At 48.7% G+C, this 57671-nt stretch carries 52 protein-coding genes and 2 tRNA genes; 32 read left to right on the forward strand and 22 right to left on the reverse strand.

What is annotated here, in order from left to right:
• The 3 genes from AC3WQ3_RS10605 to AC3WQ3_RS10615 all read left to right on the forward strand — a co-directional run bounded on the left by AC3WQ3_RS10605 (position 1) and on the right by AC3WQ3_RS10615 (position 946).
• A tRNA-Pro gene (locus AC3WQ3_RS10605) sits at positions 1–73 on the forward strand.
• Between the two features lie 13 nt (positions 74–86).
• Positions 87–157 (forward strand) — tRNA-Gly (locus tag AC3WQ3_RS10610).
• A gap of 183 nt (positions 158–340) precedes the next feature.
• Complete coding sequence (locus AC3WQ3_RS10615; protein ID WP_492472241.1) at positions 341–946, forward strand: short chain dehydrogenase; 606 nt, start codon at positions 341–343, stop codon at positions 944–946.
• 205 nt (positions 947–1151) lie between these two features.
• Here the strand turns inward: AC3WQ3_RS10615 and AC3WQ3_RS10620 are convergent, their stop codons facing one another.
• Together AC3WQ3_RS10620 and AC3WQ3_RS10625 are read right to left on the reverse strand one after the other, a co-directional pair.
• Positions 1152–2009 carry a hypothetical protein gene (locus AC3WQ3_RS10620; RefSeq protein WP_492472242.1) on the reverse strand — a complete coding sequence of 286 codons (858 nt, stop codon included), beginning with the start codon at positions 2007–2009 and terminating at the stop codon, positions 1152–1154.
• A gap of 128 nt (positions 2010–2137) precedes the next feature.
• Positions 2138–3055, reverse strand: a complete 918-nt coding sequence (locus tag AC3WQ3_RS10625) for a LysR substrate-binding domain-containing protein (RefSeq protein WP_154896463.1) — start codon at positions 3053–3055, stop codon at positions 2138–2140.
• A gap of 406 nt (positions 3056–3461) precedes the next feature.
• Between AC3WQ3_RS10625 and AC3WQ3_RS10630 the strand changes: the two genes are divergently transcribed.
• From AC3WQ3_RS10630 to AC3WQ3_RS10645, 4 genes are all read left to right on the forward strand, one after another.
• On the forward strand, positions 3462–4475 hold the full coding sequence (locus AC3WQ3_RS10630) for an ABC transporter ATP-binding protein (RefSeq protein WP_492472243.1): 1014 nt from the start codon (positions 3462–3464) through the stop codon (positions 4473–4475).
• Positions 4476–4548: 73 nt separating this feature from the next.
• A complete protein-coding gene (locus tag AC3WQ3_RS10635; protein WP_492472244.1) occupies positions 4549–5616 on the forward strand; it encodes an ABC transporter substrate-binding protein in 1068 nt (355 codons plus the stop codon).
• A 78-nt stretch (positions 5617–5694) separates the two neighbouring features.
• Positions 5695–7380 carry an ABC transporter permease gene (locus AC3WQ3_RS10640; RefSeq protein WP_492472373.1) on the forward strand — a complete coding sequence of 562 codons (1686 nt, stop codon included), beginning with the start codon at positions 5695–5697 and terminating at the stop codon, positions 7378–7380.
• Positions 7377–8882 (forward strand): MBL fold metallo-hydrolase, encoded by a 1506-nt coding sequence (locus tag AC3WQ3_RS10645; protein WP_492472245.1) that lies wholly within the window; start codon positions 7377–7379, stop codon positions 8880–8882. The genes AC3WQ3_RS10640 and AC3WQ3_RS10645 overlap by 4 nt, the downstream gene beginning before the upstream one ends.
• Before the next feature lie 95 nt (positions 8883–8977).
• Here the strand turns inward: AC3WQ3_RS10645 and AC3WQ3_RS10650 are convergent, their stop codons facing one another.
• Positions 8978–9538 carry a GerMN domain-containing protein gene (locus AC3WQ3_RS10650; RefSeq protein WP_492472246.1) on the reverse strand — a complete coding sequence of 187 codons (561 nt, stop codon included), beginning with the start codon at positions 9536–9538 and terminating at the stop codon, positions 8978–8980.
• Between the two features lie 32 nt (positions 9539–9570).
• Positions 9571–10983, reverse strand: coding sequence for an N-acetylmuramoyl-L-alanine amidase family protein (locus AC3WQ3_RS10655; protein ID WP_492472247.1), 1413 nt, complete (start codon positions 10981–10983; stop codon positions 9571–9573).
• A gap of 324 nt (positions 10984–11307) precedes the next feature.
• On the opposite strand from AC3WQ3_RS10655, the gene AC3WQ3_RS10660 reads away from it, so the two are divergent.
• Positions 11308–12534 carry an anhydro-N-acetylmuramic acid kinase gene (locus tag AC3WQ3_RS10660; RefSeq protein ID WP_492472248.1) on the forward strand — a complete coding sequence of 409 codons (1227 nt, stop codon included), beginning with the start codon at positions 11308–11310 and terminating at the stop codon, positions 12532–12534.
• 123 nt (positions 12535–12657) lie between these two features.
• Positions 12658–13497, forward strand: coding sequence for a MurR/RpiR family transcriptional regulator (locus tag AC3WQ3_RS10665; protein ID WP_127539240.1), 840 nt, complete (start codon positions 12658–12660; stop codon positions 13495–13497).
• A 157-nt stretch (positions 13498–13654) separates the two neighbouring features.
• Here the strand turns inward: AC3WQ3_RS10665 and murQ are convergent, their stop codons facing one another.
• Entirely contained in the window at positions 13655–14560 is a 906-nt protein-coding gene (gene murQ / locus AC3WQ3_RS10670) for an N-acetylmuramic acid 6-phosphate etherase (protein ID WP_492472249.1), read from the reverse strand.
• Positions 14561–14582: 22 nt separating this feature from the next.
• Positions 14583–15548, reverse strand: coding sequence for an N-acetylglucosamine kinase (locus AC3WQ3_RS10675; RefSeq protein WP_492472250.1), 966 nt, complete (start codon positions 15546–15548; stop codon positions 14583–14585).
• Positions 15549–15898: 350 nt separating this feature from the next.
• Here AC3WQ3_RS10675 and AC3WQ3_RS10680 point away from each other — a divergent pair, with 350 nt between their 5' ends.
• From AC3WQ3_RS10680 to nagZ, 7 genes are read left to right on the forward strand one after another with little or no spacing between them, the layout of a single operon-like run.
• Complete coding sequence (locus AC3WQ3_RS10680) at positions 15899–17251, forward strand: ABC transporter substrate-binding protein (RefSeq protein ID WP_127539069.1); 1353 nt, start codon at positions 15899–15901, stop codon at positions 17249–17251.
• Positions 17252–17307: 56 nt separating this feature from the next.
• Positions 17308–18231: a carbohydrate ABC transporter permease gene (locus AC3WQ3_RS10685; RefSeq protein ID WP_154896472.1), complete on the forward strand. Its 924-nt coding sequence runs from the start codon at positions 17308–17310 to the stop codon at positions 18229–18231.
• A gap of 44 nt (positions 18232–18275) precedes the next feature.
• The gene (locus tag AC3WQ3_RS10690; RefSeq protein WP_127539071.1) at positions 18276–19109 is read left to right on the forward strand and encodes a carbohydrate ABC transporter permease; all 834 of its coding nucleotides are present in this window, start codon (positions 18276–18278) and stop codon (positions 19107–19109) included.
• A gap of 50 nt (positions 19110–19159) precedes the next feature.
• On the forward strand, positions 19160–20269 hold the full coding sequence (locus AC3WQ3_RS10695) for an ABC transporter ATP-binding protein (RefSeq protein WP_127539072.1): 1110 nt from the start codon (positions 19160–19162) through the stop codon (positions 20267–20269).
• Positions 20270–20316: 47 nt separating this feature from the next.
• Positions 20317–21030: a cation-translocating P-type ATPase gene (locus AC3WQ3_RS10700; RefSeq protein WP_154896474.1), complete on the forward strand. Its 714-nt coding sequence runs from the start codon at positions 20317–20319 to the stop codon at positions 21028–21030.
• Complete coding sequence (locus AC3WQ3_RS10705; protein WP_154896475.1) at positions 21027–22208, forward strand: DUF1343 domain-containing protein; 1182 nt, start codon at positions 21027–21029, stop codon at positions 22206–22208. Before AC3WQ3_RS10700 ends, AC3WQ3_RS10705 begins: the two co-directional genes overlap by 4 nt.
• 57 nt (positions 22209–22265) lie before the next feature.
• Entirely contained in the window at positions 22266–23951 is a 1686-nt protein-coding gene (gene nagZ / locus AC3WQ3_RS10710) for a beta-N-acetylhexosaminidase (protein ID WP_492472251.1), read from the forward strand.
• 128 nt (positions 23952–24079) lie between these two features.
• Here nagZ and AC3WQ3_RS10715 read toward each other — a convergent pair whose 3' ends face one another.
• Positions 24080–25438, reverse strand: a complete 1359-nt coding sequence (locus tag AC3WQ3_RS10715) for a serine hydrolase domain-containing protein (RefSeq protein WP_492472252.1) — start codon at positions 25436–25438, stop codon at positions 24080–24082.
• Between the two features lie 308 nt (positions 25439–25746).
• On the opposite strand from AC3WQ3_RS10715, the gene AC3WQ3_RS10720 reads away from it, so the two are divergent.
• The 7 genes from AC3WQ3_RS10720 (at position 25747) to AC3WQ3_RS10750 (ending at position 32703) form a co-directional block, all read left to right on the forward strand.
• Positions 25747–27720 carry a methyl-accepting chemotaxis protein gene (locus AC3WQ3_RS10720; protein ID WP_492472253.1) on the forward strand — a complete coding sequence of 658 codons (1974 nt, stop codon included), beginning with the start codon at positions 25747–25749 and terminating at the stop codon, positions 27718–27720.
• 314 nt (positions 27721–28034) lie between these two features.
• The gene (locus AC3WQ3_RS10725; protein WP_492472254.1) at positions 28035–29234 is read left to right on the forward strand and encodes a DUF2087 domain-containing protein; all 1200 of its coding nucleotides are present in this window, start codon (positions 28035–28037) and stop codon (positions 29232–29234) included.
• Between the two features lie 221 nt (positions 29235–29455).
• Complete coding sequence (locus tag AC3WQ3_RS10730) at positions 29456–30181, forward strand: AzlC family ABC transporter permease (RefSeq protein WP_246058504.1); 726 nt, start codon at positions 29456–29458, stop codon at positions 30179–30181.
• Entirely contained in the window at positions 30172–30501 is a 330-nt protein-coding gene (locus tag AC3WQ3_RS10735; protein ID WP_154896480.1) for an AzlD domain-containing protein, read from the forward strand. The genes AC3WQ3_RS10730 and AC3WQ3_RS10735 overlap by 10 nt, the downstream gene beginning before the upstream one ends.
• A 108-nt stretch (positions 30502–30609) precedes the next feature.
• On the forward strand, positions 30610–31416 hold the full coding sequence (locus tag AC3WQ3_RS10740) for an NAD-dependent epimerase/dehydratase family protein (protein ID WP_336783859.1): 807 nt from the start codon (positions 30610–30612) through the stop codon (positions 31414–31416).
• Positions 31417–31521: 105 nt separating this feature from the next.
• A complete protein-coding gene (locus tag AC3WQ3_RS10745; RefSeq protein ID WP_336783858.1) occupies positions 31522–32178 on the forward strand; it encodes an SGNH/GDSL hydrolase family protein in 657 nt (218 codons plus the stop codon).
• A gap of 177 nt (positions 32179–32355) precedes the next feature.
• The gene (locus AC3WQ3_RS10750; RefSeq protein ID WP_154896483.1) at positions 32356–32703 is read left to right on the forward strand and encodes a KGG domain-containing protein; all 348 of its coding nucleotides are present in this window, start codon (positions 32356–32358) and stop codon (positions 32701–32703) included.
• 124 nt (positions 32704–32827) lie between these two features.
• Here the strand turns inward: AC3WQ3_RS10750 and AC3WQ3_RS10755 are convergent, their stop codons facing one another.
• On the reverse strand, positions 32828–33208 hold the full coding sequence (locus AC3WQ3_RS10755; protein WP_492472255.1) for a hypothetical protein: 381 nt from the start codon (positions 33206–33208) through the stop codon (positions 32828–32830).
• Between the two features lie 270 nt (positions 33209–33478).
• Here AC3WQ3_RS10755 and AC3WQ3_RS10760 point away from each other — a divergent pair, with 270 nt between their 5' ends.
• Together AC3WQ3_RS10760 and AC3WQ3_RS10765 are read left to right on the forward strand one after the other, a co-directional pair.
• Positions 33479–35410 carry a hypothetical protein gene (locus AC3WQ3_RS10760; protein ID WP_492472256.1) on the forward strand — a complete coding sequence of 644 codons (1932 nt, stop codon included), beginning with the start codon at positions 33479–33481 and terminating at the stop codon, positions 35408–35410.
• Between the two features lie 146 nt (positions 35411–35556).
• Positions 35557–36693 (forward strand): glycosyl hydrolase, encoded by a 1137-nt coding sequence (locus AC3WQ3_RS10765; protein WP_336783855.1) that lies wholly within the window; start codon positions 35557–35559, stop codon positions 36691–36693.
• 105 nt (positions 36694–36798) lie between these two features.
• Here AC3WQ3_RS10765 and AC3WQ3_RS10770 read toward each other — a convergent pair whose 3' ends face one another.
• Positions 36799–37413: a class I SAM-dependent methyltransferase gene (locus AC3WQ3_RS10770; protein WP_492472257.1), complete on the reverse strand. Its 615-nt coding sequence runs from the start codon at positions 37411–37413 to the stop codon at positions 36799–36801.
• A 222-nt stretch (positions 37414–37635) separates the two neighbouring features.
• On the opposite strand from AC3WQ3_RS10770, the gene AC3WQ3_RS10775 reads away from it, so the two are divergent.
• Positions 37636–40008 carry an Ig-like domain-containing protein gene (locus AC3WQ3_RS10775; RefSeq protein WP_492472258.1) on the forward strand — a complete coding sequence of 791 codons (2373 nt, stop codon included), beginning with the start codon at positions 37636–37638 and terminating at the stop codon, positions 40006–40008.
• A gap of 106 nt (positions 40009–40114) precedes the next feature.
• On the opposite strand, the gene chrA is transcribed toward AC3WQ3_RS10775, so the two are convergent.
• The 6 genes from chrA to AC3WQ3_RS10805 form a co-directional block, all read right to left on the reverse strand.
• Complete coding sequence (gene chrA / locus AC3WQ3_RS10780) at positions 40115–40660, reverse strand: chromate efflux transporter ChrA (protein WP_095291571.1); 546 nt, start codon at positions 40658–40660, stop codon at positions 40115–40117.
• Positions 40661–40663: 3 nt separating this feature from the next.
• A complete protein-coding gene (gene chrB, locus AC3WQ3_RS10785) occupies positions 40664–41251 on the reverse strand; it encodes a chromate efflux transporter ChrB (RefSeq protein WP_154896487.1) in 588 nt (195 codons plus the stop codon).
• 12 nt (positions 41252–41263) lie between these two features.
• Positions 41264–41758, reverse strand: a complete 495-nt coding sequence (chrS, locus tag AC3WQ3_RS10790; RefSeq protein WP_095361639.1) for a chromate efflux transcriptional regulator ChrS — start codon at positions 41756–41758, stop codon at positions 41264–41266.
• A gap of 271 nt (positions 41759–42029) precedes the next feature.
• Positions 42030–43139, reverse strand: coding sequence for a PAS domain-containing sensor histidine kinase (locus AC3WQ3_RS10795; protein WP_336783847.1), 1110 nt, complete (start codon positions 43137–43139; stop codon positions 42030–42032).
• On the reverse strand, positions 43132–43782 hold the full coding sequence (locus AC3WQ3_RS10800) for a response regulator (protein WP_336783845.1): 651 nt from the start codon (positions 43780–43782) through the stop codon (positions 43132–43134). Before AC3WQ3_RS10800 ends, AC3WQ3_RS10795 begins: the two co-directional genes overlap by 8 nt.
• Before the next feature lie 65 nt (positions 43783–43847).
• Entirely contained in the window at positions 43848–44324 is a 477-nt protein-coding gene (locus AC3WQ3_RS10805; RefSeq protein ID WP_336783843.1) for a GAF domain-containing protein, read from the reverse strand.
• A gap of 375 nt (positions 44325–44699) precedes the next feature.
• Between AC3WQ3_RS10805 and AC3WQ3_RS10810 the strand changes: the two genes are divergently transcribed.
• Positions 44700–45473 carry a Crp/Fnr family transcriptional regulator gene (locus AC3WQ3_RS10810; RefSeq protein ID WP_261780133.1) on the forward strand — a complete coding sequence of 258 codons (774 nt, stop codon included), beginning with the start codon at positions 44700–44702 and terminating at the stop codon, positions 45471–45473.
• A gap of 81 nt (positions 45474–45554) precedes the next feature.
• Here the strand turns inward: AC3WQ3_RS10810 and AC3WQ3_RS10815 are convergent, their stop codons facing one another.
• The 3 genes from AC3WQ3_RS10815 to AC3WQ3_RS10825 form a co-directional block, all read right to left on the reverse strand.
• Positions 45555–46103 carry a GNAT family N-acetyltransferase gene (locus tag AC3WQ3_RS10815; protein WP_336783840.1) on the reverse strand — a complete coding sequence of 183 codons (549 nt, stop codon included), beginning with the start codon at positions 46101–46103 and terminating at the stop codon, positions 45555–45557.
• Positions 46104–46226: 123 nt separating this feature from the next.
• The gene (locus tag AC3WQ3_RS10820) at positions 46227–46382 is read right to left on the reverse strand and encodes a hypothetical protein (protein ID WP_164764295.1); all 156 of its coding nucleotides are present in this window, start codon (positions 46380–46382) and stop codon (positions 46227–46229) included.
• Positions 46383–46529: 147 nt separating this feature from the next.
• Positions 46530–46826 (reverse strand): hypothetical protein, encoded by a 297-nt coding sequence (locus AC3WQ3_RS10825; RefSeq protein ID WP_095361634.1) that lies wholly within the window; start codon positions 46824–46826, stop codon positions 46530–46532.
• Between the two features lie 168 nt (positions 46827–46994).
• Here AC3WQ3_RS10825 and AC3WQ3_RS10830 point away from each other — a divergent pair, with 168 nt between their 5' ends.
• From AC3WQ3_RS10830 to AC3WQ3_RS10840, 3 genes are all read left to right on the forward strand, one after another.
• Positions 46995–48566 carry a DUF6359 domain-containing protein gene (locus AC3WQ3_RS10830; RefSeq protein WP_336783837.1) on the forward strand — a complete coding sequence of 524 codons (1572 nt, stop codon included), beginning with the start codon at positions 46995–46997 and terminating at the stop codon, positions 48564–48566.
• Positions 48567–48746: 180 nt separating this feature from the next.
• Complete coding sequence (cdaS, locus tag AC3WQ3_RS10835; RefSeq protein ID WP_336783835.1) at positions 48747–49373, forward strand: sporulation-specific diadenylate cyclase CdaS; 627 nt, start codon at positions 48747–48749, stop codon at positions 49371–49373.
• Positions 49374–49526: 153 nt separating this feature from the next.
• Positions 49527–50633 (forward strand): Glu/Leu/Phe/Val family dehydrogenase, encoded by a 1107-nt coding sequence (locus AC3WQ3_RS10840; protein WP_492472259.1) that lies wholly within the window; start codon positions 49527–49529, stop codon positions 50631–50633.
• Between the two features lie 127 nt (positions 50634–50760).
• Here AC3WQ3_RS10840 and AC3WQ3_RS10845 read toward each other — a convergent pair whose 3' ends face one another.
• A complete protein-coding gene (locus AC3WQ3_RS10845) occupies positions 50761–52182 on the reverse strand; it encodes an erythromycin esterase family protein (RefSeq protein ID WP_492472260.1) in 1422 nt (473 codons plus the stop codon).
• An 83-nt stretch (positions 52183–52265) separates the two neighbouring features.
• Positions 52266–53129 carry a LysR family transcriptional regulator gene (locus AC3WQ3_RS10850; protein ID WP_492472261.1) on the reverse strand — a complete coding sequence of 288 codons (864 nt, stop codon included), beginning with the start codon at positions 53127–53129 and terminating at the stop codon, positions 52266–52268.
• A 150-nt stretch (positions 53130–53279) separates the two neighbouring features.
• Here AC3WQ3_RS10850 and AC3WQ3_RS10855 point away from each other — a divergent pair, with 150 nt between their 5' ends.
• Positions 53280–54332: an oxidoreductase gene (locus tag AC3WQ3_RS10855; protein WP_492472262.1), complete on the forward strand. Its 1053-nt coding sequence runs from the start codon at positions 53280–53282 to the stop codon at positions 54330–54332.
• 65 nt (positions 54333–54397) lie between these two features.
• Here the strand turns inward: AC3WQ3_RS10855 and AC3WQ3_RS10860 are convergent, their stop codons facing one another.
• Positions 54398–55606, reverse strand: coding sequence for an MFS transporter (locus AC3WQ3_RS10860; protein ID WP_430199212.1), 1209 nt, complete (start codon positions 55604–55606; stop codon positions 54398–54400).
• A gap of 273 nt (positions 55607–55879) precedes the next feature.
• Here AC3WQ3_RS10860 and AC3WQ3_RS10865 point away from each other — a divergent pair, with 273 nt between their 5' ends.
• Complete coding sequence (locus AC3WQ3_RS10865) at positions 55880–56458, forward strand: TetR/AcrR family transcriptional regulator (protein ID WP_492472263.1); 579 nt, start codon at positions 55880–55882, stop codon at positions 56456–56458.
• 83 nt (positions 56459–56541) lie between these two features.
• Here the strand turns inward: AC3WQ3_RS10865 and AC3WQ3_RS10870 are convergent, their stop codons facing one another.
• Positions 56542–57666: an LLM class flavin-dependent oxidoreductase gene (locus AC3WQ3_RS10870; protein ID WP_492472264.1), complete on the reverse strand. Its 1125-nt coding sequence runs from the start codon at positions 57664–57666 to the stop codon at positions 56542–56544.
• Between the last annotated feature and the right edge of the window lie 5 nt (positions 57667–57671).

The following is a 57671-nucleotide window of genomic DNA, read 5'->3' on the forward strand; positions in this document are numbered from 1 at the left end:
GGGATGTAGCTCAGCTTGGTAGAGCACCTGGTTTGGGACCAGGGGGTCGCATGTTCAAATCGTGTCATCCCGATTTTTATGATTATGCGGGTGTAGTTCAATGGTAGAACTTTAGCCTTCCAAGCTAATAGCGTGGGTTCGATTCCCATCACCCGCTTACAGTAAGCCTCTTGCCTTGTGCAAGAGGTTTTTTTCATTTATTAATAATCTCATGTGTACTTCATCTTATATGAACAGCTCAGACTTGAATAACTTGCTCTCGCCGAATGATTTTGTTTAAATAGGTAGAAACAGAATTATCTTGGTTAAAAATGGTTCGGATCTAAAGGGGAGGAATCGTGTGAAAAGAGCTCTTGTTATTGGAGGACATGGAACGTTAGGAAAGGCGATTGTTGCCAAATTGAATAAGCTGTCTGTAGAAGTGGTTACAGCAGGTAGAAGCTCAGGTGATTATCAGGTCGATATGACTTCAACGGACAGCATTAAGGCTCTTTTTGAAACTGTGCAAAACATTGATTACGTCATTGTCGCTGCTGGGCAGACACATTATGCGAAACTGGAAGAGCTGACCCCTGAGAACAACATGATCAGTGTACAGAGCAAATTGCTGGGTCAGGTCAACATCGTGTTGATTGGACAACACTATATCAATGACAATGGGAGTTTCACACTGGTTAGTGGCATTATCAAGGATCATCCTATTGCACAAGGTGCTTCAAGTGCTATGGCCAACGGGGCAATCGATGCGTTTGCCAAAGCGGCAGCTTACGAAATGCCAAGAGGTATTCGTTTGAATTCGGTCAGCCCTAATTTGTTTGAAGAGTCGGCTGAGAAATATAGAGACTTTTTCATTGGTTTTAACCCGGTACCTGTGGAACGAGTGGCTAATACGTTTATTCAAAGTGCGCTGGGCATCGAAACGGCACAAACCTTTAAAGTATACTAAATATTCAGAATAGGATGATCAATTAATCATTGAATCGCCAGAAAGTTACTGCGGGCAGCATGTAGTTGATCTCCATAAAACTAAGCATGCTAAAATAGGATGATATATCTTAGGATACGCCCAAAGTAAAAATCACAAAGGACATTAACAGGATAAACCTGCTAATGTCCTTTTGGTTATATCTATGCTTTGTCATTCCAGACAATTAGTATCTTTCCAAAATCGTTTGAGTCTTTAAGCCATCGGCAGGTATAAGCCAGTTGTTGCTTTCCAACACTTGCAGCAGCTCGGTACGCAGGGCGGATACGGCTGCAGCATCTTCGGTTTTGAAAGAAACCTCTACAAGATTCTCGAAACCTGTACCATCTGCGTTACGAATAGGCCATACTTCAAACGACAGCTCTTGTCCATTCCATGTGCCTTCATAGCGTTGGAACGTTACAGGGCCATGAGCACGGGATTGTGAAAGCGTTTGTTTACCCCAGTTGGAAGAAGACCAGTTTTTCAGTTTGCCTGGCAGCTTGTCCAGCAGCATATCGAGCGCATCCTTCTCGGAAGGGAGCTGCACGCCTGTAGCTTTGGTATCCACCTTTTTGGTATTGGAGAAGCTCAGCGTTTGTTTACCATAACCCCAATCGATCTCAGCCTCATAGTTATCATCTGATGCATCAAATCCCTCTTGATTAGCCAAGGTCAGTGCAGCGTTAATGTCACCGTTAATTACGGGATAGCGCTTTTTGTAGGTCAATTCATAGTTGTTTTTGTCATCCTTCTTCCGGAAACGGACGTCCCATCCCGCTTGGTTCAGATTCAGCGCATTGGTGTCAAAGTACTCAGCGCTGATGTTTCTCGGTGTAGAATCCAGGGACAACGTCTGAATAACTTCACTGCGAGGTGTTCCATCCGAGTTCAATACCAGTTCCGGTTTAGCCAGAAACTTCACTTCGTAGGCAGGTACGGCATTGGCCGCCGCTGATGTCTGAGGTGCCTGGAACGCCAGACTACTCCCTAATGTGACGATACTCAGCATCAATGAGGTTGTTACCTTTTTCCACGTTTTCAAAACCAATCACTCCCTAGGCTGGATTAATGTACAGACCCACTTTAGCGCCCGAGTATATGAAAGTGATTAACGTTGGACGAGCATTGCGTTAACCCTGCATAGATTTGATGAATGGCGAACGAGAGTTTTTATGGGATCAAGCCAAGAAATGAAGGGGAGCCCGTGACTCCTTCCTGAAGAACTTCCTTGAACCGATTCATTTGAACAGAAGGGTGTCGATCCTTATTATGTACCGTGTATATATGCCTAGGGGCTTGTTCCCCGGGAATGGGCAGAACTTGAATCAAGCCATGCTGCTCCTCCCACTGTACGGCCATGCGCGACATGAATGAAATATGACCTCCGAGCAGAACTAGCTGCTTGATTGCCTCGAGTGAGTCCATCTCTACCGTACTTCGGAGCCGCACGGCATGCTGTTCCAACCATTGGTTGGTCAAACGCCGAGTACTCGACTCGTTCCCATGCAGGGCGAAGGGAATCTGAGAAATGTGGTCAGGCTCCAGCACTTCTCTACTAGCCAGAGCATGCTGAGGAGCACAGATTAATACCAGATCATCTGCGCATAGCGGATCGGCTTGAAGGATCGGACCAATAAACGGTTCAGAAGAGATTACTCCCAGATCAATCTGGTGCCGCATTAACATCTCGCGAATGACAGGCGATGGTTTGACCGATAACACAATACGAATACCGGGAAACTCCTGTGAGAATGTATTTAGCATCGGAGGCAGCAGATAGGTTGCAGGTACATAACTCGCCCCAATGTGAAGCGTGCCCCGGTAGAGGCTGTCGTATTCTTTGACTACCCGGCGGGCCTCCTGGGTCAGGGCATTGATCTTAACGGAATAATGAAGCAGGGCTTGTCCAGCCTCCGTTAGAAACGTCTTCCCGCTGCGCGATTCGAATAATCGCACTCCCATCTCTTCCTCCAGTGATTTCATATGAAACGTAACCGTGGGCTGCTTGATTCCCAGAATCTCTGCGACACTGGTCATGTGATGATGCTTGTCAATCAGCTCTACAATTTGCAGTTTAATGAGGTTCAACGAACTCACACTCCTCTCCCTTATACAGGGTCTCCATAATAGAAGATAATTTAATGCTTGTTTTCATAAACACGGAGAGTACAGGACCAATCTGAAAAAGCGAAGCTAAAAGCTTTCTGAAAGAAAGCTGCTTCGGAAGCATACGCTTCGCCTTGATCCCCTGATGTCTCCCTTAGAAAAGGGAATCAAGGAAATCCGGAGATAACAGCAAACAGCGATCGGAAGATGGTGCTGTTATCGATGTAACCAAATGAAAAATGGATTTGAATCACCTTATATAGATTTAATCTATGAACATCAACAGAATTCATCTAAAAAGTTAATTTCATTTTTACATTTCTAACATACAACTCGCGAGAGCGGGAGTTAGACTGAGTACAGTACAAGAAGACAGGCAGGGATGCTTATGAAAATGGAGATTTCAGGAATTCAAAAATCATTCAATCGCACGCCTGCACTATTGCCCACGGATCTAACGCTTCAGCATGGTCAGTTTACAACGCTGCTTGGTCCATCAGGCTGCGGCAAAACCACATTGCTGCGGATGCTTGCTGGACTGGAACAGCCGGATGCAGGAGAGATTGTTGCGGGTGATCATTGCATCTTCTCAGCTGCCAAGCGGATTGATGTACCCACCCATAAGCGTAATCTGGGCATGGTGTTTCAGGATTTTGCATTATGGCCGCATATGACGGTATATGAAAATGTGGCATTTGGCTTGAGGGCCGGAAAGCAGAAAACAAATTTACGGCAGAAGGTAACCGAAGCACTTGGCATGGTTCGCCTGCAAGGCATGGAAGATCGTTATCCTCATCAGCTGTCAGGTGGACAGCAGCAGCGGGTTGCTTTTGCCAGAGCGGTAGCCGTAAGACCTGGTGTAATTCTGTTCGATGAACCGCTTAGTGCACTCGATGCAGTACTGCGGGAAGAAATGCGGATTGAGATGATGTCTCTCGTTCGGGATATGGGGCTAACCGCACTATATGTCACTCACGATCAGGTTGAGGCGATGTCGATGTCGGATGAGATTGTGGTCATGGAGAAGGGGCGGATATTGCAAAAAGGTAGTCCCGAGACGATCTACTCATCGCCAAGCGATCCGTTTGTTGCTTCGTTTATCGGCAAATCCAACTGGCTGACACCGAATCAGTCCATGGTACGGCCGGAGCATGTGACCTGGAACAGGACAAGTCATGACGACCTGCGTTACCAGGCCACGGTACTGAGTGTCAGCTATGTAGGGGAGCGTTATGAAATCCGGGTTCAAATGGAAGGGCTAGGCATATGGACGGCTTACCTGGATCGAAGGGTCCGCGTAGGCGAGCAGGTTCAGCTGTATATCTCGCCGGATCGTATCTGCCGTATGAACGGGCAGGATAGCATGGATGCAAAGCGGGAAGTTATAGCTGCAGCGAACTAGATGCTTAAATTAGGAAATGAGAAGAAGTTTAAGTTTACTCGAAAAAACATATAACCAAGGGAGATGGAATGTGATGTTGGGAATGAAAACACGGAAAAAAAGTGCATTGCTGCTGTTAACAGCGGTGATGAGCATTAGCTTGTTCGGATGCAGTACGAACTCAAACGCTGGAAACGCAGGACAATCTGCGGGAGAAGGAAGCGCTGCAGCAGCACAACCAACCGAAACAGCAGGCGGCAAACTGGTGCTCTATAGTGCAGGGCCGCAAAAGCTGGCAGATAATATTGTGAGCGGGTTTACAGCCAAAACAGGGATTGAAGTAGAGATGTTCCAGGGAACAACCGGTAAAATCCTCGCCCGTATGGAGGCAGAGAAATCCAATCCTGTAGCCGATGTAGTCATTCTAGCCTCTTTGCCTTCAGCACAGGCGCTCAAAGCTGACGGTTTGACGCTCCCATACCCTGAAGCAGCCAATGCCGACAAGCTGAACAAGGACTGGTCAGATGCAGAAGGTAACTATTTCAGTTCAAGTGCTTCGGCACTCGGAATTGTGTACAATACCAAGCTGGTGTCTACTCCACCGACAAGCTGGGCGGAACTTGCTACACCAGCCTGGAAAGACGCTGTAAATATTCCGGATCCAACGCTGTCTGGCTCTGCACTGGACTTCATTACAGGGTACCTGAGTGTGAACGGTGACCAAGGGTGGGATCTGCTGGACAGCTACAAAGCGAACGGTGTGGCCATGGCGGGTGCGAACCAGGAAGCTCTTGATCCGGTAATTACGGGAGCCAAAAGCATCGTAGCGGCAGGTGTTGATTACATGGCCTATTCCTCCAAGGATAAAGGCGAACCACTGGATATCGTATATCCAGCAGAAGGGACTGTAATCAGCCCACGACCGGCTGCCATCCTGAAATCAAGCCCGAATGTAGAAAACGCCAAGGCGTTTATCGACTATCTGTTGTCCGATGAAGCGCAGAAGCTGGTTGCCGATGCGTACCTGATTCCGGGCCGTGAAGATATTGAAGCGACCAACCGGGCCAATCTGAAAGATATCCCGCAGCTGAAAGTGGACTGGAACTGGATGAGTGAACACGGTGATGAAACAGCGGCTCGTTTCTCCGAGATTTTCAAATAAGACGGCTGAAACAAACTGAAGAACATTCGGCAACACGTGTGACGAGTGTTTGGGTGGAAGTCATGTGAGGTGAAATCAGTGAAACCTGTTGTACTGGACAACAACCGTATTTTTCGGAGAGTGGGCGTGATTCTGGCCCTCTTTCTGCTGACTATAAGTATTGGCGTACCTTTGCTGCTGATTTTCTGGCAGAGCGTGTATCCGGATGGACAATGGGACTGGATGGCTCCGATCCGGACGATTACTGGTCATCATTTGTCGGGTGTGCTGCTCAATTCTGTCTGGCTCGGCATCTGTGTTGTTGCCGTCACCACCTTGCTGGCTATGCCATTGGCCTGGATGATGGCCAAGACCCGAATGGGCCAGCACCGCTGGGTGGATGTGATCCTGATGATTCCGTTCATGACACCACCGTATATCGGCTCCATGGGCTGGATATTATTTATGCAAAAAGGAGGATACCTGCAGCAGTGGGTGCCATCAGCTGAGAGATGGAGTGAGCTCTTCTTCAGTTTCTGGGGCATGGTGCTGATTATGAGCCTGCATCTATTCCCGTTTCTGTACTTGCTGCTGCGGGATGCGTTGATTCGCATCGGCGGCAATCTGGAAGAGGCAGGATCGGTGCACGGGGCACCGGCGGGATACCGTTTCAGACGCATTATATTACCCTTACTGCTATCTTCCTATGGGATGGGGATCATGCTTGTTTTTGTCAAAACGATTGCAGAATTCGGAACTCCAGCCACCTTCGGCCGTCGTATCGGGTACTACGTCATGACCTCGGAGATCCACAAATATATCTCCAGTTGGCCGATTGACTTCGGTAAGGCCACCTCACTGGCATCGGTCTTGTTATCCGTATGTCTCGTAATGTGGTACATGCAATCTGCCATGAGTCGTAAATTCACGTACCGCCTAGTGGGGGGCAAAGGACAGCGGTCCAAACGGTATTCCCTTCGCGGAGGAGCTGGCTGGCTATGCGGTCTGTATCTTGCGGTACTTCTCATTCTCTCCGTGGGGATTCCGTACTTCTCCATTATTGCCGCGTCGACGATGAAGCTGCGCGGGACCGGATTGTCTCTGGACAATGTAACACTGGATCACTATCGGGATCTGCTCTCCTGGGGCTCGGTTAGCATGAAAGCCATCGGAAATAGCCTGGGATTATCCCTCGCCGCTTCCACCGTTGCGGTTGTGATTGGTACAGGTTTTGCGCTGGCGATTGGTAAGTCATCCTCATTCATGCAGCGTGTCATCGATCTGTTCAGCTTGCTTCCCAACACCGTACCGGGCATTGTCATGGTTGTGGGTTTGATCCTGTTCTGGAATTCACCTTGGATGCCTGTCACCCTGTATAACACGTACGGGATGGTGGTTCTGACGTATGTCGTACTTTTCCTGCCTTATACGGTGCAGTACGTGAAATCGAGCTTTACCCAGATCGATGGTACTTTGTTTCAGGCAGGGCAGGTGTTTGGCGGAAAGCCGCTGTATATCCTTCGGCGCATTCTTGTGCCACTGATCATTCCCGGCATGCTGGCCGGTTGGATGATGACATTCACCATTGCTACACGCGAGCTCGTAGGCTCATTGTTGATTCTCCCGCCTTCCATGCAGACATCGGCAACGTATATCTTTGCACAGTTTGAACAAGGCCAGGTGTCGCTCGGAATGGCCATGGCGGTTGTAACGGTCGGCATGACCGTACTGATGCTGCTCGGCATTGAACTACTGAATTCAAAGAGAAAGTGGAATGCATCATGATCAAACTGAACGTATGGGGTGGGGCAGGCGAGCATGGCCGCTCTGCCTATCTCTTGAGCGGAGACAGGACTCACATTTTAATGGATTGTGGCGTGAAAAAAGAAGGAGCGGGAGCATACCCGCTTATCCAGCCTGAACTTGTATCAACGCTGGATGCTGTTCTGCTGTCCCACGCGCATGAGGATCATTCCGTTGCTATTCCCTTATTGTATAAAATGGGCTATCAGGGTGAAGTATGGACGACACGTGAGACAAGGGAGCAGCTGAACACCTATTTCAGGGCGTGGCGCAGCAATCTGGAGCGTGCAGGATATGAACTTCCGTATGAGGAAACAGACGTGGAGTCCATACGTTACAGGTATCTGGAGGATCAGGCGAGGCCTGGGATCTGGTTCGAGATGATTCCGGGTCTGCACGTGTTATGGGGACGCAGTGGTCACCTTGCAGGATCGGTATGGTTTGCACTTGAGATGGAGGGTAAACGGATCTTCTATTCCGGAGACTATACGTCCGAGTCCATGCTTTTACAGGAAGATTGTGCGGCAGAGGCGCTGAGATTGGCAAGCCTGTTCCAGGGCAAGGAGCACAAAAGCAGCCGTATAAATAATTTTCTATTGTCTCAGGGCATTGCTGTTAGTGATGGCATACCATTTGCTGGAGAACCTCGGGTGGAACTAGCGATAGCAAATGAGAATTCAGGAATTTCCGAGGTATCCTTGACTCCTTCGTTAACAAAGAGAAGCTTGAATCAGCCGATGGATCTGGCGATTGTGGATGCTGCATATGGAACGGACCGGGATACGCAGGCAGACAAGCTGGAACAATTGGACCGTGCTATACGCCAGACCATTGCTCGGGGTGGTAAGGTTCTGCTGCCAATGCCCTCGGTAGGCCGTGGTCAGGAGATCATATTATGGGCACAAGAGCGATTCAATGGCGTTCCAATTATCGTTGAACAGGGGCTAGTAGATGGCATGAAGCAGCTGCTGCGTGTCCCTTACTGGCTGAGAGAACAGGGAACACATCTCAAGGGTCCGATAACGGGCACCATTGAACGATTTTTAAATGGCCAGCCTTGGAATCTGCCCAAAAGTCAGGAGGATCGGGAGCGACTGATGAATCAATATGGTGCTTCCCTATGGTTTATTCCCGACGGCATGATGCAATCTTCGCTTGCCCGTTGGTACTATAGCCAGCTGGCGGAGAGTGGTGAGAACCTGATCCTGCTCACCGGGCATGCGGCTGTTGGTACTTTTGCACAGAAGCTAGCACAGAATCCGGCGGAGCATGGGGTCTGTGAGGTGCAGAAGATCCGTTATAAAGTGCATCAAGGCTGGCTGGATGTCGAGAGAATGCTGCAGCGGCTGCCTGCTCGGCATACCTTGCTTGTGCATGCAGACAAGGCTGAGACGGACAGATTGAGAGAGGGCCTGATCAAAAATAGCCCATCACCGGAAGCAAAGGTACATTCATTGTCTCCCGGAGATGAGCTCTATGTCTAAACATTAAATTAGAGTGAGATCAATGCATTATAATGCCATAAAGCATCAGTTGAGAGCGTCCTTGGGGACGTTCTTTGCATTTTATTATTTAAGGTCTAGGGCTCACGTTGAATGGGGTGCTCAAGTTCCGAGTGACCCATCAGGCTATCCAGTGCTTCACCATCTACAAGCACTTCCAATTGATTTATTTCATCAAACTGAAACATCGTTGTGGTTAAAGCTTCCAAGGCCAGCAATTCTCCACTGCTGCCAAGCTTGGCTTCATCGGGGATATGCACATCCAAAGTCAACGTATCCTCGGCAGATTGGACGGAGAGCAGTTCAACCTTTTCCCATAGAGAGACCAGCTCAGTATCGTCATTGTTTTGCAAGGCTTCAAATGTTTTTTTGTATTTTTCGTCGTTCTCTACAAACTCCAGCTCAACTTCTCTTTTTTCCAGTTCCAGCACCTGTGTATCCGCGAAGTATACTTCAACTGTCTGCTTCTCTTCCTTGTTCGGCTCAACCTGAGTCCCGCCATTGTTGGAAGGCTGTACGCTTCCGGAATGGTTGGGTTCATTCGTTCCGGATTCACTGACTGGCTTCTGGGCACACCCTGCGGCCATGATAAGAATGAACAAGAATAGTAGTCCGTATCCCATCTTTCGTTTCAACAAATCACATCCTCCGTTTGGTTTAACGTTATATTTTATATCCCTAGATATTCCTTGATTCCATCAACTATTGCTTGTGCAGCTTTTGTCTGAACTTCTTCGGATGACATGGCCTTCTCTTCAGCAGCATTGCTCAGGAAACCAATTTCCAGGAGCACAGCAGGCATGGTGGTTTCCCGTATCACCTGCAAGTTGCCATTCTTGACACGCCTATCCTTGAATCCCAGAGCCTTCACCAAACGTTCATGAATGATATTGGCCAGGTCCTTGCTGCTGCTGCGCTGATAATAAAAGGTTTCTGTACCTGATGCCTGAGGTGAGGATGTTGCACTGTTGCCGTGTATAGAGACAAAGACATCCGCATTTAACTCATTCGCCAGTTGAACGCGCTCGGAACGTGTGGGATAGATATCGCTGTCACGTGTCATGACCAGCTCAATATCCGGCTCATTGAGCAGAAGAGCTTGTACTTTTAAACCCAATGCCAGAACGTATTCCTTCTCCGGTTTATTGGTGATACTTATGGTCCCTGGGTCACTGCCTCCGTGACCTGGATCAATCACGACGACTTTGCGTCCTGTATCGATGCCGGGAGTCACTGGCACGGGAGTTACGCTGTCCCCCGAAACGTTGAGATCGATAAGCAGCTTGTCGGCAATCACGTTTTGATCGAACTGCAAGTCCTTCACATTGTTCAATTCAACCACAATCCGAACTTGTCCGGGATCTCGTTTAAATAGGGAATATCTCACTTCCGATACATTGGGATATCCGGTTACATCCAGCTTTCCATTAAGCCCCTGATCAAGTGGCTGTGCCAGGTCACCAAAGACCGTTCCAGGCAAATCCACAACCAGTCGATCCGGGTTCTTCAAGGTGGATATGACAGGCTGCACTTGTTCCCCATCCATGGACACGACAAGCTGATTATCGGCAAAAACAATATCTGTTACATGGGTTAACGACGTGGTGTCGCTACCTGAATCATCTCCAGATGCTTCGGTGGGCTCATTATTGCTGCCAGTTAAGTATACGATCTTCTCCTGGTTGTTCCACTTTACGCTAAGCCCCATCTGTTCACTGACAAAACGAATGGGTACCACCAGCGTTTTGTTTAAAATTTGTGGAGCCGTATTCAGGGTAACCTGTTTGTCAGCAACCATGGCTTGCTTCTGATCAACGGTGAGAGATATCACTTTTTCATTTTGCTGTATCTTCACCTGACGGGCTTGTTGATTCCAGTCGACATCAAACTTCAAATTTTCCGCAACGACTCGGATCGGGATCATGACATTTTTATTGACGATGGTCACCTGAACGTCATTCGGAAGAGACAATTGCTCTCCATTCAAGAAGATTTTAGACGTGTTTGCAGCGGCATTTCCCTGAATAGGAAACAGAAAAAGGAAGAACAGGCTCAGAAACATAAGTACAATGATTTTCTTCATGATTACACCTCAACATTTTTAGAGCTTGTAACTCACCGACATGGAAATTCAGATTTCCCATCGGTAAAAAACAATTCATCTCCCATAATTTTACTACAATATATAAACAACAAAATTGTAAAAATGTTTCTTTTATTGATTTATTTAATTTATGTATAGAGAAATTGTACTGATTTACACTGTATTTAAAAGGAATTACGTATGTTAAATGGATGAGTGTAATTAAATTTCATGATATAATTGACTTGTGAAATTTTATATCATATACTGGGTGAAATTATGGCAGGATTCGTGGACATGAAGTTTGGCAGGAGGTAGGAGAACATGGATACAGGCAGCTATCCGATGTGGGAACAGTATCGCTTGAAGCAAGATCATTACGTCATAGGGCTGATGTCCGGAACATCCCTTGATGGGACAGATGCAGCTCTGGTACACATTCAGACGGATGCCAGCGGGGCATTAGCCAATATCCGCCTGATGGATTTCATCTGTGTTCCATATTCAAATGAGCTGAGGAACGTATTGATTCGATTGTGTTCTCCAGAAACAGCGAGGGTGGATGACCTGACGACGGCACACTTCGGCGTTTCAGAGTGGTACGCACACAGTGTCATGAAGCTGATTCATTCGGCAGGCCTCTCGCCTGGACAAGTGGATGCGATCAGTATGCACGGACAAACCGTGTGGCACTCGCCAGTCCCGTCAGCGTTTCCCGGACCGGAGGGGAGTCTTCAAGTGGCATCCACATTGCAGATCGGTGAAGGTGCCGTCGTGCGGGAACGGACCGGACTGCCGGTGATCAGTAACCTGCGTGCAAGAGATGTAGCTGCTGGCGGGGAGGGAGCACCGCTCACACCATATGCGGATGCTCTTATGTTTCGCAGCACGACAGAGGGGCGACTGGTACAGAATATCGGCGGTATTGGCAATGTGACCGTGCTTCCAGCTGTTTCATCTCTAGTAGGCATCTCTGCATTTGATACAGGACCGGGAAACATGGTGATAGATGCCATTGTGCGACAGGAAACGAACGGCAGACAGCATTATGACCCCAATGGAAGCATTGCCGCCAAGGGGACACCTGACCAGGACCTGGTGAAGCTGTGTCTGGACGACGATTATTTCAGAAGAATGCCTCCCAAAAGCACCGGGCGGGAGGTTTACGGTGCTGCTTATGCAGAGCGTTTGATGGACCTGTCAGCTGCACGTTCCTTATCCCTGGAAGATACTTTGGCTACGGCCACTTGTTTGACAGCAGAGACCATTGTGCGGGCTGTAGAGGACTTTGTGCTGCCGAATGTACCGATCTCGGCCATGCTGGCTTGCGGCGGGGGGACTTCGAATGCCACATTAATGAAAATGATTCAAGGGAGACTTCCGAAAGGTATTCGATTGGAGCAGACCACAGATTATGGCATACCAGACGATGCCCGCGAAGCTATTGGTTTTGCCCTCCTGGGTCATGAAGCATTAATGGGTAGAACAAATACGCTTCCTGAGGTTACTGGGGCCAGGCATGCTGTCATCTCAGGTACACTTACACTGTAGATACGTGGTTACGGTCCGGCAGCAGAATGGCTGAAGAGAGTTTACTGATTAGACTCGAGTGAAATTATAGGATAAAATGCTTGTACATGAACACAGTACGGAAAGGTGGAACGAATGGAAGGCATGAAAGGTGGACTCGTACGTTTACGCGCATTAATGGATGACCTGACCCCGTCGGAACGGAAGATCGGGGCCTACATTCTCGATCATCCTCAAGAGACGGTCCAGTCTTCCGTGGCACAGCTGTCCGAACGGAGTGGTGGCAGCCCGGCTGCCATTATTCGTTTGTGCAAATCATTGGGGGTATCCGGATTTCAGGAGCTGAAGCTGAAGATTGCGGGCGATTTGCAAACGGGTGAGCAATATCACTATACGGAGATTCGTCCTCAGGACTCGATGGAGAGCATCATTCAGCATGTATCCGCAAACAATATCCAATCGGTGAAGGACACGGTCCATATATTGGACCCACGACTGGTTGAGCAGGCAGTTGATGCACTGCACCGGGCAAAGCGAATTTTTTTCTATGGCGTTGGGGCCTCGAACCTGATTGCGCTGGATGCACATTACAAGTTCATGCGAATCAATCGCACAAGCTTTTCGTTTGCGGATCCGCACATGCAAATTTCCTCTTCCACTACCCTTCGTGAAGATGATGCCGTTGTATGTATCTCCTACTCGGGGGAAACCTCAAATGTCATTTCGTGTCTGAAGCATGCTCTCGAAGGCGGAGCAGCAACAATCAGCATTACGAAATGGGGTAGTAACACGCTCAGTAGTCTGGCGGATGTACCCTTAAAGATTACGTCCACTGAAAGCGATATCCGAAGTGGAGCAACATCTTCGCGAATTGCGCAGCTGAATGTAATTGATATTCTCTACCTGGCAATTGCCAGCCGGGATTATAACCAGTCTGTTGAGTATCTGGAGAAGAGCCGTCAGGCTATTTTGGAACATAAATGATGAAGTGGAAAAATCCCTTACTGTATATAACAGAAGGGATTTTTTCTTGGGACTAATGCTGATGCTGATTGGGTTTGAAAAATAAGTGAAAAGGAGCCAAGATCAGTATCAGGCTCCTGTAAAAAAATATGAGCTAACGCATACTCTTTGCATTCGATCAGGACGGCCCTGCAATAGCAGTGCGAACGAAGCCGTCAGCCTGATCCAGTCTGCGCCTTGCTTCGAGCACATTCACGTCTGCCATCAGCATGACGATTGCTGTTTTAACATGTCCGCCTGCGGCAGTGAAGGTCTGTTCAATATCGGATTCACTCGCACCGGTGGCAAGCTGTATCATTCGCTTGGCCCGATGGACAAGCTTCTCGTTGGAGGGGTTCAAATCGACCATGAAGTTCCGGTAAACTTTGCCCAGTCTGATCATTGCTGTAGTCGTCAGCATATTCAGGATCATTTTCTGTGCACTGCCTGCCTTCATCCGAGTCGACCCCATCACAACCTCGGGGCCCATGACCGCTTCAATACTCACATCAGCCAGGAGGGCCATTGGTGTACCGGCATTATTGCTCAGGCTGATGACACCAGCTCCTTTTTCCCTCGCATACCTCATTGCTCCGATGACATAGGGAGTTCGCCCGCTGGCAGCAATGCCTACCACAACATCATTCTTATTCAGACCGTGCTCGCTCAGATCAGAGGCGCCTTGGGATTCACTATCCTCAGCTCCTTCCACAGGATCCTTCACGGCCCGAAAGCCCCCAGCAATAATGCCCTGTACCATGGAAGGTGGTGTTCCGTAAGTCGGTGGACATTCCGAAGCATCAAGTATCCCCAATCTGCCACTGGTTCCTGCACCGACATAGAACAGTCTTCCTCCCGACTGAAAGGCTTCCACAATTCGATCTGCCGCCCGTGCAATCACAGGGATGAGCGGTTGGATCAATTCGGCAATGCGCTGATCTTCCCTATTAATCAATTCCATAATCTCTGCCGAGGGCAGCTCATCTATATGATCCGTCTGCGGATTAGGCTGTTCCGTTAGCAATGAGTTAAGCATATGGTTCATCAGTATGGCCTCCTTATCTCTTTCATAGTGATCCATGAAGGGAACATCGCATTTTGGCCAGCTGTGCCGCACCAACCGCCGGAGGCGGGGCATTATCCTGCTGGACAAAGCCGAGCTCACCGTAGGTTGCCGATAGTTTGTGTATAAATTCGCTTCGGAATAAGGCAGAGTGACGGAACAGAGACCCTGACAGGACGACCTGAGCAGATTTAAATGTGATATGACGGGCAATCAGAGCCTTGGCTGTATTCGCCAGCTGCCCTGCTTCTTCAGTAATGAATGCCCTGGCAACGTCATCGCCATGTTCCCCAGCATCAACGGCAAGACGGGCTAGAGATGCTGTATCGGACTTACCCCAATCGGATTGATATACCTTCATCTTCAGTTCAATGGGAGAATGCAGGCCCAGCTCTTGTAAAATGAGTGGGGTTAGTTTGGTTGGGGGGAGAATGCCATCATGGCTCTGCATAACAGCCTGAAGCGCCCGTTGCCCGATGCGATAGCCGCTGCCTTCATCCCCAAGCAGGTGGCCCCAACCCCCAGCACGGTATCGTGCACCTTCCGGTGTAAATCCGTAAACAATAGATCCTGTACCTGATATGCATAAGACTCCCTGAGTATGCCCAAGTACGGCCATAAGGGCGATCTCCCCCTCAGATACAATCCAAACGGGACAAGCCTTCACACGCTGATGAAGACTGTTCTTGGTATAGTCTGTTACGGCTTCAGCAATCATCTGTCTCTCCTGTATGCTGTCTACACCTGACATTCCAAGACATATACCTTCACAATTTGTCGACAAATCAGTTCTTAGATTAAACAGCCCATCCAGTACCCGCCGCAGTTCTGAAATGGCCTGATCGGGCGGTACGCTGTGAGGATTGGTAGGTCCGCCGCTGAACCGGGCAAGAAGTTCACCAGATTCAGAAATGATTGCTGCATCAGTATTGGTACCGCCTCCATCAATGCCTGCATATACTCGCAACATGGCTCACCTCGCTTGCATAGGTTTTCTTTTTACATAGTATAAGAGCATAAAACGAAAAAGTAAAATTAAATTTTATGTTTAAAAATAATATTGAATTTTTATTTCATAGCTCATATAATGAACTCAATCTACAATTTTGGAAGGAATTAATACTGTTAATGTCATGTAAGTTGACGTTAATATTGCATTTAGTTGAACTCTGCATACTAGCAGGTCAATGGACGGGGAGGTGCTGTTCCTTACTGCCACACTTACGGGGTGGTTCATCATTTTTATGTTCAAAGATTTCAAAGGGGCATCGAGTTTGACAAAGGAATGATTGGGAAACGACTCGCGAAGGAGATGAAGGGATGAAGAAAAAGGGTCTGGTTTTGGCAATGGTACTAATGATGGTCTGGATTACAGCCTGCGGAAATAGCGGTGGGGCTGCTTCGGAAGACCCTAATGCAGACGATACAGTGACCGTATGGACCTATCCGGTGCATGGAACTTATGAAGACGAACTGAAAGAACTGATTGCCGACTTCAATAAAGAACACCCGAACATTACCGTGAAGACGGAGATGCTCTCCTGGGCGGAAGGACCCAAAAAGTTCGATGTGGCGCTAAATGCGGGAAATCCGCCGGATCTGTACTTCCACAGTGTGGATGGAACGTATGTAAATACGGGACTTGCGCTTGAACTGGATAGCTATCTGACTCCCGAGATCAAGGACGACTATCTGCCAGGTACGCTGGAGTTAGGGCAAATTCAAGGTAAACAGTACGGCCTGCCACTATATCAATTCCAGTGGGCTTGGGGCGGCAACAAACGTATTCTGGAGGAGGCCGGCATCGACTGGAAGTCCATTCAGCAAAATGGCTGGACCTGGTCGGAGTTCAATGAAGCAGCCTCCAAGCTCACCAAAACGCTGGATAGCGGAGCTAAGCAGTATGCGCTCGTTACCGACGGTACTTCCCTTGATTTCATTGAAATGCTCTCCCGGAATAACGGCATGATCGACGTTCTGGACCAAGAGGGTGCGTTCCAATGGAATGATGGGCGGATTCTGGATACACTCTCTTTCATCCAAAATCTGATGGACCAAGGTTACATGCCGAAGGAGACAGCAGCAATTGCCCCGGCGAAACGGACGGATATGTTCTATGCAGGAGAGACGGCCATGATCTCCAAGGCCATTCCTTATTACGATGTGATGATCCAGAACCGCAACAAGGACATTGATGATGGAAAAGTGCAGGGAGAGAAAATCGACTTTGTCCTGCTGCCTGTTCCGCATAATGACAATCAGCAAGCGGCAACCACGATGGGCGGTGAAGGATACGTAGCCTTCAAGCAGAAGAAGGACAAAGGTGAACAGCATGCCAAGAATACGTTCCTGGTTATGGAGGCGCTAAGCGGTGCAAAAGCCGGGAATTCTGCCAACGAACTTGCACTTCCTTTTGTGAGACAATCTCAAGTTGATCTGTTTGCAGGGAAAGAATTGGGGGAGCCGGATAATCTGGAGGCTGCCAAAGTGATGGCTGAGAACATTGCAATGCCTGTTGTGCTGGAGCTGGACATTGATAAGGCTTCACAGCAAAAGCAATTCAAGGAGCAGGTTGTAAAACCGAATATTCAGGCCCTGTTCTCGGGAGAGAAAACGCCAGAGCAGATTGCAGAAGACTTCAAGAGCAAAGGCCAGCAGATGTTTGGACAATAAAAAGAAAAACATAGCGCACATGTAAGACCACAATGATTAGGAGAGGAGGATTTGCCATGCAGACCGCCCTTGCGCCAAAGTCGTCCGCACCCCGGACTTCCCGGATTGCCCGGCTTTGGCGAGACTATGGGTGGGCGTATTTATTTATCCTGGCGCCTGTCCTGCTGTTTCTCATCTTCACCCTCTATCCGGTTCTGACCGCTCTTGTGATGAGCTTCCAGAAATATAACATTATGAATTCAACCTGGGTTGGATTGGATAATTACGAGCGTCTGGTGAAGGATGAGACATTCTGGAAGTCGATTAAAAATACAATCATCTTCACCGTGGGTACGGTACCCGTCAATATTCTTATTACCTTTGTGCTGTCCTATTTCATCTTCCAGATGAAAAGCAAATGGCAGACCTTTTTCAAAGCTACCTTGTATCTGCCTGCGGTGGCATCCGGAGTAACCATCTCCATCGTGTGGCTGGCGATCTTTGATCCGACCGACTCGGGGCTCTTGAATCGCTTCCTTGGCCTGTTCGGACTTGATCCGGTGATCTGGCTGGGCCAGTCGGGAACGGCACTGTTTTCGCTCATCCTGATGAACTGGCTCGGATCGCATGGTGCAGGCATTATTCTGTATCTCGCAGCCATGGGAGGCATTCCGAAATCGCTGTATGAAGCAGCGGACATCGATCATGCCAGCGGATGGACCCAGTTTAGCAAAATAACCTGGCCGCTCCTTAAGCCAACCACGTTGTATCTGCTGGTTACGGGTGTGATTACATCGTTTCAGGTATTTATCTCCGTATACTTGATGACACAGGGCGGACCCAACTTCGCGACAACAACAATTGCCTATCTGATCTACGAAACGGCGTTTAAGTTCTATGAGTTCGGATTGGCATCGGCGCAGTCCTTCGTACTAGCGATTATTATTATTGTCATCTCCGTTATCCAGTTCAAGTATTTTTCAAGTGATATTGAATATTAGGGATTTTGATATTTTGGATCTAGCATCCGGGGGTGAACAAATCTATGAAATCAACTCAGAAAAGGACGCTGCTTGTCGTAGCCTCCATTCTGTTGGTCGGTTGGGCACTGGTGACCATTATTCCGATGTACTGGATGCTCGTCGGTTCGGTGCAGGACACCACGATGTCTGCCTCTTTCAAACCGCAGATGATTCCAGAGCAGCTGTCGCTGTCACCATATGAACGTTTTTTTGCAAAAACCGATGCGTGGCGCTGGCTGTACAACTCGCTGCTGATCTCGGTCATTCTGACCGTGACAAATGTGTTTTTTGCCTCCCTCGCGGGATACGCGTTTGCCAAACTGAAATTTCCGGGAAGTCAGGCCGTATTCTGGGTGTTGCTTGGCACGATGATGATTCCGGCTCAGGTGACGCTGATTCCTCTGTACATCCTGATGGTCAACGTTTTTGACCTGGGGGATACGTATACGGCAATCATTCTGCCTGCTGCTGTTAGCGTGGGCAACATCTTCTTAATGAAACAGTTCATGTCGACACTGCCGACATCGCTGATTCATGCAGCTCGCATTGACGCATGCAGCGAGTTCGGCATCTTCTGGAAGGTAATTCTGCCCATGGCGAAGCCGGGGATTGCCGTGCTTGCCATTTTCACCTTTGTGGCTTCATGGAATGAATTTTTTTGGCCGTTCCTGATTACCAATTCCAATGAAATGAGAACCATTCAGGTGGGGCTGGCTTCGTTTGTATTTGCCGAATCGACCGATTTTGGTGCCATGATGGCGGGGGCGACGATTGGAGCTCTGCCCATGATTATTCTGTTCTTCTCATTGCAGCGTTACTTCCTGCAGGGGATTACGATCGGTGCGGTTAAAGGCTAAGGTTAACTCGCATGTTGAGGACAAGCGACAACGTAAAGGGGGATCTACCTATGGCACGCGTGGAGTTTCGCCAAGTGCGCAAAGAATTCAAAGACGATCATAAAGGAACGTTCACGGCTGTGGCCGGCTCGGACTTTGTTATAGAAGATAAGGAATTCGTCGTGTTTGTTGGTCCTTCTGGCTGTGGAAAAACAACATCACTGCGAATGATCGCCGGTCTGGAGAAGCAAACGAGCGGGGATATTGTAATTGGCGATCGGGTCGTCAACGACCTGCATCCGAAGGACCGGGATATTGCAATGGTATTTCAGGATTATGCACTCTACCCGCACATGACCATTCGGGAAAATCTGTCCTTTGGCCTGAAAAATCTCAAAAAGCCAAAATCCTATATTGATGAGCAGGTGCAGAATGCTGCCTCCATTCTTGGGCTTGAGGCGATGCTGGAGCGCAAGCCGCGTGAATTGTCTGGTGGTCAACGCCAGCGGGTAGCGGTGGGACGGGCGATTGTCCGTGATCCGCAGGTATTCTTGTTCGATGAACCTCTGTCCAATCTGGATGCGAAGCTGCGTGTGCAAATGCGTGTAGAACTGGGTGAGCTTCACAAGCGGCTTGGTGCTACCATTGTGTATGTCACGCATGATCAGGTGGAAGCCATGACACTCGGAGAACGAATCGTGGTCATGAATCATGGAGACATTCAGCAGGTAGCCTCGCCGAAAGAGCTGTATGCGAGTCCTCGCAACATGTTTGTTGCCGGATTCATTGGTTCTCCTGCCATGAACTTCATTGATGCTCAAATTGAGGGAACGCAGGTTGTGGTGGACGGAGCATCCTTCACCTTACCGGAGGATATGCTTGTCCGACTGCAAAGCCATCAGGGTAGACGAGTGATTCTTGGTCTGCGCCCAGAGCATATCTTTGGAGATGATGTCGCACCTAATATTCCAACAGACCATATGCTGCAGGCTCGTGTTCAGGTTGTGGAGCATCTGGGCTCGGAAAATCTGGTGTACTTTCACCTTGGTGCTCGTACCGTAACGGCCAAAGTACATCCAGAGACGCATGCGTACGTCGGCATGGATAAAAACTTCGTGCTGGACTTGCGAAAAGCGCATTTTTTCGATCCGGAGACAGAGCTGGCCATCGGCCGGGAGTAGCCAAGTAAGAACGATTCGAAGGAACGGTAAGAAAGGGGAGATGCGGGATGCGCAAATTAAGTGAGGTGCTGGTCAGATCCGGGGTGGAGATCTACCGCGACATTATTCCTGTGGCCTTGTTCAGTGTAGCCAGCTCGTTGGTTCTGGTTCCCATTTTGATGCTTGCTCCGCTGCCGATCGCGATCATGCTGCTCGCTGTAATCTATATGCCCATTGTGTTCGGTGTTTGTTACACCGTACATCACAGGCTGGAACGGAAGGAACGCCGTAATGCACCTCGGGATTTGTGGGCAGGCACCTTGAAGGGGATTGTACCTGGTGGTGCAGTAGGTATCCTCATTGCTGTGCTGGGCTTCATCCTGTGGTCAACCTGGTGGTATTACGGCGAACAGGGCGGCATGCTGGGGACGGCTGTGAGTGTATTCCAAACGTTCTTCGTACTCATGGCCCTGATGTCACAGTTCTATACCTGGCAGCTTGTACTGCAAAAGGACATGGGTATCATCCAGGCAATGGGGGAAAGCGTGAAGCTGTTCTTTCGCCATCCAGGGTATACGATGGGAGCTTGTTTTCAAGCTATATGTCTGACAGCATTACTCGGTCTAACTGTGGTTGGTTTCGGAGCGTTATTCGCAGGCATGTTTGCCATCTATCAGCATAAGGTTGCGCAAAATGTACTTGAGCCTCAAGAGGAACCCAACATGTCTGCTGGCAATGATCATCAACATGCGGGGTGGATGAGTCAGGAGAATGCGGGATGAGCAGAGGGGCTATTGTAAGAACAGGACTTGACCGATTGTTCGAGGGGGAGTCTCACCCGTGGTTGCTGGGGGGTTCCCGCATTGGTCTGATAACGAATCCAACCGGCATTACGTCTGATTTTGTCTCTTCAGTGGAGGTGTGTGCCGGATTGTCAGATGCGGAGCTGACGGCATTGTATGCCTGTGAACATGGATTGGACGGTGAGCTTCAGGCAGGAGTCCGATTCGGGGATACGGTGCATCCGCGTCTGGGGATCCCTGTGTTCAGTCTCTATGGAGAACACAAGAAAGTGACCCCATCCATGCTCGCCGGAGTGGATACCGTGCTGTTCGACATTCAGGATATAGGCGTTCGCTACTACACATATGCCTCAACCTTATTTCAAATGATGGAAGCCTGTGCTGAAGCAGGCAAACGCATGTTGGTGCTGGATCGTCCCAATCCGCTTGGCGGGGAGGCAGTGGAAGGCGGGGTGCTGAGTGCGGGATACGAATCACTTGTCGGTGCCTGGCGTATTCCGATCCGCACTGGATTAACAGTTGGTGAGCTGGCCCTAATGGTGAACAGCCAGGCCGATGTTCCATGTGAACTTGACGTCATCACGATGGACGGGTGGAAGAGAGAATTTCTCTTTACGGATACGGGACTGTCCTGGATGCTCCCATCGCCAAATGTACCTACCTTGCATACGGTACAGGTGTATCCGGGTACTTGCCTGTTTGAAGGTACCAATGTGTCGGAGGGGAGGGGAACGACAATCCCGTTCGAGTGGATTGGAGCACCGTGGATCGATGGGCATCAGCTGGCTGCGCGATTTCGGAGTTATGGGTTGAAGGGTGTGCATGTGCATCCTGTGTACATGTCTCCGACGTTCTCCAAGCATGCAGGTGAGTTATGCGGCGGCATTCGACTTTTTATTACGGATAGCAGCGAATTCCGGGCTGTAGAAACAGGACTCGTTCTACTGCATGAGCTTGCTTCGCTCTATTCCGAGGAATTCCGCTGGTTGGAGCCACCGCGGCCTGGTTCGAGGTATTTTATTGATTTGTTGACAGGAGGCAAGGAAGTTAGGGAAGGGATACATATCCAAGAGAAATTATTCGATTTGGTTGAAACATGGAATGCGCAGGCGAAGGAATGGGGAGAGCGGCGCAAGCCATTTTTGTTGTATCCATGAGAGGTGCATTGATGCGATGCCTAATGAGGGGTGATATTCGTCGTGAGGAGGCGCAGAATGACGGGGCTACTGGAGCAGTACCAACATAAGCTGGCAAGAATGACTTTGCGTGAAAAAATTGGACAGATGCTGCTGTGCGGTTTTCATGGTACCGAAGCAGCTGGAGATGTAGAATGCCTGCTTCGTACGTATCCGATTGGAGGCGTAATTTATTTTGCGCGTAACATCGAGTCGCCAGAGCAGGTAGAGCGGTTATCTGCCGGGTTACAGGGGATTGCAGCTAAAAGCGGTCAACTCCCACTCTGGATATCCATCGATCAAGAGGGGGGCATGGTAGCGCGGATCACGAACGGGATTACTCTGATGCCGGGACAGATGGCCATTGCCGCCGCGGGTTCCGACGAAAAGGCGTATGAGGCAGCATATATTAGCGGGCTGGAGTTGAAATCGATGGGGATCAACATGAATTTTGCTCCGGTCCTCGATATCAACAATAATGCGGCAAATCCGGTTATAGGAGTCCGATCGTTTGGTGAATCACCTCAATCCGTGGCAGACTACGGCGTGAAGACCATCGCGGGGCTTCAGGGGGCAGGTATTGCCGCGACGGCCAAACATTTCCCCGGTCATGGAGATACAGATACGGACTCTCATCTGGATCTTCCCGTAATCATGCACGACAGAGAGCGGGTGGAACGGGTGGAGCTCGTTCCCTTCCAGGCTGCGATAGCAGAAGGAGTGGATGCCATAATGTCCGCCCATATTTATTTTCCGGCCCTGGAACCAGAGAGGCTTCCGGTGACGCTGTCGCATACCGTACTGAGCGGGCTGCTGCGGCAGGAGCTTGGATATGAGGGGATCATTGTAACAGATTGCATGGAGATGAATGCCATCGCTGTTCATTATGGTACGGTTGAAGCTGCGGTGATGGCTGTTGAAGCAGGAGCCGATCTTGTACTTATCAGCCACACAGCTAAGCTTCAGGCGGAAGCCTTCGAAGCATTGGAAGCAGGAGTGAAGAATGGACGGATCAGCGAAAAACGCATTGATGAATCGGTTGCCCGCCTGCTGATGTACAAGGAGAAGCATGGACTGTTGGAGATAAAAATGCACTCAGATGATGAAGTGGCTAGTGGCGGGTCTGAACGTTCATTATCCAAGGTAGGGAATGATCAGACATCATCAAATGAGCAGCTGGAGCGCAACAGTCTGCAGCATCAAGAGGTTGCGAGGCACATTAGTGAGAGGAGCATCACGCTGGTGCGAGACCAGCTGGATATGCTTCCGCTGAAGCCGGAACGAACACTGGTGATTACTATTGCTGCATCGGTGACATCCATCGCCGACGAGCAGCTTAGCCAAGCTGATACGCTTGGTTCTGCTTTGGCGAGACATGGACTTGATGTTATCGACTTAACCGTAACCCCGGAGGACGTTGCGCTTTCATCTGCCCGCCTGCTTCAGGCTGCGGAAGAGGAGAGCATCAGGCAGATCGTGGTGGGTACCTATAATGCGAGCAGTCCTTCAGGTGACCCGCAATGCCGGCTAATCGGCTGGCTTCAGCAGTTGGGTAAACCGCTGGCTGTTGTAGCGCTGCGGAGCCCCTATGATCTGCAGGCTCTTCCGGACGTGAAAGTCTATGTAGCGGCTTACGAAAGCCGTCCGCTTGCCATGAATAGTGCCGCCAGAGCAATGATGGGGCATATCCCTTTTACCGGAAAGCTTCCCGTAAATCTGATATAACATCTAATCAGTTGTTCATCAAATGCACTTCATACAGTAGAGGAGTTAATCTCCCAACGGTAACATGGCATTACCTAAACGAAAGAGACGACCCTAAGGGGCCGTCTCTTTTAATGCGTATAAACCAATTATTGCAATTTCAATGCTTTGGCTGTGCGCACTTCTACTTCATCCATCAAAGAGGTCATATCCATACCCGCATGATTACCAAGCAGAATAATCGTTACGTCGTCTGATAGATTACGAGAGAAGGCTGTGGCAAAACCGCCTCCGCTGCCATTGTGGAAGACGGTACGATTATCGCTGTTCTCCTTGAGAATCCAGGCGTAGCCGTAATTTTTGTCCGAATAGGGCTTGTACATCTGTTCAATTGTCTCCTGACTCAGGATCTGATCGGTGTACAGTGCACGGTCCCATTTGAGCATATCGTCAACCGTCGAATAGATCGTCCCTGATCCCGATTGTGACACGTAATAAGGAGCAGGCACCCACTTGTTATTTTCTGCGACGAAACCACTATTGGTTTTGACCTTGCGTGATGCCTCACCCGAGTTTTTCATGCCGAGCGGCTTCAGAATCGTTTGTTGAACATAGTCGGCATAACTCATGCCGGATACCTTTTCTATCACATAGGCTAGCAGCACATAGCCGCTATTGCTGTAGAGATAGGCAGTGCCCGGTTCGAACTTCAGCGTTTTGTGCCTGATCTCCTCTACCGTTTCTTCCAGTGAGGTTCCCTCACCCCGGCCAAATGCAGACGGAAGCCCGGAAGTTTGAGATAACAGCATATGCAGAGTTATCTCATCACCCTTCGGAATACCAGAGATGTATTTGGAGATGGGATCTTCTACACTCAGCTTGCCATCTTCCGCGAGGCTGAGAATGGAAGCTGCCGTGAAGGATTTGCTCAGTGAAGCAATTCTTGTCTTCTGGTCCGGGCGGTTCAGCGTTTTTTCATCGGCCAGTCCATATCCTTGGCGAAGCAATACTTCACCATTGCGGGCTATTAGGGCCGTGCCAGGGAATTGGACTTCACGTAAATAAGCATCCACGCTGGTCACTTCCTTGTCCAGCAAACTGACGTTGTCCGTTTGGATGTTCACGCTCATCTGACCCGATGAGGTGCGGCCGACTTTAATATCGGCTTTCAGGGCATTCGCCATAGGACGGACAGGTACCATAAGCGTTCCGTTAACTGTACGGGATTTCACGCCTGCATCGAGGCGAACATGGTTGACCTTGATCGAGTCGCTGCCGGCCTGGTAAACCAAAGTATCTCTTCCGACGGTTATGGTAGCCGTTTTGGTACGGTTATCCCATTTCAAGGAACCCTTCGCCGACTGGACGACATCCCTAAGGGGTACGTACGTTGATCCGTTATAGATCTGAGGTGTATTCTTCCAGGATTGTGGTTCGCCATTCACTTCAATAAGAACTGCTTGCGTGTTCTGTGCAGCCGATATGGAAGTGCTGAATTGTCCCAGCACCGGCCCTGCAACCAGAATGAACGCGAGCAGAATACGAAACAGGGATAAATAGGCCTTGGAAACCGATTGATGCTCGTGAGGCGATCTGCGTGTGATTTGAATCCTCTCCTTCCAGACTTTTCATGAATAACCAGCTTAAAATATTGTAAACGATCTCGCGAAGAGGGTCAAAATGGATGGAAAACAAGAGAATAGAAGTGCCTAACAAAAATAATAGAATTTCGATGATATTTAGTATTCATACATAATGTTTTCATGATGTTCGTCCGATAAAAAGAAGGTGAAGATGATGATGGGGGATAGTTAATATGAAGAAAAGGTTTCAACAATGGTTTGCGCCAACCGTAAAAAAACGTCTGGTCGCGGCGCTGCTTCTATTTTTGATTGTGCCAAGCATCACCGTTGGTTGGTTATCTTACGATAAAGCCGCAGAACGGGTCAGGGAGGAACTCCTGCATTCTGCACAAGCCAAAACAGAGATGCTCAGTTTACAGATTGATCAGATGCTCAACATGGAGAAGGATAACGCCGCACAGCTTGCTGCGGGTTTTACTTCCGAGGATGTTATTAATAAATCGCCTGCACTACAAAAACAAATGGACCATATGTCTGAAAATCATAAAGAACTTGGCGTTCTGACGATCGGTGCCGAGGATGGAAGCTGGATGAAGTCTCCTGATCCTGGACAACAAATCTATGATCCGCGGGAACGAAGCTGGTATACGATGGGTATGGCGGCGGATGAACCTATTATTTCGGACACATTCCAGTCGGCAACCACAGGAGAGTGGGTTGTGACCGCTTCTGCCAAGCTGGCTGACGGTAAAGGTGTATTTGGAGCCAATGTAAGCCTTAACCATTTGAAAGAAAACGTGGATCAGATCCATATTGGTGAAAAAGGAAAGCTGTACATGCTGGACAATGGTGGGAAATTCCTGTTCCATTACAATATCGAATCGGGTGTACAGTCAGACCAAGACTATATTAACAAAATGTACACCAGCGACACAGGGACCGTGAAGTATACGTATGAAGGGCAAGAAGTGGAAGCCGTATATTTCACCAACCCGGCGACGGGATGGAAAATTGTCGGTGAGATGCTGCCTTCTGAAGCCGATGAAGCGGTTAGACCAATTATGATTCGAACTTACACGCTTGTGGGAAGCTCACTCGTCATCGGAATGATCCTGCTGATATTCATCATTAGAGGAATTGTTCGTCCATTGCAGCAGCTCACTCAGGCCGCATCCAAGGTCAGCGCCGGGGATCTTACGGTTCGTGTTGGACTGAAGCGGCGGGATGAATTTGGACAGCTTGGAGACAGCTTCGACTCCATGACTTCATCGCTGCGCAATGTTCTTGGAGAGGTGCATGATACGTCGAGCCAGCTCGCAGCATCTTCCGAGGAATTGATGGCCAGTTCGGAACAGACGTCCAAAGCCACAGAACAGGTCGCCGAGCTGATGCAGAATGCAGCAGAAGGAACGACCAAACAGAATGACAGTCTTGCGGCAACGGGTCAGCTTGTCGGAGAGATGTCCATTGGGGTCAAAGAAATCTCTTCCAGCGCTGAAGAGACAGCCCGCATTGCAGGGGAAGCTTCGAATAAGTCCGAAGCCGGAATGGTAACCGTAGAAGAGGCAGTCGCTCATATTCAGCAGGTCAACGAAGAGAGTGAAGCCATGGCGGCAGTCATTGAGGATCTCCGGGCGAAAAATGAAGAAATTATTCAGATCGTTACCGAAATTACCTCCATTGCGAAACAGACCAATATTCTCGCGTTGAATGCGAGCATTGAGGCTGCCAGAGCTGGAGAGCAAGGACGCGGCTTTGCTGTAGTAGCAAATGAGGTCAAGGCTCTGGCTCACAATTCAGGCAGCTCGGCTGAGCGGATTAATGAGTTGATGCGTGAAATGCAGGAGAAAACATACGCGGTGCAGTCCACCTTTGCACGTACAGGTGAAGGTATGGTGAAAGGTTCGGAGCTGATTACCGAAGCGGGCGATGCGTTCCGTACCATTCGTGATGCGGTGCAGCTCGTTGCTGCTCAAGCCGGAGAAGTATCTGCGGCATCCCGTCAGATTGATGGAGGAATGAATCACGTCACCAAAGCGGTTAATGACACCATTGTCTTGTCTGATCAGATCGCATCCGGTACGGAAGATGGCTCTGCTGCAGCGCAGGAGCAGCTTGCCACGATGGAAGAAGTGGCAGCTTCCTCTGCCGCATTGTCTCGAATGGCTGAAGATCTGCAGAGCATGATTGAACGTTTCAAGCTATAACCGATTAAATTGAATAAAGCGGTGCCTCTGTGTTAGAAAGGGGATAAACCGTAGAGTGCCAGCGTCAGCATGACGATGATAGCCAGACTGCAGGGTTAATTCCCTGTAGTCTTTTTTTTATTGGAAAAAGTATGCCCTGGTAACTTCCCTGAGGGTTTAACTCATTGAGAAGAAAGCATAAAGGAGATGATTGTTGACTTTGACCAAACAAAATTATATTATATCTATAAATAAACAAACTTAAATTAAATTATTGAGTGATATCGATTGTCAATTGGGATATCTAAATAAAAGCATAAAAAGGAGTTTGTCCAATGAAATCATCGGAACCATTATTGCAGACGGCCACGCTCGAAGAGATCAAGCGGGGATATCTCGCGGAAGGGCCAACCTTTACATGTATCTGCTGTGGCTATAAAACGGAAGCGGGAATTGTCTATCCCGAGGAAGGTGTTCTCTATGAGGCAGAGAGATATATGCGTGTTCATATCGAGAAGGCCCATGGATCTGTTTTTGAATATTTGCTGGAGCTGGACAAAAGTGTAACAGGCCTGTCCGACGTGCAGCGGGGGTTACTTGGCCAGTTTTATGAAGGGAAGAAGGATACCGAAGTGCAGAAGGCACTGGGGATCGGTAGTGCGTCCACCATTCGGAATCATCGGTTTGTGCTGAAGGAGAAAGAACGGCAGGCCAAAATCTTTTTGGCATTGATGGAACTGCTAAAAAGCAAGGATGACTATGCTCCTGCCGAGCTCGTATTGCCTGTCACAAGACATGTGCATACGATCAACTATAAACAATTTGATATATCGGAACAGGACCGCGAAAAAGTACTGACGAAGTATTTTCCAGAAGGAACAGATGGTCCACTGTCGAGTTTTCATATGCAGCAGAAGCATAAATATATCGTTCTCACTGAAATTGCCAAACGGTTCGAGCCAAAACGCCATTATACCGAGAAACAGGTTAACGAAGTCTTAAAACAAATCTATGAGGACTACGTGGAACTGAGGAGATATCTGATCGACTACGGTTTCCTGAATCGTGAGGAGGACGGCAGTCAGTACTGGCTGAACCTTCCGGCAGAGCATGAAGAGAAGAATAGGAAGCAAACCGAAACGGGACGTGTGAAAGGAGAAAATGAAGAGATGAATCGGCGCAAAGAGCTTCAGGAGCAGGCCAAGGAAGTCAAGACGGAGGCGGGCATATACCAGATCCGCAATGAGCGTAACGGCAAAGTTTTTGTGGACAGCACGTTGAATCTGAAGACGATCAATGGACAGAAATTCATGCTGCAAATGGGCAGCCATCTGAACAAGCAGCTGCAGGCGGAATGGAATGAATACGGTGATGATGCGTTTACGATTGAAGTGCTGGAAGTATTGAAAAAAGAGGATAACCCCTATTTTGACACCAAGGATGCACTCGCCAAATGTTTGAGTCGTTGGATGGATCAGCTTGAGCCATACGGCGAACAAGGATATCACGGGGACAAAAAAGGTAGTAGTGAGTAATTCCGCAGCACATTCAACTTCTGGCTTACCGAGTCCATGACCTTAACAGGTTATGGGCTTTTTGCATGAGAGATCTATTGCATCTGTTCTGTAAAGGAGAAATCTGTCTCTCCCTCATTAATTCAACTTGTGGTATATTTCTAGATTATTATAAAGGAAACGTATTTACATCTCTGAAGGGATGAGAAGGAGTTGCAGCAGAATTGGATAAATCAATGCCCATGGTCACAAAATCGGAAGACATCTTAGAGACTCGGGATCATGCCACGTTTATGCAGGGGGTAAAGGATTGCATTCCAACCCTGCTTGGCTATCTGAGTATTGGGTTTGCAGCAGGCGTCATCGAAATGACAGCAGGACTCAGTATGGCAGAAATCGCCCTGCTGAGTCTGATCTTATATGCAGGCTCGGCCCAGTTTATTGCCGCAGGCATGCTCGCATCAAACGGATCGGCAGCAGCAATCATATTCACGATCTTCTTTGTCAATCTGCGACATCTATTGCTCAGTGCAGCCGTATCGCCGTATTTCAGGCACCTGACCCCACTCAAAAACATGTGGATTGGCTCCCTGCTCACGGATGAATCGTTCGGAGTGGCGATGACTCGCGCAATTGGCCGCAAAACATTAAGTGAACGGTGGATGCATGGATTAAATATTACAGCTTATCTGAATTGGTTCGCAGCCAACATGGCAGGAGCCTATTTCGGGCGCTGGATTACGAATCCGGAGCAGTTTGGACTGGATTTTGCCCTGCCGGCCATGTTTATCGGTCTAATCGTGCTTCAGTTAATCCATCGGAAAAACAGAAAGCTGCACATCAATGTAGCCATTATCGCCGTGGTGTGTGTGGTACTCGCAAGTATGGCCTCTTTGGGCAGCATGAGCATTATAGTGGCTGCAGTTGTTGCAGCAACGATGGGAGTTGTCATGGAACGATGGAAGTAAGATGGGATGTATTTTGGATTATTATCGGGTCCGCCTTGTTGACCTTTATTCCCCGGGTGCTGCCCCTAATGCTGTTTAGCAAAATACAGATTCCGGTATGGCTGCTTCGCTGGCTGGAATATGTGCCTGTGGCCGTGATGGCATCACTAATTGGCCAGGAACTGTTGATGTCTGGCAACCAGCTGGTACCGCTCACCCAAAATGCTGCACTGTGGGCCGCCCTGCCTACCTTTGTGGTAGCGATCTGGACGCGAAGCCTTCTCGGTACGGTTCTTGTGGGCATTGTAGCCATGATGATTTTGCGTTATGTGCTTGGGTAGAGGACGCAAGAGGTACAGGTAATTCCTTCAGACTAACGGTTAATAATGTTCTATAGACCTATATAGTAGAACTGAGGTATCCGTAAAGAATGAAGGGAGCGAAGGCGAATGGGTAATACGAGGAAAAAGGTACTGATCACAGGTGCTGCTGGCGTAATCGGTCGCAGTCTGCTGGATGGTCTGAGGGAAATGGACAAGTATGATATTGTTGCGGCTGATCTTCAGGAGGATTCTGGAGCAGGTATTGTCCCCATGGATGTTACGGATGCGGAAAGGCTGCAAGAGCTGATGCGAGGAGTGCATACCGTGCTGCACATTGCCTGGGCCAAGGATGGAGAGGACTTCTTGGGCAAAGTTCTCCCGATCAACGTAACGGGTGCTTACCATGTATATGAAGCAGCACGAATGAATGGTGTTCAGCGTGTCATTTTTGCAAGTTCTAACCATGCAACCGGCTTTTACCGTACAGGTGAAGAGATTGAGGTCGACGACCCCTATCGCCCTGACAGCTTCTATGGCCTCAGCAAATGTTATATTGAACTGCTTGGCCGTTATTATGTCGACAAGTATGACCTGTCTTCGTTCAATATTCGGATCGGCAACTTCTCCGGGGATGATTATCCGCATTCCGAGCGCTCTGCTCATATCTGGATATCCCCGAGGGATATGGTGCAGCTCGCTGTGTGCTGTATCGAAGCTGATTCCGGGATGAAGTATCTTAATCTATACGGAACCTCCGCGAATAGCGACAATTATTATGATATTGGTTATTTGGCTGAAAAAATTGGATACCGTCCGGAAGACGATGCTGCTGAGCTGTGGGAAGAAGCGAAGCGCAGAGGTGCGCCGGATAAACAGGATGAGACGAAGTATCAGGGCGGAGGATATGTGGCAAAAGACCAGAAGGGCGTTTAGTTGAACTTTTGAAAACGCTATTTTCTATTGAACCGGAAAGGGATAAAATGGAGACTGTAGAATCAAGGTTTCCATTTTGCATAAGAGGAAGGAACGGTTCAAATCATGAGTACAAGTCCATCCGTAATATTGTTTCAGGGAGACTCCATTACAGACGGAGGAAGATCGCGAAACGATGATCCGAATCACTTTTTGGGACATGGCTACGCCTATCTGATCTCAAGCAGATTGGGTGCGGAGCTGGCAGAGAAGCAGCCCATCTTCTACAACAGGGGGGTCAGTGGGGATCGCGCATCTGATCTGTATGCACGCTGGAATGAAGATACCTTTAGTTTGAAGCCGGATCTGATCAGCATTCTGATCGGTGTGAATGACGCCTGGCGTATAATGAATAATGAACGGAGCGGGGTGACGGATCGTCTTGGACGGGCATATCGTCATCTGCTTGAAGAAACGCGGGAAGTGCTCCCGAATACAGGGCTCGTGTTGATGGAACCCTTCATTCTGAAAACCGGCGCTACGGTGGACAAATGGGATGCATGGCAGGAGAAAATAGGCCAATATCAACGCCTTGTCCGGGAGCTCGCGGATGAGTTCGATGCTGTGTTCGTTCCATTGCAGGATGTGCTCAATCAAGCAACTGAAAAGGCAGAGGCATCCTATTGGTTGTGGGATGGTGTGCATCCAACGGCGGCAGGTCATGAACTGATTGCACGTCAATGGTTATCTGTCGTACAGGACAGCAAACTTAAAATCCAATAGGAAAAAAGAGCAGAGGGTCCTGTGCAATCCTCTGCTCTTTTTTTACATAGACGAACATCCGAAAATAAATTATATAAAAGTTACATATTTAGAAATCACTTGTTTTATTTCCAGAGAGGAGGGTAATTAAGAAGCGTAGCACACTATACTCAATACCCGATAAGGAGTGAATTCAAAATGGCACAGAATAACCAAAACGGAAAAATGAGCCGTGAAGAAGCAGGACGTAAGGGTGGAGAAGCAACCTCCAAGAATCATGATCATGAGTTTTATCAAGAGATCGGCAGCAAGGGCGGAGAGGCAACCTCGAAGAACCATGACAAGGATTTCTATCAGGAGATCGGCAGCAAAGGCGGGGAAGCAACATCAAAATCCCACGACCGTGAGTTCTATCAAGAGATTGGACGTGAGGGTGGACAAGCCCGGGGCAATAGTGATGGAAACGACGATCAGGATGGCAAAATGAGTCGTGAAGAAGCAGGGCGCAAGGGCGGACAAGCCCGGTCGCGTAATCGGAAAAATTAATCATTGATATAGAAGCAAGCATGAATGAATAAAATGTATAAATGTAGTCCAAGCAAACAAGGCCAGATCTCACCTGTGGAAAAGGGTGAGTCTGGCCTTGTTTGCTACAGCTGTGCTAGAACATTCAGGCAATATGTGGTTCAATCGCTTGACGATAGCTAAGCAGGGATTCATCAATGATGGTACGCAGAAACACGGGATCCATATCCGATAACAGGGATTCTGCATAACGCCAGGCATTTTCTTCAATGCGCAGCCGAATCTCCGCCTGCTCAAGAGCTGTAAGAGGACCATCAAGGCGGTTTGATAGTTCCACTAATTCTGCATCCTCGGCATGACCCAGTTCATGGGCCAAAATAACATAAATATAGGCTTCTAATGGAGCCAGCGATCCGAACAACATCCGGCATTGCTCCATAATTTCTTTTTGATATAGATACACGGTGTGAGTTCCCATGTGATATTTGCCGCCAACGAGGCGGTTATCCGGAAAATGAGTCTCCACCTGGACAAGTGCATGGCTATCCGAGCGATGCAGCAGTTCAATTACAGCCTGATTAAATAATTCAGTCTTCAGTATCGTTCACCTGTCCTCATAATGGAATTACGTACATATACAATGAGTACCGACAACTTTATTACGAGAAAAACGTCTGAAAAGTTTCAGTTATTTTCATATTATATGTTATTTTACATACATTTAGCGGAATTCCCTTCTTTTTCACTGCATGATAGGCTAAAATGAAATCGGTTACAATTGTGGGGAGGAATTCTGATGACAGTTCACCCTGGATTACGTTGGACGGCAGATCATATCGCTGAGGCTATGAAACATGGAATATCCGATGGTTTGGAGCTTATCCATCACTGGAAAGACAGGCTTACGGACACGTGGGATGACCCCATTTACGCCGGCTTTTGGTCGGATTTAGAAGGTTATGAACAGAAGGCACTCAAGGAGAACCTGCCTGAACTATCTTTTTCCCTATTTCGTCAATTCAGGGATACGGGTGAGCGTCAAGCGTATGAGCAGGCCTATTTTGAAAGGCGCGGAAGGCTTGTATCGCTAGGGTTGCTGATGGCAGTATCACCGTCTTCCTCTCGTTTGCAACTGGTGGAGGATCTGATCTGGAGTGTTTGTACCGAACAAACCTGGTGTCTGTCTGCCCATATACCGGAAGGGGAAGAAGCTGGCGCAAGAACACATATTGATCTATTCGCTGCAGAGACCGCACAGATGCTGGCAGAGCTAGTCGTGATGCTGGATGACATGCTGGATGAACGTGTGATCCGGATGGTCAAGGCGGAGATAGAAGACAGGATATTTACTCCATTGTACCGAGAGCAGCGGACTTATGGTTGGGAAGAGGCAAATCACAACTGGTCAGCCGTTTGCAGTGGAGGATGCGGAATTGCTGCTCTCCTTTTATTGAAGGATGAGCGTCTTAGAACCATGGCTGTGCAGCACACCATTCGATCCATGAATGCCTTTTTGAGTGGTTACGGGACGGATGGGGGATGTGCTGAAGGTGTGGGCTACTGGGTGTACGGGTTCGGATTCTATACGTATTTTGCAGAGATGCTGAGATTGTTCAGTGCAGGTGAACTGGATATGTTGTCAGAACCCAAGACGGGAACGATTGCTGCTTTCCCGGGAAATATTCATTTATCGGGCGGGGTGTATATTAACTATTCGGACAGTCGTGAGCGGGAGACGATTCCGTCCGGTTTACTGTCCCTTTTGTCCGATCGGCAGCAGATTCCAATCAACTCAGGGCTCCACATCCCGCTCCTCTCCCAGGATCCCTGCCGCAGGTGGGCTCATGCTCTCCGCAATGTACTCTGGACTAATCCCGCTAAGTTCGAGAGAGAGACTGAATCGGGCGAGCCCGGGATTCCAATTTACTTGAAGGATTTGTCGTGGGTGATAGCACGAGGGACGCTGACAACAGGTGAACAGCAGGAAGTGAAGGTGGCCTTTTCGGTAAAAGGGGGTCATAACGCAGAGCCTCATAATCATAATGATCTGGGACACTTCATCCTTCATGGCGGCGGTGAAAACATTCTCTGTGATCCAGGCTCAGGCGAGTATACTCAAGCCTACTTCGCACCTGGTAGGGAAAGCATTCTACAAATTGGCTCTCAGGGGCATAGTGTTCCTGTCATTGAAGGGACCCATCAGCAATCCGGAAGACAAGCCGAAGCTAAAATGCTACATATTAAACACCTGCCATCACAGGGGATAGAGGCTGAATTGGATCTGACGTCAGCTTATTCGGAGGCTCCTACACTGGCAAGATATATCCGGCGGTTACGATGGCACGGTTCAGCTGGAAATTCCGAAGCAGAGCTTTTCCTTGAAGACCACTACCAATGGAGTCCACCTTCTTCCGGTATTCAGATAGGGGAGCGCCTGATTAGAGAACCGCGAGTCACCCAGCATTTTATCAGTCGAATCGAACCTGTCTTGCAAGAAACAGGAGTACGATGGGAAGGTAGCAAGGCTGTGGTAATCATGGAGTACGATGCTGAATGCTGGAATGCACAGATCGAAGTGATCGAGACCATGGATCATGATCACCTGCCACAGAAGTTTTACCGCACCGCATTAATCATACGGCAAACCGCAGATGAAAGCGGAGATTCTCGAGATCATTCTGTACAGGAGACAAGGTGCAGATTGAAATTCACCATTTATCCGAGGTAATTCAATTCGAAGAATCAGAATTGAGGACAACCCGGATTGAACTGTTGCAAGGAAACCACTGAAGACAAGCGTGCTGATATAGTCCATCCAAGTTGCTTATGTATATGAGTAAATAAATTAGGATACGAAAAGAGGAGGCAAAGCTCGTGAGTACATCGACATCGGTAACATGGGTTGAAGAAGCATGGCGGCAGGGCGCGGACAAAACCATTCGCAACGCACAGCGAATCAAGGATACCTTTCCACACATCTCTCCGCAGGGAACGTATGACCAGAATGATCCGGAATGGTGGACAGCCGGATTCTGGCCAGGATTGTTATGGCTCGTGTATGGTGAGTCCCCGGAAAATGTGGATGCTGCTCCATTGTCCCGTTTTGCAGATAGCTGTGAACGGCAGCTGGAGGGGTGTCTCCGCAATCCGGATTCGGTGGATCACGATCTGGGTTTCATCTGGCTGCTTAGCGGCGTAGCATCCTACCGCCAGACTGGCAGCATGGACAGCCGGCGGCGGGGAATGCTTGCTGCCAATCTATTTGCTGCTCGTTTCAATGTACGTGGTCAGTTCATTCGTGCCTGGAACTTCAACTCGCCTACAATGGACACGCGCGGCGTAGTCATCATCGACAGCATGATGAACCTGCCACTGCTCTACTGGGCATCCGAGCAGAGCGGCGATCCCCGCTTCCGCTTGCTGGCGGAAGCCCACGCGGACACCGTAGCGCGCGAGTTCGTCCGCGCAGACGGGTCCATCTGCCACGTGGTGGAGTTTGATCCACACACGGGGCAGAAGCTGCGAGAGCATGGCGGACAGGGCCATGCTCCAGGTTCCGCTTGGGCGCGGGGCACCGCCTGGGCGCTGCATGGTTTTGCGCTGTCTTACCGGTATACGGGCGAAGCCCGCTATCTGGAGACAGCGGAACGCGCGGCCGATTTTTTCCTCGCCATGCTTGGCGAAGATATCGTGCCGTTCTGGGATTTTCGCGCACCAGCGGAGCATCAGGTGGCGTGGGATTCATCCGCCGCTGCGATTGCGGCGAGCGGTCTGCTTGAGCTGGCGAAGCTGTCGCCACGCGGAGAAGAGTATGCCGCAGCGGGCGAGCGCATCGTTCGCGGCCTGCATGAGCGCTACAGCTCAGGCGAGTCAGCTGCGGAAGAGGGGCTGATCATGCAGGGAACCGTGCATTACCCGGAAGGAAGGGGATTGAATGTGCCGATCATCTACGGCGATTATTTCTATATGGAAGCGCTGGCGAAGCTGCGCGGACGTCCGGGTCTATTTTAACCTCAACATGTCGGAGAATTAACTCATTGAAATACAAAACCACCTGGGCAGCCTATCTTTCACTGGGCTGTTTTGGGTGGTTTTTCGTGATATGAGTTAGATAATTTAAATATTTTTCTTCGATGGCACGCGCCTGAGGATCACAAAGTCCGCTGAAGATTGATCGGGATATCGCTGCGGGATGATCTCTTGAACCTTGAAGTCGGGATAGTCAAATAAATAATGGAACAGGTTGCGATCCTGGATCGTATCCACGCCTGGGTTGCCGTTTTCCTTCAACCGGGTGTAAAGTACAACCCATTCCTTCGATGAATGCAAAATATCATATAAGGTATTGCGGAAATCGGTCTCATCCGTGATGTGGTACAGCACATCCAGACACACCGTAAGGTCTGCCGTCAGAAAACCCCGGTTGATCCACAGGCCAGGTGTATACAGCATGAAGCTTTTGGAGGAGTCCGTGGCAAATTTCGAGGCACACAGGCGCACCGAAGAGGCAGCGACATCGACACCGAGGTATTCTTTATAATTCATAAATTGCAGCTGGTTACCATCACCACATCCAAACTCAATTACGCTGGTAATACCCTCCTGCTGGATCAATCCGTTCACAATCTCGGCCTTGAATTCAGCCAGAACCCCGTATGATCCACGTCCAGAAGTTTCTCCGGAACGATAGGTCTGCTCCCAATATCCAATGTAATCAAAGGGCTGCCGCATGTTTTTCCTCCTATCATGTACAATTCAGTTGCTTGGCGCTTGTTAAGTAGCAATATAGATAGGTTATGCGAATTGCTAGCGGGTATGATTCCCCGGAGAAGATGAGAATTCGGAATTGTTTTCCAATCATTTTTCTGAAAAATCGCTGAAAGCCTAAACATCTGGAAAGAACTTGCCGACATTAAAATTAAGGAAAAAAATGATGATAATCGGGGGGAAATGATGTTAAAGCCAAGATTGACCAAGTACATGGTGATGATGCTGGTATTCGTGCTGAGTATTTCCAACGTAGGCTTGGCCGCTGCGGCAGATAAGGAACTGTCCAAAATAGTGGTTTCCAAAAATGAGATGTCTCTCGAAGTAGGGGATTCCAGTTCTGTTACGGTAACAGGTGTATATTCGGATAATACGTCAACTAACGTAACCATTAATACATCCTGGAGCAGTAGTGATACTTCGATTGCAACTGTATATAATGGTGCAATTACGGCCAAAAAGGACGGTACAGCCACGATTACGGCAGAGTACCAGAATCAGAGCCAGGCTGTTCAAGTAAAGGTTACCAAAAAGGTAAAAGCCCTCTCCAAAAACGTGCAGACACTGGATCTGCGAACAGGGGATACCAAAGATATTATCCTTACCGCTACGTACAGTGACAATGAAACCAACGAGAATGCATCTCAAATGGCGGAGTGGTCTACAAGTGATGAGAAAGTGGCAACTGTAGTAAATGGTAAAGTAACCGGGCAGAGTGCGGGTACAGCTGTTATCACAGCAAAAGTAGGCAGTCAAAGTGTAACAGTAGATGTTAACGTCGAGGTTGTTAAACGTGTAGATGTAGACAAAAAGCAGGTTAATCTGCTGTTGAATAAGAGTGAAGATGTTAAATTAACGGCTACTTATCCAGATGGGACGACCAAAGATGTCACTGACCTGGCTGAGTGGACCTCGAGTAATGAGAAAGTCGCAGATGTGTTAAAAGGAGAGATTACGGGGTATTCCGCAGGTTCCGCCACAATCACTGCTAAATATGGAACCAAATCCGTATCTGTAGATGTAGACGTAGATCTGACAAGTAAACTGAGTGTGGAGAAACAAAGTATTTTCTTCCGCTTGAGCCAGTCCAATAAAATAGCCAACGTGGTTTTAACGGCTTCCTATCCAAACAGCAGTGATGTGAATGTGACGGATCAGGCTACTTGGACTTCCAGCAACGAGAAAGTGGCAACTGTGTTTAAAGGACAGATTACAGCCGTAAGCGCAGGATCAACAACAATCAAGGCTTCCTATAGCGGCAAAACGGTAGAGATTGCCGTTGATGTTGATACAGCTAGATACCTCGATATCAAGGATGTCGATGACAAGCTCGCAATGAGTGTTACTGGTGATAATAAGACCAAGCAATTGAAAGCAAGTGCAGAATACATTGATGCAAGCACAGAAGACGTAACTTCCAAAGCTACTTGGACATCAAGTAATGCGGACGTGGTGTATGTATCGAATGGCGAGTTGATTGCTTATAAAACAGGTACTGCAACCGTTACAGTTGCTTATGGTGGCAAAACGGTTAAGTTTACAGTGAATGTAGACGTTCCGGACAAGTATGAAATGGATAAGAAAAAAGCCTCAGTAGCTGTCGGCGGTACGTTCTCTGCCAAAGTACTGGCTGTTTATGGCGACACATCCAAGGATGTTTCGGAAGATGCAGAGTGGAGCAGCAGCAGTGAAAAGATTGCGGAAGTAGACAGTAATGGTTTAGTGACAGGTATTGCAACGGGTAAGGCTACCATTACGGCAAAAATTGAAGGCAAAACACTGACTCTGCCTGTTGAAGTGGGCATGGCTAGTGGCCTGGAAGCAGATGTAAACTTCGTAGTACTGTCTGCCAAGGAAACACAACAGATCGTCTTGACAGCGACCGATGAAGATGGATTGACTGAGGATGTTTCATCCGAAGCGACTTGGAAATCCAGCAATTCGCGCGTAGCGGACGTGAAGAAGGGTGTTATCACGGGAAATAGCAGTGGTAAAGCAAACATCACGGCTGAGTATGGTTCCAAAAAAGTGACGATTCAGGTTGAAGTTGACGTCATCTCCCGCATCGAAGCTTCTGAACCGGCACTTTCCCTGAAATCAGGTGAAACAGCACAGCTGACGGTTACTGCATATTTGAGCGACGGTAGCGAACGCGATGTAACCGACAAAGCTGAATGGAAAACCAACAGCTACAAAGTAGCTCAGGTAACCAAAGGTAAAGTAAAAGCGGTTGGTTCAGGTAAAGCGAAAGTAACAGCTAAGTACGGCAGCAAATCTGTAACCGTGGCTATCGATGTAGATACACTGAAATATCTGCAAACCGATAAAGTTACCCTGACCATGAAACCAGGGGATAAGGTTACTGTGGTAGCAACGGCAACATATGCCGATGGCAGTGAAGAGAATGTCTCCAAACCGGCACTTTGGAAGTCCTCCCGTATTGCAACAGCAACGGTGAAGGATGGTATTATTCAGGCTAATGGTAAAGGTAAAGCGACAATCACGGTGAGTTATGCTGGCGTGAAAACAAAAGTGACCATCGTTGTTGAAGCAAAATAAAACATGCGTTGCAGGTGAGATGTGAATGGGAAAACGGTGATGCCAGCTTGGATGCTGACACCACCGTTTTTTTTGGTATAACAATTATATTTTTTCGATCAACGGATTACATCGTATGAGACAGAACCAAGGCACCATAAGCAAAAGCGATAACAATTAAAATAGCCGGATGCAGTTTGGTCTTGGTCATGACCCATAAGGAGATCCCTGCTATGATCAGTGTCTGCCAGATCCCGATGGAATCGGTGGATACTTGGCCGAATTCCCACGTGAGCAGAATCATAAGCACCGCAATAACTGGCTGCACAAGCAGCGTCATTCCTTTGACTTTGGGCGATGTACGATGCTTGTTAAGTAAACGAAGCAGCAGGATCAGCGCGGCAGCAGAAGGTACAATTGTGGCAAAACTGGCGATAAACGCTCCGAACCAGCCGGCCACCTGATAACCGACAAATGCGGCAATCTTGGTAGCGATTGGACCAGGGAGCGCATTCCCGATGGCGAGCACATCGCCGAATTGCTCTGTGGTCATCCACTGATAATGGTTCACCACTTCTTCCTGCATGAGCGGGATGGAAGCAGGACCGCCACCGTATCCCAAAATATTGGCTACGAAAAATCCCCAAAACAATTCCCACCATGTCTGAAGCATCGTTTAGGACACCTCCTTGTCGGAGCTGCGTTTGGACTTGTAGCGCTGAACCAGATCCAGGTGGAATACGCCATAACCCAGGAAGACTGCAATAACAATGCCTGGATGAATATTCAGCAGCTGCAATAACACAAACGCAATGACACCAAACAGGACGGCAAAGGTTTTGCCGAGTCCGGACCATGCTTTTTTGGCAAATTCATAAGCCATCATGCCCAGCATCACAAAAATCACGGGGCGCACAGCCGCCACCATACCTGCGACGATCTTCGACTCACGCAGTGCGTACATGGAGCCAAGCAGGGCGATGATGGCAATGCTCGTGGGCAAAATGTGTGCCAGCACGGAAACGATGGCGCCGAGCACGCCTTTGGTTTTGTAACCGAGGTAAGCAGCCATCTTGGTTGCAATCGGACCAGGGAGGGCATTGGCTATGGCCAAAATTTCGCCGAATTCCTCATCACTAACCCATTGATAGCGAGTGACTGCTTCATAACGAATCAACGGAATAACCGAAGGACCACCGCCATAACCCAATATCCCGGTTCGTACCATACCCGTAACGAGACCGGTGTAATCTTTCCAACTCATGCTGTTTTCCTCCTACAGTCTCATGCCCATTCGACTTTTATATCGTTTCAATAACAACTGTGATTCGACCTTCACAATGCCAGGCATCTTATAGAGCTTCTCCAGCAGAAACTGCTCCATCTCTTCCATGTCCGCAAAAATGCCGTGCATGTGCAGTGTGCTTGGGCCCGTCATATGATAGAGGCTGGTGACCGCCGGTTCCTCGTCCAGTTTCTCGGCCACTTCATCAAGGAAGGGCGGCTCCACATCTACATTAAAAAAGGCAGAGACCTGAAGCCCAACCTTACCCGGGTTAATAACAACCGTGAAACGTTCAATGATGCCTTTTTCGGATAAAGCATTGATGCGAGCCTGAACTGCTACACGTGACAGTCCAATCTGTGCGCCCAGATCGGTATAGGATATACGGCTGTTCTGATGCAGAGCGGCTATGATTTTCCGATCGATCGCGTCCAGATTGTACATTTGCGGGATTTCTCCTCCTTTAGAGGAGCGTTTATCTGACATGATTGATCATCCTTTTCCTTCTCTATATGGAATATGAAATGTAAACCTTCAAAAATGCATTTTGCATGCAGCATTCATATTTTAATGACGAATCGTAATTGGAGTCAACCTATTTATCCATTATATTGAATTTATCCGATTTTAGGCTTTCATTTTGTCATTGGTACCAAAATTGGAACGCAAAGAGGCCGCTCTTGGAATAAAACCGTGAGCAGCTCTCTTTCTTTCTATTGTAGATGTGCGTATAGCCTATCCACATATTCGCTTCGTTCTATATACCTCTGGGAAGGTGAAACGTAATGCTTGTACCCTCACCAGGCTCAGACGATAACGTCAGCGTTCCTCCTGCTCCACGAGCACGTTCTTCCATACTGAACAGTCCCACGCCCTGACCTGCCGTTTGTACATTGAATCCGGCACCTTGGTCCGAAATAGTTACGACTGTGCCCTCCTCGGAATCTTCCACCGTTACCTGTGCTTCGGCTACATCGGCATACTTGGCGACATTGGTAAGTGCCTCCTGGATAATCCGGTACATGGCGATCTCCCGATTCATCTCCAGCCGTCTGCGCAGGTTGCATTCCAGATCGACTTCGATACCGTAGTGGCGGGTATAGTTCTCAATGTAAGTCCGGATGGCCGGAACGACACCGAGGTCATCCAGCACGGAAGGTCTGAGTTCCCAGGCCATGCCACGGACTTCTTCCATAATACCCGTGACTTGCTTACGCAGCGCTTCCACACCGGAATGAGGCTTGTCAGCCAGCAGCTGATCGATCTGAATTACAAGCGAGAAGAGACTCTGTCCGATTCCGTCATGCAGCTCACGCGAAATCCGGCGGCGCTCCTCTTCCTGAATGTTCATGACCTGGGTCATCATCGTCTGCAATTCAGCTTCGACCCGTTTCAGCTTCGTCACTTCGCTGCGTACTGCCAGGTATTGATATGGTTCTCCGTCATTGTCGAGAAAAGGCACAATTGTTGTATTCACCCAGTAGTGGCTGCCATCCTTCGCACGGTTACGAATCTCTCCGTTCCATACTCGCCCTGAGGAGATGGTTTCCCAAAGGGTTTTCATGAATGTTTTACCGTGGTATCCCGAATTGATAATCCGGTGGTCCTGACCAATCAATTCTTTGCGGTCATATTGTGAAATTTCGCAGAATTTATCGTTCACATACTGGATCTTCCCTTTACGATCCGTGAGGGCAACGATGGAGGATTCATCCAATGCAAACTTCAGATCGCTTAGCTGATGCAGCGAACCTTTCAGCCTGCTGCGGAATTCATCATCAGTGATATGATTATCCAGTTCATCCAGCAGCTGCAGTACTGGCTGCTCGGCCAGTCCGCTAAGTCTGTTCTCACGTGCGCTACTCAAAGTTTAGCAACCCCTTTTTCATGGCAAACTTGACGAGTTCAGGTCTGGTCCGCAGGCCCAGCTTATCCATGAGATTGCTTTTATGGGATTCGACCGTTTTGACGCTGATGACCAGGTGCTCGGCAATTTCCTTGTTGGCATAACCCTTGGCAATCCAGGACAATATCTCTTTCTCCCGTTCGGAAAGTGTGTCATACGGCCCGGCGTTTTCCTGTTTGGATTTGTCCAGGTATTCACTCATCAGCCGTTTGGTGGCACTGGGATACAGATACGCACTGCCCTCTGCTACAGAGCGAATGGCTGCCAGCAGTTCCTCATGCGGCGCGCTTTTGAGAATATACCCGGAAGCTCCGGCATGGATTGCACGGAACAGATACTCTTCATCATCATGCATGGTCAAAATTAAAATGGCCACGTCAGGCATCAACTTTTTCAATTCTGCGGTGGCGGTTAGCCCGTCCTTGCCTGGCGGCATGCTGAAATCCATCAATACCACATCCGGTTTCAATTCCTGTGCCTTGGCAATGGCCTCGTCACCATCTGCTGCATCCCCCACGATCCGGATATCATGCTTGCCGTCGAGCAGGGCGATCAGCCCGGAACGCACAACAACATGATCATCCACAACCAATAGTTGAATCACTATATATTCCCCCTGTCCGCTTCTTGGTCCTGTCTTCATGATACCAAAAAAAGCCACCCAGAGCTTTAATCTCTGAATAGCTTTTCTTCATGGCTTACACGAGGCCTGCTTAACTGTGAATGGCTCGCTGCAGCTGCTCTGGCCGCCAGCTCTGCTTCCCTGACTGTGTTCGGTGAGAACGTACATGGCTGCCTGCTGCCAACAAGCAGCACGGCACCGGGGATGCTGCTCTCCAGGAACACAGGGACGGCGATGGCGCATAACAGCCGCTCTGCGATCATCAACGGACAACGGCCAGGTGTACTGGCATTTGTGGTACCTTCATCCGACAGGGACGTGCGGCCTGTCCGTAGAGCAGTGCCCACAAGATCTTGTCCGGGACGCATCTCCATCCGTGTAACGCGATCATTGGTTGCGCCGGAAGTGTACCTCCAGCGCAGCATGGACCCCGAGAGATAGGCCAGTCCGCAAAAATCGGTGGATGTGTTCAGGCGCAGATTATGGATCATCTCCTGAATGCCGGAAGGGAGTTCATCGTGCATGAGAGACACTTCCTTTTTGGAATTACACCATTAGATTAGACCTGGTGACATGGATATGTTTAACCTTTGACCAAGGTGTCCTGAAATATAAGTTTATACGGTAGTTCTATTGTAGTCCCATTCGTCTGAGTTGTAATTCAGGGAATCCCCCTATTTCGGTTCTGCAAAATACTGATCTTGATTAACGTAAGGCCTCAATCCGTACACAGCAAGAACTTTACCCTATCACAACATGCGTATGACTTCATAGGATGTGACTTTTCTCACAGAAAATTCAGGGAATTTCTCAGCCAGGTTCAGGTAATCCCCCGATAACGTTCACGCCGGTTTCGCGATAAGATAGATTCATAAGGAAACACGAGGGGGACGAAAGTGATGGGTACGATATTTACAGAAAGAACAACCCAAGCGACAGAACGTAAAACGGAGGGAAGCAAAATGACACGAGAGACAGGTGGAATACTTTCGTTCGTAACAGCTGAACAGTGGGCCTGGATTGAGGAAAAAATGCAGCCCAAACGGGTGAAGTCGGGGTATAGTCTCTTTCTGGAAGGCGATGAAGCCGGATATCTGTACTACATTCGTTCGGGACGCGTGAAAATGACCAAATCGACGGAAGATGGCAAGGAAATCATTTTGTCGATTCAGCAAAAAGGGGACCTGATCGGGGAATTTGGTGGCATTGGCGGCCAGAATCACAGCTACAGTGCAGAGATGACGGAGAAAGGCGAACTCGCGATCATCTCGCTCAGTGATCTGGAAAGCGTGCTTAGCAAACATGGGGACCTTGCCTTGAAATTCCTGCAATGGATGGCACTTTCACAGCGGATTACCCAATCGCGTTTCCGGGATCTGCTGCTCTATGGCAAGGCTGGGGCTTTGGCTTCGACACTGATCCGTGCCAGCAACTCGTATGGCAAAATCACTCCTGAGGGGATCGTACTTGAGATGAAGCTGAACCATACGGAGCTTGCGGAGATGATTGGAGCTACTCGGGAGAGTGTTACACGGATGCTGGGGGCCTGGAAAGAACAAGGGACACTGGACACACTAGATGGCAAACTGATGATTCGCGATCTAGCCGCATTGCGCTGCATGTGTGGGTGTCCTACGTTTCCGAGCTGTCCAGTAGAGTTATGCCGCCTTTAGTCACACCATAGTCATGGATCACAGATCAATCTTCACTGGCGATTGGGGTCGTTACGGAGATGAAAAAAGCTGATATTGGTATTAACCGATATCAGCTTTTTCGAGTTGAGCATATTCCCTGGCGAGGATCGAATAGACCAACGAATCGTGAAATGCTCCCTTGTAAAACCAATGCTCCCGCATCAGGCCTTCGTACTCCATGCCGATCTTCTGCATGACTCGCTCCGAAGCCTTGTTATTCGGCCGACATTTGGCGTAGATCCGATGTACACCAAGGGTGTTGAAGCCCAAACCCAGCAGCGCCTGGCTTGCCTCAGCGGCATAGCCTCTTCCCTGATACTGTGGATTCATCACATAACCCATCTCCGCATTGGTGCCCTCCGTGTATATGCCAACGCTGCCAACCAGTGTTCCATCTGTTTTCAGGCAGACAGCAAGATCGAATTGAGATCTAGGCTGTTCCTGTTGCGATTGCAGAACCTGTTCAATGTACGCAGTTGTATCCTGTTCTGTGTTGGGTCCCCAAGCTGTGTACTTAGTTACTTCAGGTGAGATGGTGTACGTATGTATGCTTTCCCAGTCGTCCAAGCCGATCTCTCGTAAAATCAGTCGTTCTGTCTCTGCTAACATGCCATTCACTCCCTTGGGCGATAATTAAGTTCATTTTACCTGTATCGATTGGATTATTAAAACAAAAAAATAACTCATGAAGCAGATTCAGATCTGAATCCCTCATGAGTTATCGAAAAGGTGTTATTGTGGTTGTTTGCATGGAACCGATGGATAAGTATAAGCCAATTTGCGGACGATTTCCTTCTGCCACTTCGTATCACCCAAGGTGATGGCCAGGTTCAGAAGATCCAGATAATCGTCAAGCTGCAGTGAAGTCTTTTGCAGTGTTGTATTCATTTGATATTCGTTCCCCTTTAGCTATATGATCGATAATTCATGTAAAGTTCAATTGTGAATAAGAGACAACCTCAAGAATGATAATCATTATCACGTATACATGTATTATGCTACGAACACAGCGAAAAAGCAATGTTGAGAAACCAATTAATCATTATTTTTTTTCGAAAAAAGGCTTATCCATAACAGAAACGGAATGTACACGCCCAAATAAGCCGACGGATAGAGGAACCAGCCATTCAGCAGAAAATGATGAATTTCGGTTGTAAATGTGGTCATATGTGCATTGGTGGCATACACATCTCCGGCAATGACCGTGGCAGCACTATAGAAACATATAAGAGCCAAGGCATGAAAACACTTTATGACCGTTCGGGAACGAAGAGCTAGAAAAACCATCACGAGCGGGACAATGATTAGAAGCAGCAAAAATAGAAATCTCATGGTACATGTTCTCCTTTATCATGCTTTTGGTAAACAGTATGGGCAGTTGCGCAACGGAGCAAACTTTTTTCAATAATTTTACATAAACAAAGAGGAATTCATCATGTGAAGGATTAAATTAAAGTGGACAACCCATTAAAAGGTAAATCCGAGGAGGAGAAGGAGAACATGAAGAAGGCGTTATGGCAGCACTGGATCGGGGCATTCCTAATTTTCATTCTGACGGCAACAGCACTGCTGGGGCCAGGTTCACAGGGTCCGGCACAGGCTGCGGCAGCACCGCTTACTGTATCGCAGGCTATAGCTGCTCAGAGTGGTGGAGGAACGGCGACGGTAGAGGGTTATATTGTTGGACATGCTACCGGCTCACTCACAGCCAAGTTTACATCTCCTTACGCCAATGATTTTAACTTCCTGATTGCGGATTCTCCGTCAGAGAAGGCCAACGCAAAATTGCTGGACGTACAAGTTTCCTCTTCATTCCGCTCACAGTATGGACTTGCTTCCAATCCGAGCCTTGTAGGCAAAAAGGTCATCGTAACCGGAACACTTGGTGCATACAACAGCTATGCAGGACTCAAAAACCCAACCTCGATTACACTCTCTACCGGAACAACCAATCCTGACCCAGAACCGGGCCCAGGGACGACACTGCCTGATGGTACAGGCAAGAAGGTTTTGTTCGATAATACCCATGCCCAAACCGCTGGGGCAGCGGACTGGATCATTGATGGGGCATTTTCAGACTTCGCGAACGGGCTTAGAAACGCAGGCTTTGCCGTGGATCAGCTTGAGCGCAGCATCCCGTATACTTTTGGTGAGCAGGCCATCACCTACAATGCATTAAAAGATTATGATGTCTTCGTCATTGGCGAAGCCAACGTGCCGTTTAAAGCAACGGAGCAGGCTGCCCTGCTGCAATACGTACAGAACGGTGGCAGCGTCTTTTTCATCTCCGATCACTATAATGCAGACCGAAACAAAAACCGCTGGGATTCCTCCGAGGTGTTTAATGGATACCGCCGTGGAGCGTTCCTGAACCCGGCCAAAGGCATGTCCTCGGCAGAAGCCGAGTCTCCAGCGATGCAGGGAGTTACGAGCTCTGACTGGCTGGCAAGCAACTTCGGCATCCGTTTCCGCTACAATGCACTGGGTGACGTCAATGCCACCGATATTGTGGCTCCATCACAGTCATTCGGAATTACAAGTGGTGTAAATGCGGTGGCGATGCATGCCGGATCTACCTTGGCCATTATTGATCCGAACAAAGCCAAGGGATTGGTTTATGTGCCAAGCGGTGTATCCAAATGGGGCAACGCCGTGGATCAGGGCGTGTACAATGGCGGCGGACGTGCTGAAGGCGCATATGCAGCCATTGCCAAGGTAGGCGCAGGCAAAGCCGCATTTATCGGAGATTCCTCACCTGTGGAAGATGCGACTCCGAAATATTTGCGAGAAGAAACGGGAGCCTCCAAGAAAACCTATGACGGATTCAAGGAAGTGAACGATGGCACGTTCCTGGTCAACACCGTAAAATGGCTTGCGGTAAAAGAAAGCTATACGAGTCTGTCGCAGGTATCTGGCCTGACATTGGACACACCGACGAGCCTGCTTTCCATTGAAACCCCGGCTAACTCCACAGAACCACAGCTTGAGCCATGGGCTGCTCCGGCTGCAGGATATAAATGGTACGATCCAACGACGTTCAAGAATGGTTCTTATGGCGCCGTTACACCTTAAGGTAGAATCTTAGCGAGCTGCTTAGCTGTACTGGAGCCTGTTTGTGACACTAACGTTGCAAACAGGCTTTTTCTATTTGATGAAACAAGGCAAGGGTCTGATTGGTATAAATGAATCGTACCGCGGGAAACGTATAGGTTAACTATGTTGGCATCAATCCAGAAGGAGAGGCGGTAAATAATGACCCGGCAAGCAGACTGTGACAGTTCGTCCATGAGACAGAGGCTGAAGGAAGATTTGCATCGTGTAGCGGATCGCATGAATCGGACATTAACCCGTTTTGACAATGACAGTGTCTGTCTGCTCGCACAATTCGCTGAGATTCGTACCGAGATCAAGCAGATTGAGGTGCTCGCCTCTTCCTTTTATCTGGATTGTTACCTGTCTCCCTTCACCGAAAAATTCGCTGAGCTGACGGCAAGCGTACAGCATCTGTCTGATCGCAGATATGGTGCTCTTATCGTTATTGAACGTGAAATTCCTCTGGAACCTATCATTCATTCGGGTGTTGCTGTGGATGCGCGAGTGACCCATGCGCTGCTTGAATCCTTGTTTATCCCCGGTGCACCACTGCATGACGGGGCAGTTCTGATCCGCGGCAACCAGATCGTCTCCGCAGGCAATGTGCTCCCACTGTCCCAGGCTGCAGCAGGGGAACGAAAAATGGGAACACGCCACCGTGCCGCACTGGGGCTAAGTGAATTGACAGATGCTGTTGTACTGGTTGTTTCCGAAGAAACGGGACAAGCATCTTTTGCCGTAGACGGGGATTTGCATCCCATTAATGTCGTTGAGACCATTCATTAATGATAGGCGATAGGAGGCTTCCTAGCTTCGTGTTCATCTTACATCGTAATGTGATTTTGCACATTCTGAGATGATCTAGGTACAATAGAGGATGGCAAAGATACAGAAGCCTTGTGAATTACTCGCAAAAATGGTTGGAGGAGACGGTTAAACATGAGTTGGTTTGAAGTAATGGAGCAGCATGATTATGAGGAACTGGTCCTGTGTCAGGACAAAGCTTCCGGGTTAAAGGCGATCATCGCCATTCACGATACAACACTCGGCCCTGCACTCGGCGGTACTCGGATGTGGACGTATGCTTCTGAAGAGGCTGCTATCGAAGACGCACTGCGCCTTTCACGGGGGATGACATATAAAAATGCCGTATCCGGCTTGAATCTTGGCGGCGGTAAAGCTGTGATTATCGGCGACCCGCGCCGCGACAAGAACGAAGCGATGTTCCGTGCATTCGGCAGGTACATTCAAGGTCTAAATGGGCGTTATGTAACTGCAGAAGACGTGGGGACTTCGGAGGAAGACATGAACCTGATCTATCAGGAGACGGATTATGTAACTGGCATATCGCCAAGCTATGGGTCGTCCGGGAACCCATCTCCTGCTACGGCCTGGGGAGTGTACCGGGGGATGAAGGCAGCGGCAAAAGAGGCCTTTGGCACGGATCTGCTGGAAGGCAAAACCGTTGCCGTTCAAGGTGTCGGCAACGTAGCCATGAGTCTGTGCAAGTATTTGTACGAAGAAGGTGCCCGCCTGATTGTGACGGATATTCACAAAGATTCCGTGAAGCAAGCAGTGGATCGCTTCGGGGCAACGGCTGTTGATCCGGGGGAAATTACTGGCGTCGAATGTGACATCTATGCACCATGTGCACTGGGCGGAACGATTAATGACGATACACTCAAAACGCTCAAAGCCAAGGTGGTTGCAGGCTGCGCCAACAACCAGCTGCTGGAACCACGTCATGGTGACATTTTGCATGAGAGAGGTATCGTTTATGCTCCGGATTATGTTATTAATGCAGGCGGAGTCATCAACATCGCAGACGAATTGAATGGTTATAACTCGGAGCGTGCATGGAACAAGATCGGAGAAATTTACACCAGTTTGGAGAAAATTTTCGAAACCTCCCGTACCGAAGGCATTGCAACGTATATTGCCGCAGACCGTTTGGCTGAACGCCGAATTGAGCTGATGAAGAATACACGCAGCACCTTCCTGCAGCAAGGTCATCACGCACTGAGTGCCCGCCGACTACGTGGGTAAGTCCAGAAGGAACCTATGAGATTCATACATGTGGAATGAGTTAAAAAAGATCGCCAAGGAGGCAGGTATTCCCGAAAGGAATATCTGCCTCTTTTTTTGATATGTTACCCTGTTACAGCGTATTGGTTTACTCTTGCTGCTGCAATTGATCCTTGAAGCCGCCTTTGTAGGTGGTCGTTGGTGCTTTGACTTTGTCGATTAACAGAATGCCATCATATTGTTCAGTCGGAATGAAGTTCATCGACATCGGATGAATGACTTCATCCACCATGCCATCCTCTGCTGCAAAGACCGAGCGGGACAACCAGGCTGCAGCACCTGTAGCGTCTTTGGCTTCGGAGAGATCAATGTATGTATTACGGTAGCCGGATTTCATTAAGGTATACTCCAGACTGCCGCGAGGCATCGGAGAGATATCAAACGTTTGGCCTGTGGAAATCTCGCTCGCTTGTCCTTCATTCATATAAAGCCCGATCACATACATGTCATCCTGCAGCTTCTCATGCATCATTTCGCCCATGCTTTTGAAGCTGGATTGCCACAATCCGGAGTTCCCGTTACTTTCTCCGATTGGGGGATTAAGAATGGTCGATGTGCTCTTGGCGAGATGGTCATTGTGAGCCCAAAGAATGAATTTTTTACCTGGATACATGACGTCCATCAGCCACTCCAGATTATCGGCCATGGCACGGTCGCGGAATTCGTAACTCTCCCGAGTGTCGTAGGCAGCCATCTCGATAAATTTGCTCCGGTCCTTCAGCACACGGATCATCATGTCAGCCAGTTTCGGGTTGTCCGGGAATGACTTCACGAGCTCCTGCTTATGCTCGGTGATCCATTGAACCAATTCCTCGTACTGCGGGGCATAAGCATCCTTCACTTTATGGATGGCCGCCTTGAATTCGGGATTGTTGTCGCTGTCGATACCATATTTGTTGAGGACGGCATACAAATCCGTGATGCCCTGCATCTCAAATGCATAGAACTGCTTGCCTCTGGCAGGATCCAGACTGCTAATCCAGTCACTGATAAATTGGGTTAAGTACCCGGTCGTAAACTGCATATCATATCCTGCAAGAATCAGTGGATGATCCGTCTTGCTCTGCTCCTGAATGTATTCGTAGAGGCCGAGTGTTTCCTGCGAGTGCCAGATCGGAAAAATGGACAGCTCCATCATCTGGGCAGGCGTCAGATTTGCTCCTTGTTCATAGGCAACGGCGGCATCCCCCATGCCGGATTCGAAGGCAATGACATCATAGCCGAGTTCTTCATGCAAAAATTTGATCATGCGCGTTTTGATGGCACTGTATTCGGCAACCCGGTGAAAGTTCTCTCCCAGGCTAACTACTTTCTTGTCCTGCAGCAATGGCTTCAGAAAGGCAAGGTCACTGTAGTTGTCCGAGGTCAGGGATGTGATCTCATGGGCATGATCCTGCACCCATTGCTCCTTAGCTATAGGTGAGGCTCCTGCCGAAGCGGAGCCAGCAATCATGGCAATAGCCATGCCGAGTACGGCTGTTTTTTGAATAAAACGATGTTTCAGGTTCATGATATATATCCTCCGTATGAATGTTGTGTTGAATCCATAACGCAAGGATACGGGCTAAATCTAAAGAAAGTATAACGCGGATCTTAGAATGTAATGCATTTCTGATTCAGCAGCTTTATGAATTCATCTAATGCGGTACTGACATACCGTCCCTCCCCGCGTACAAAGGTAGTTGTGGTATGGGTAAACTGCTCAGCTAGATCATGTACAGTGTACGCATCCGGTTTCTTATGGATCACGCTGCAAGGCATAATCGTGTATGCAATGCCGGATTCTACACAGCTGAGCAAGTTATCCATCGTACTGACTTCAATCATATTGCGGGCAGATAACCCTTCTTCCTCTAAGAACATTTCCGTAATTTCACGGTAGGGGCAGCCCTGAGGGAACACTACCCATGAGACCTGGCACAGGCTCTCAATGGGTGTCTCCGTTCGTTTAGAAATAATGTGCACAGTGTCTTGCATTTCATATTCCACTCTTAACCCTTCTTTAACACAGGCACCACTGATAAACGCGCCATCAATTTCATTCGTCTGTATTTTGTGGCGAAGCACTTTTGGAGCGGTGGCGTTCACTAGCGAGATGGATACCTTTGGATGTGCAATTTGGTATTCGTTCAGAATTTCCATGAAGCGGCTTGAAGCAGCCGTCTCCACGATTCCTATTTTTAATGTACCGGATGGCTCCCCAATATCCTTCATATCCTCTTCCAGGTCGTGCAGCAGATTGTGAATACGTTCAGCATATTTAATAAACTGTTCTCCTTTGGCTGTGGGCACCACACCCTTGTGGAATCGGTTGAATAGTTGTACCTCATACTCCTGCTCCAGCTTTTTGATGCGTGTAGTGACATTAGACTGGGCATAGTTCAGTTCTTTGGCGGCTTGCGAGATTTTACCTGACCGTCCGACGGCTAGAATGATATCGATATCGGATAATTCCATGGGTTTTCCTCCTGATTGTGGAATCTCTTCAAATATAAATAAATGGACATGAGATATCTCTCGTAGTGATACTTCTATATATTTTAATCATTTTACGATATGTCTGAGCCGGCCTACAATATCCTTAATCACGATGAGAGAAGGGATGGCATGAATAATCTTTTTAATTTACTCAATCCGGTTAAGATCAATCAGTGGGAGCTAAGAAATCGTATTGTGATGGCGCCGTTAACAAGAGGATTTGCGAATGATGCGGATGGTACGGTGACAGAGGAGATGGTGGCCTATTATGAGCAACGTGCACGAGATGGTGCAGGTCTGATTATTACGGAAGGGATTAACCCCAGTCTGGCTGGAAAAGGAACGTATGGCATACCCGGTTTGTATACGGAAGAGCAAGCGATCTCATGGCAAAAGGTAACTGAGGCCGTTCACAGACAGGGCGGGACGGTCATTGCCCAACTCTGGCATGTCGGTAGATTGTCCCACTCTGACCTCATTGGAAGAACACCGCAGGCGCCTTCAAGTATTCAGGCTGAGGGGAAGGTGCATAAGTTGCACAAGCCATATCAGATTCCTGAAACGATGCGCACACAGGATATTCAGAGTACAATTCATCATTTTCAGATCGCTGCCCGTCATGCAGTGTTGGCCGGATTCGATGGAATTGAGCTGCATGCAGCTCATGGGTATTTAATTGATCAGTTCATCAATGAGAAAACGAATCAAAGAACGGACGAATATGGAGGAGGGATTCAGGGGAGATTACGTTTTTTGAGAGAAATCATCCTGGCAGTAGAAAAAGAAATCAGCGTGGATCGCATATCAATCCGATTTTCCGAGAAGAAGGATGATGACCCTTCCTATGTATGGATAGATAAGGCTGGCATGATTAATGCTTATCTTAACCTGTTCCGTGAGACCGGTATTACGATTCTTCATCCTTCAACAGATCAATATACAAGAGTCTGGGCGGGAGAGAAGACCTTTCATGAGATGATCAGGGAACAGTGGGAGCACACCATTATTGGAGTGGGAGATCTCGATATTCACATGGCAGAAGAAGGTCTGAATGATGGAGTCATTAATCTTGCTGCCTTCGGTCGGCCTTATATTGCTAATCCCGATCTTGTGCACAGATTGCGCACAGGTGAGCCGTTAGTCGAGTACGATGTGACCAAGCATTTGCCTATTTTGGTCTGAAAAAAAAGGGGGCAGCTCTAATCCGGAGATTAGGCTGCCCTCTTTCCTGTTGTCACGGGATGCAGTTATGAGTTGCTGACAATGCCGGGTTTCTTTTCAGTGAAATAGTAACCGAGGGCCAGCAGCGGCATGATCAGGCCGATCAGTGTCGTCAGACTCCAGCCACCTGATGCGTAAGACCAGCTTCCAATAGAGGAACCAATGGCACCTCCAATAAAGAAGATCGACATGAAGATTCCGTTCACCCGTCCTCTCGCTTCACCAGCAAGGGAGTAGATGACGCGCTGTCCCAGAACGAGATTGCCCGAGACTGCCATGTCGAGCGTAATGGCAACAATGACCAGCAGAACCAGCTCAGCAGTCGAATGTCCCTGAAACACGTACGCAAGGCCGAAGGATAAAACAGCAATCACCATGGCGAGACCGGTCAATATCCGGGTCAAGCCTTTGTCTGCCCATCTGCCCGCGATAGGAGCCGCAATGGCCCCGCCCACCCCGGCTAGGGCAAACCAGGCAATGCCCTGCTGGGTCATGCCAAAATCATTCGCCAGCCGCAAAGGTACGGTGGTCCAGAAGAGACTGAAGGCACCAAACAAGCTGGCCTGATACAGTGCCCGGCGGCGCAGCATGGGCAGAGTTTTAAACAGGGTACCCAGTGAAACAATGAGCTGACCATATTTCATTGCAGGTTGAGGCTTGCGTACAGGAAGAGCGCGTGATAATAGCAGAGCGAGCAGTGTAATAACGATAGCGGAGAAGATAAAGACAGCCTGCCAACCAAAAGCATCCGTAATGAAGCTTGCCACCGGGCGAGCCAGCATGATGCCAAGAAGAAGGCCGCTCATGACATTGCCTACGACCTGCCCGCGCTGTTCTTCCGAAGTAAGGTAAGTCGCGTAGGGTACGAGAATCTGGGCAACCACAGAACCTACACCGATAACCAGAGAGGATGTTAGAAATAATACAGCATGAGTGGAGAGCGCTGCTGCAGCCAAGGCAACGACCAGTAATACCAGAAAGGAAGTTACGAGCCGCCGATTCTCCATAATGTCACTGAGCGGTACGATAAACAGCAGTCCGATGACATATCCAATTTGTGTTAACGTTACGATTAATCCTGCGGCAGCTGACGACAATCCTGTCGAATCACTGATCGGCCCGATTACGGTCTGTGCGTAGTACAGATTAGCCACAATGAGTCCGCATGCCGCAGCCAAAAGGAAAACCAGCCAACGGGGAACCTGTCTTGCTTGCACATCGTTTTTCATGTTCATGATTATCATCCTCCACATGGTATTAAATGACTACTCAGTATGAGCCAATACAGCTGGAATCATCATTTTCTAAACAGTTCGTTCACTAATTACAAACATATAATAAACTAAACGTTTAGTATTGTAAATAGGCATGAAGGAATTATTTGAGATAATCAGCATTGTCGAAGGGTCAAATTGTTTATATGGAGGGCAATTTAGTATAATGAACGTATCGTTTTTAAGAAAATAGAAATGAAATGTATGGTTAGAAACAAGGAGGGGTGGGTTTAAATGACAGCCAAAAGAGGGCGTCCCCGCAACATGGAAACCCAGAATGCCATTCTGGCAGCTGCCTATGAGTTATTGCTGGAACACGGCTTTGCCGCGATTACGGTTGAAAAGATAGCTGAGCGAGCGCAAGTGAGCAAAGCAACCATATATAAATGGTGGCCCAATAAAGGGGCTGTCATCATGGATGGATACATGTCGGCCATGACAGCAAGATTACCTGTCCCGGATACAGGGTCGGTATTTGAGGATGTACGTATTCATGCGAGTAATATGATTCAGTTTTTGACCAGCCAGGACGGAAAGGCCATTACAGAGATTATCGGAGAAGGGCAGTCAGATCCAGGTCTTGCGGTAGAATACCGGACCAGATATATTCAGCCTCGTCGGCGTGAAGCTTGGGGAATTATTGAAAAGGGAGTAACGCGGGGCGAATTAAAGAGTGACCTGGATATCGGTTTGTGTATCGACATGATCTATGGGCCAGTGTTCTATCGCATGTTAGTGACGGGGGAGCCAATGGATCCTGAGTTTGTACAGCGACTATTGAATTCACTATTTGCAGGGATGAAGTCCGATTAAGCGGAGAGAAAGAGCGGAACCGAAGGGGAGCAGGGCGATTCTCATGAATCACCCTGTATGAAGGCGTATCTGGCGAGGCTGCGTCATACCTGAAACAGGGGAGAGATGGCCGAGGGCCAAGAAGCAGAAGGGCCGGAGGCAGAGGAAGGAGATTGCTGACTTAAAACGGGGGGATCGTTCCATACCACACTCGGCAATTCTCGTCGCAATAGAGGTGCTACGTCTTGGGCAAAGCGCTCCACTTGCTCCAGCTGCTCACTATGACTGAGTCCATCCACACTAATGCTCAGTACCTGATGTCCAAACGCGGCATGGTAATTCATGATTTTTTCAATGACCTGTTCCGGACTACCAATAAGTACGGGGCCACGTGCAATGTTATCTTCCAGATCTGTGAAGGGTGACTGGTTATGCTGTGCGGCGGCGGTAGCATGAAAAGCATTATAGTAAGGTGTGTAGCGACGAATCGCCTCCTCACGAGTATCTGCAAGATACAGGCTGCCTGCTCCCGATCCGATCACCGCGCGGCTTGCATCATGACCATAATAATCGAGGCGTTCCCGATAATGGTCAATCAATGCTTTGTATTTAGCCTGGGGATGAAAAGAATTCGAAGTGAAGAGCGGCTCGCCATATTTCGCTGCCAGTTCAGTAGAGAGTGTACTCGACGCGCTGCCATGCCAGATTGGTATGGATTGCTGAAGTGGTCTCGGCCAAGTGGTAACCTCATGAAGGGGAGGCCGATATGTTCCCTGCCAGGTTACGTTCTCCTCCGTCCACAGGCGCTTCAGCAGTTCATAACGTTCAGCAAGGGAAACCCACTGTTCCTCTTCACGAATGCCAAACAGCGGATAGTGCCGGGGGTCATTGCCTTTCCCGATGATCATCTCCAGCCGTCCACCAGATAACTGATCCAGCGTTGCATAATCCTCTGCAACCCGCACCGGATCCAGTACGCTTAGAACAGTTACTGTGGTAAGCAACCGGATACGTGAGGTAGCTGCAGCTATAGCAGTCAATACAACTGGAGGTGAAGAGGACAGAAAAGGTGCCCCGTGCCGCTCACCAATCCCGTACGCATCGAAACCCAAACGCTCGGCCAGTCTGGCTTGCTCCAGAATGTTGTGGAATTTCTGCTGTGTCGTGAGTGCTTCGCCAGTGACCGCATTAGGCAGGTTCATCATGAGGCTAAACAAGGCAAATTTCATCTGAA

It is taken from the genome of Paenibacillus sp. FW104-T2, from assembly GCF_058789975.1.

Excerpts from the sequence above, each read along its gene's own strand:
- AC3WQ3_RS10805 (WP_336783843.1), bottom strand. The coding sequence starts at position 44,324 with ATGCACGATGAACTCCCTTCCGGCATTCAGGAGATGATCCATAATCTG.
- AC3WQ3_RS10690 (WP_127539071.1), top strand. The coding sequence starts at position 18,276 with ATGAAATCAACTCAGAAAAGGACGCTGCTTGTCGTAGCCTCCATTCTG.
- AC3WQ3_RS10630 (WP_492472243.1), top strand. The coding sequence starts at position 3,462 with ATGAAAATGGAGATTTCAGGAATTCAAAAATCATTCAATCGCACGCCT.
- nagZ (WP_492472251.1), top strand. The coding sequence starts at position 22,266 with ATGACGGGGCTACTGGAGCAGTACCAACATAAGCTGGCAAGAATGACT.
- AC3WQ3_RS10695 (WP_127539072.1), top strand. The coding sequence starts at position 19,160 with ATGGCACGCGTGGAGTTTCGCCAAGTGCGCAAAGAATTCAAAGACGAT.
- AC3WQ3_RS10730 (WP_246058504.1), top strand. The coding sequence starts at position 29,456 with ATGGTCACAAAATCGGAAGACATCTTAGAGACTCGGGATCATGCCACG.
- AC3WQ3_RS10830 (WP_336783837.1), top strand. The coding sequence starts at position 46,995 with ATGAAGAAGGCGTTATGGCAGCACTGGATCGGGGCATTCCTAATTTTC.
- AC3WQ3_RS10675 (WP_492472250.1), bottom strand. The coding sequence starts at position 15,548 with ATGTTGCGAGTATATGCAGGCATTGATGGAGGCGGTACCAATACTGAT.
- AC3WQ3_RS10705 (WP_154896475.1), top strand. The coding sequence starts at position 21,027 with ATGAGCAGAGGGGCTATTGTAAGAACAGGACTTGACCGATTGTTCGAG.
- cdaS (WP_336783835.1), top strand. The coding sequence starts at position 48,747 with ATGACCCGGCAAGCAGACTGTGACAGTTCGTCCATGAGACAGAGGCTG.
- AC3WQ3_RS10760 (WP_492472256.1), top strand. The coding sequence starts at position 33,479 with ATGACAGTTCACCCTGGATTACGTTGGACGGCAGATCATATCGCTGAG.
- chrA (WP_095291571.1), bottom strand. The coding sequence starts at position 40,660 with ATGCTTCAGACATGGTGGGAATTGTTTTGGGGATTTTTCGTAGCCAAT.
- AC3WQ3_RS10825 (WP_095361634.1), bottom strand. The coding sequence starts at position 46,826 with ATGAGATTTCTATTTTTGCTGCTTCTAATCATTGTCCCGCTCGTGATG.
- AC3WQ3_RS10700 (WP_154896474.1), top strand. The coding sequence starts at position 20,317 with ATGCGCAAATTAAGTGAGGTGCTGGTCAGATCCGGGGTGGAGATCTAC.
- AC3WQ3_RS10740 (WP_336783859.1), top strand. The coding sequence starts at position 30,610 with ATGGGTAATACGAGGAAAAAGGTACTGATCACAGGTGCTGCTGGCGTA.
- AC3WQ3_RS10660 (WP_492472248.1), top strand. The coding sequence starts at position 11,308 with ATGGATACAGGCAGCTATCCGATGTGGGAACAGTATCGCTTGAAGCAA.
- AC3WQ3_RS10645 (WP_492472245.1), top strand. The coding sequence starts at position 7,377 with ATGATCAAACTGAACGTATGGGGTGGGGCAGGCGAGCATGGCCGCTCT.
- AC3WQ3_RS10725 (WP_492472254.1), top strand. The coding sequence starts at position 28,035 with ATGAAATCATCGGAACCATTATTGCAGACGGCCACGCTCGAAGAGATC.
- AC3WQ3_RS10745 (WP_336783858.1), top strand. The coding sequence starts at position 31,522 with ATGAGTACAAGTCCATCCGTAATATTGTTTCAGGGAGACTCCATTACA.
- AC3WQ3_RS10680 (WP_127539069.1), top strand. The coding sequence starts at position 15,899 with ATGAAGAAAAAGGGTCTGGTTTTGGCAATGGTACTAATGATGGTCTGG.
- AC3WQ3_RS10860 (WP_430199212.1), bottom strand. The coding sequence starts at position 55,606 with ATGAACATGAAAAACGATGTGCAAGCAAGACAGGTTCCCCGTTGGCTG.
- AC3WQ3_RS10720 (WP_492472253.1), top strand. The coding sequence starts at position 25,747 with ATGAAGAAAAGGTTTCAACAATGGTTTGCGCCAACCGTAAAAAAACGT.
- murQ (WP_492472249.1), bottom strand. The coding sequence starts at position 14,560 with ATGAACCATATGCTTAACTCATTGCTAACGGAACAGCCTAATCCGCAG.
- AC3WQ3_RS10685 (WP_154896472.1), top strand. The coding sequence starts at position 17,308 with ATGCAGACCGCCCTTGCGCCAAAGTCGTCCGCACCCCGGACTTCCCGG.
- chrB (WP_154896487.1), bottom strand. The coding sequence starts at position 41,251 with ATGAGTTGGAAAGATTACACCGGTCTCGTTACGGGTATGGTACGAACC.
- AC3WQ3_RS10865 (WP_492472263.1), top strand. The coding sequence starts at position 55,880 with ATGACAGCCAAAAGAGGGCGTCCCCGCAACATGGAAACCCAGAATGCC.
- AC3WQ3_RS10855 (WP_492472262.1), top strand. The coding sequence starts at position 53,280 with ATGAATAATCTTTTTAATTTACTCAATCCGGTTAAGATCAATCAGTGG.
- AC3WQ3_RS10750 (WP_154896483.1), top strand. The coding sequence starts at position 32,356 with ATGGCACAGAATAACCAAAACGGAAAAATGAGCCGTGAAGAAGCAGGA.
- AC3WQ3_RS10810 (WP_261780133.1), top strand. The coding sequence starts at position 44,700 with ATGGGTACGATATTTACAGAAAGAACAACCCAAGCGACAGAACGTAAA.
- AC3WQ3_RS10820 (WP_164764295.1), bottom strand. The coding sequence starts at position 46,382 with ATGAATACAACACTGCAAAAGACTTCACTGCAGCTTGACGATTATCTG.
- AC3WQ3_RS10770 (WP_492472257.1), bottom strand. The coding sequence starts at position 37,413 with ATGCGGCAGCCCTTTGATTACATTGGATATTGGGAGCAGACCTATCGT.
- chrS (WP_095361639.1), bottom strand. The coding sequence starts at position 41,758 with ATGTCAGATAAACGCTCCTCTAAAGGAGGAGAAATCCCGCAAATGTAC.
- AC3WQ3_RS10775 (WP_492472258.1), top strand. The coding sequence starts at position 37,636 with ATGTTAAAGCCAAGATTGACCAAGTACATGGTGATGATGCTGGTATTC.
- AC3WQ3_RS10655 (WP_492472247.1), bottom strand. The coding sequence starts at position 10,983 with ATGAAGAAAATCATTGTACTTATGTTTCTGAGCCTGTTCTTCCTTTTT.
- AC3WQ3_RS10665 (WP_127539240.1), top strand. The coding sequence starts at position 12,658 with ATGAAAGGTGGACTCGTACGTTTACGCGCATTAATGGATGACCTGACC.
- AC3WQ3_RS10850 (WP_492472261.1), bottom strand. The coding sequence starts at position 53,129 with ATGGAATTATCCGATATCGATATCATTCTAGCCGTCGGACGGTCAGGT.
- AC3WQ3_RS10840 (WP_492472259.1), top strand. The coding sequence starts at position 49,527 with ATGAGTTGGTTTGAAGTAATGGAGCAGCATGATTATGAGGAACTGGTC.
- AC3WQ3_RS10635 (WP_492472244.1), top strand. The coding sequence starts at position 4,549 with ATGTTGGGAATGAAAACACGGAAAAAAAGTGCATTGCTGCTGTTAACA.
- AC3WQ3_RS10845 (WP_492472260.1), bottom strand. The coding sequence starts at position 52,182 with ATGAACCTGAAACATCGTTTTATTCAAAAAACAGCCGTACTCGGCATG.
- AC3WQ3_RS10815 (WP_336783840.1), bottom strand. The coding sequence starts at position 46,103 with ATGTTAGCAGAGACAGAACGACTGATTTTACGAGAGATCGGCTTGGAC.
- AC3WQ3_RS10870 (WP_492472264.1), bottom strand. The coding sequence starts at position 57,666 with ATGAAATTTGCCTTGTTTAGCCTCATGATGAACCTGCCTAATGCGGTC.
- AC3WQ3_RS10735 (WP_154896480.1), top strand. The coding sequence starts at position 30,172 with ATGGAAGTAAGATGGGATGTATTTTGGATTATTATCGGGTCCGCCTTG.